Annotated in this window: 54 protein-coding genes (2 of these 54 cut by a window edge); 31 read left to right on the forward strand and 23 right to left on the reverse strand. The window is 65.7% G+C overall.

All coding sequences use genetic code 11. From position 1 onward, the window contains the following. The 6 genes from GV027_RS00265 to GV027_RS00290 form a co-directional block, all read left to right on the forward strand. Nucleotides 1-2,191, forward strand: partial view of a hybrid sensor histidine kinase/response regulator gene (locus tag GV027_RS00265; protein ID WP_159510574.1) — the 3' portion only. 194 nt of this gene lie to the left of the window's left edge; 2,191 of the gene's 2,385 nt are visible here — the last part of the coding sequence; its start codon lies beyond the left edge, outside the window; its stop codon occupies nt 2,189-2,191. Between the two features lie 48 nt (nt 2,192-2,239). After that, a complete protein-coding gene (locus GV027_RS00270) occupies nt 2,240-2,590 on the forward strand; it encodes a response regulator (RefSeq protein WP_031396103.1) in 351 nt (116 codons plus the stop codon). Between the two features lie 117 nt (nt 2,591-2,707). Further along, nucleotides 2,708-4,429, forward strand: coding sequence for a dihydroxy-acid dehydratase (ilvD, locus tag GV027_RS00275; protein WP_159510575.1), 1,722 nt, complete (start codon nt 2,708-2,710; stop codon nt 4,427-4,429). A 106-nt stretch (nt 4,430-4,535) separates the two neighbouring features. Continuing rightward, nucleotides 4,536-4,811: a hypothetical protein gene (locus tag GV027_RS00280; RefSeq protein ID WP_159510576.1), complete on the forward strand. Its 276-nt coding sequence runs from the start codon at nt 4,536-4,538 to the stop codon at nt 4,809-4,811. Further along, a complete protein-coding gene (locus tag GV027_RS00285) occupies nt 4,808-6,292 on the forward strand; it encodes an NAD(P)H-hydrate dehydratase (protein WP_159510577.1) in 1,485 nt (494 codons plus the stop codon). Before GV027_RS00280 ends, GV027_RS00285 begins: the two co-directional genes overlap by 4 nt. Continuing rightward, complete coding sequence (locus tag GV027_RS00290) at nt 6,289-7,485, forward strand: class I SAM-dependent RNA methyltransferase (RefSeq protein ID WP_159510578.1); 1,197 nt, start codon at nt 6,289-6,291, stop codon at nt 7,483-7,485. The genes GV027_RS00285 and GV027_RS00290 overlap by 4 nt, the downstream gene beginning before the upstream one ends. 12 nt (nt 7,486-7,497) lie before the next feature. Here the strand turns inward: GV027_RS00290 and truA are convergent, their stop codons facing one another. Together truA and fmt are read right to left on the reverse strand one after the other, a co-directional pair. Further along, the gene (truA, locus tag GV027_RS00295) at nt 7,498-8,238 is read right to left on the reverse strand and encodes a tRNA pseudouridine(38-40) synthase TruA (RefSeq protein WP_159510579.1); all 741 of its coding nucleotides are present in this window, start codon (nt 8,236-8,238) and stop codon (nt 7,498-7,500) included. Further along, nucleotides 8,235-9,161 (reverse strand): methionyl-tRNA formyltransferase, encoded by a 927-nt coding sequence (gene fmt, locus GV027_RS00300; protein ID WP_159510580.1) that lies wholly within the window; start codon nt 9,159-9,161, stop codon nt 8,235-8,237. The genes truA and fmt overlap by 4 nt, the downstream gene beginning before the upstream one ends. A gap of 52 nt (nt 9,162-9,213) precedes the next feature. On the opposite strand from fmt, the gene recR reads away from it, so the two are divergent. The 3 genes from recR to rmuC all read left to right on the forward strand — a co-directional run bounded on the left by recR (nt 9,214) and on the right by rmuC (nt 12,327). Then, complete coding sequence (gene recR / locus GV027_RS00305) at nt 9,214-9,810, forward strand: recombination mediator RecR (RefSeq protein ID WP_031393413.1); 597 nt, start codon at nt 9,214-9,216, stop codon at nt 9,808-9,810. A 58-nt stretch (nt 9,811-9,868) separates the two neighbouring features. After that, a complete protein-coding gene (gene def / locus GV027_RS00310) occupies nt 9,869-10,393 on the forward strand; it encodes a peptide deformylase (protein ID WP_159510581.1) in 525 nt (174 codons plus the stop codon). A gap of 470 nt (nt 10,394-10,863) precedes the next feature. Continuing rightward, nucleotides 10,864-12,327 carry a DNA recombination protein RmuC gene (rmuC, locus tag GV027_RS00315; protein ID WP_159510582.1) on the forward strand — a complete coding sequence of 488 codons (1,464 nt, stop codon included), beginning with the start codon at nt 10,864-10,866 and terminating at the stop codon, nt 12,325-12,327. 9 nt (nt 12,328-12,336) lie between these two features. On the opposite strand, the gene GV027_RS00320 is transcribed toward rmuC, so the two are convergent. The 7 genes from GV027_RS00320 to GV027_RS00350 all read right to left on the reverse strand — a co-directional run bounded on the left by GV027_RS00320 (nt 12,337) and on the right by GV027_RS00350 (nt 17,581). Next, entirely contained in the window at nt 12,337-13,134 is a 798-nt protein-coding gene (locus GV027_RS00320) for a TrmH family RNA methyltransferase (protein ID WP_031438989.1), read from the reverse strand. A 99-nt stretch (nt 13,135-13,233) separates the two neighbouring features. Next, nucleotides 13,234-13,509, reverse strand: coding sequence for an HPr family phosphocarrier protein (locus tag GV027_RS00325; RefSeq protein WP_031393409.1), 276 nt, complete (start codon nt 13,507-13,509; stop codon nt 13,234-13,236). Continuing rightward, nucleotides 13,506-13,913 carry a PTS sugar transporter subunit IIA gene (locus GV027_RS00330; RefSeq protein WP_031393408.1) on the reverse strand — a complete coding sequence of 136 codons (408 nt, stop codon included), beginning with the start codon at nt 13,911-13,913 and terminating at the stop codon, nt 13,506-13,508. Before GV027_RS00330 ends, GV027_RS00325 begins: the two co-directional genes overlap by 4 nt. A 16-nt stretch (nt 13,914-13,929) precedes the next feature. Further along, nucleotides 13,930-14,847, reverse strand: a complete 918-nt coding sequence (rapZ, locus tag GV027_RS00335) for an RNase adapter RapZ (protein ID WP_159510583.1) — start codon at nt 14,845-14,847, stop codon at nt 13,930-13,932. After that, complete coding sequence (locus GV027_RS00340; protein WP_159512651.1) at nt 14,844-15,275, reverse strand: HPr kinase/phosphorylase; 432 nt, start codon at nt 15,273-15,275, stop codon at nt 14,844-14,846. The genes rapZ and GV027_RS00340 overlap by 4 nt, the downstream gene beginning before the upstream one ends. 13 nt (nt 15,276-15,288) lie before the next feature. Next, nucleotides 15,289-16,872 carry a sensor histidine kinase gene (locus GV027_RS00345; protein WP_236558976.1) on the reverse strand — a complete coding sequence of 528 codons (1,584 nt, stop codon included), beginning with the start codon at nt 16,870-16,872 and terminating at the stop codon, nt 15,289-15,291. 1 nt (nt 16,873) lies between these two features. After that, entirely contained in the window at nt 16,874-17,581 is a 708-nt protein-coding gene (locus GV027_RS00350) for a response regulator transcription factor (protein ID WP_031393404.1), read from the reverse strand. Between the two features lie 202 nt (nt 17,582-17,783). Between GV027_RS00350 and GV027_RS00355 the strand changes: the two genes are divergently transcribed. Then, the gene (locus GV027_RS00355) at nt 17,784-19,394 is read left to right on the forward strand and encodes a phosphoenolpyruvate carboxykinase (protein WP_159510585.1); all 1,611 of its coding nucleotides are present in this window, start codon (nt 17,784-17,786) and stop codon (nt 19,392-19,394) included. 111 nt (nt 19,395-19,505) lie between these two features. Here the strand turns inward: GV027_RS00355 and GV027_RS00360 are convergent, their stop codons facing one another. Beyond that, the gene (locus GV027_RS00360; protein WP_159510586.1) at nt 19,506-19,943 is read right to left on the reverse strand and encodes an NfeD family protein; all 438 of its coding nucleotides are present in this window, start codon (nt 19,941-19,943) and stop codon (nt 19,506-19,508) included. Continuing rightward, a complete protein-coding gene (locus GV027_RS00365) occupies nt 19,943-20,935 on the reverse strand; it encodes an SPFH domain-containing protein (RefSeq protein ID WP_159510587.1) in 993 nt (330 codons plus the stop codon). Before GV027_RS00365 ends, GV027_RS00360 begins: the two co-directional genes overlap by 1 nt. A 120-nt stretch (nt 20,936-21,055) precedes the next feature. On the opposite strand from GV027_RS00365, the gene guaB reads away from it, so the two are divergent. The 3 genes from guaB (at nt 21,056) to GV027_RS00380 (ending at nt 24,407) form a co-directional block, all read left to right on the forward strand. Next, nucleotides 21,056-22,513: an IMP dehydrogenase gene (gene guaB, locus GV027_RS00370; protein ID WP_031393400.1), complete on the forward strand. Its 1,458-nt coding sequence runs from the start codon at nt 21,056-21,058 to the stop codon at nt 22,511-22,513. A gap of 173 nt (nt 22,514-22,686) precedes the next feature. Further along, nucleotides 22,687-23,874: an RsmB/NOP family class I SAM-dependent RNA methyltransferase gene (locus GV027_RS00375; protein WP_159510588.1), complete on the forward strand. Its 1,188-nt coding sequence runs from the start codon at nt 22,687-22,689 to the stop codon at nt 23,872-23,874. 32 nt (nt 23,875-23,906) lie between these two features. Then, nucleotides 23,907-24,407 carry a tetratricopeptide repeat protein gene (locus tag GV027_RS00380; protein WP_201302552.1) on the forward strand — a complete coding sequence of 167 codons (501 nt, stop codon included), beginning with the start codon at nt 23,907-23,909 and terminating at the stop codon, nt 24,405-24,407. Between the two features lie 11 nt (nt 24,408-24,418). On the opposite strand, the gene rsmA is transcribed toward GV027_RS00380, so the two are convergent. The 4 genes from rsmA to GV027_RS00400 all read right to left on the reverse strand — a co-directional run bounded on the left by rsmA (nt 24,419) and on the right by GV027_RS00400 (nt 30,010). Then, nucleotides 24,419-25,270, reverse strand: coding sequence for a 16S rRNA (adenine(1518)-N(6)/adenine(1519)-N(6))-dimethyltransferase RsmA (gene rsmA / locus GV027_RS00385; RefSeq protein ID WP_159510590.1), 852 nt, complete (start codon nt 25,268-25,270; stop codon nt 24,419-24,421). Then, nucleotides 25,267-26,277 (reverse strand): 4-hydroxythreonine-4-phosphate dehydrogenase PdxA, encoded by a 1,011-nt coding sequence (gene pdxA, locus GV027_RS00390; protein WP_084215043.1) that lies wholly within the window; start codon nt 26,275-26,277, stop codon nt 25,267-25,269. The genes rsmA and pdxA overlap by 4 nt, the downstream gene beginning before the upstream one ends. Before the next feature lie 7 nt (nt 26,278-26,284). After that, nucleotides 26,285-27,628, reverse strand: coding sequence for a peptidylprolyl isomerase (locus tag GV027_RS00395; protein ID WP_373929164.1), 1,344 nt, complete (start codon nt 27,626-27,628; stop codon nt 26,285-26,287). Nucleotides 27,629-27,766: 138 nt separating this feature from the next. Continuing rightward, nucleotides 27,767-30,010 carry an LPS-assembly protein LptD gene (locus GV027_RS00400; RefSeq protein ID WP_201302646.1) on the reverse strand — a complete coding sequence of 748 codons (2,244 nt, stop codon included), beginning with the start codon at nt 30,008-30,010 and terminating at the stop codon, nt 27,767-27,769. Nucleotides 30,011-30,231: 221 nt separating this feature from the next. Between GV027_RS00400 and GV027_RS00405 the strand changes: the two genes are divergently transcribed. The 4 genes from GV027_RS00405 (at nt 30,232) to GV027_RS00420 (ending at nt 33,261) form a co-directional block, all read left to right on the forward strand. Next, on the forward strand, nt 30,232-31,710 hold the full coding sequence (locus GV027_RS00405) for a leucyl aminopeptidase (RefSeq protein ID WP_159510592.1): 1,479 nt from the start codon (nt 30,232-30,234) through the stop codon (nt 31,708-31,710). Nucleotides 31,711-31,793: 83 nt separating this feature from the next. Then, on the forward strand, nt 31,794-32,231 hold the full coding sequence (locus GV027_RS00410) for a DNA polymerase III subunit chi (RefSeq protein WP_159510593.1): 438 nt from the start codon (nt 31,794-31,796) through the stop codon (nt 32,229-32,231). Nucleotides 32,232-32,320: 89 nt separating this feature from the next. Then, entirely contained in the window at nt 32,321-32,743 is a 423-nt protein-coding gene (ndk, locus tag GV027_RS00415; protein ID WP_031393391.1) for a nucleoside-diphosphate kinase, read from the forward strand. Between the two features lie 26 nt (nt 32,744-32,769). After that, nucleotides 32,770-33,261, forward strand: a complete 492-nt coding sequence (locus GV027_RS00420) for a GNAT family N-acetyltransferase (RefSeq protein ID WP_328799342.1) — start codon at nt 32,770-32,772, stop codon at nt 33,259-33,261. Nucleotides 33,262-33,285: 24 nt separating this feature from the next. Here the strand turns inward: GV027_RS00420 and GV027_RS00425 are convergent, their stop codons facing one another. Genes GV027_RS00425 through purM form a run of 3 tightly spaced genes read right to left on the reverse strand, consistent with a single transcriptional unit; the run spans nt 33,286 to nt 35,582 of the window. Beyond that, nucleotides 33,286-33,888, reverse strand: a complete 603-nt coding sequence (locus GV027_RS00425) for a hypothetical protein (protein ID WP_107933732.1) — start codon at nt 33,886-33,888, stop codon at nt 33,286-33,288. Between the two features lie 25 nt (nt 33,889-33,913). Continuing rightward, a complete protein-coding gene (gene purN / locus GV027_RS00430; RefSeq protein WP_159510594.1) occupies nt 33,914-34,486 on the reverse strand; it encodes a phosphoribosylglycinamide formyltransferase in 573 nt (190 codons plus the stop codon). Then, a complete protein-coding gene (gene purM / locus GV027_RS00435; protein ID WP_159510595.1) occupies nt 34,479-35,582 on the reverse strand; it encodes a phosphoribosylformylglycinamidine cyclo-ligase in 1,104 nt (367 codons plus the stop codon). The genes purN and purM overlap by 8 nt, the downstream gene beginning before the upstream one ends. A 64-nt stretch (nt 35,583-35,646) precedes the next feature. Between purM and GV027_RS00440 the strand changes: the two genes are divergently transcribed. From GV027_RS00440 to GV027_RS00455, 4 genes are read left to right on the forward strand one after another with little or no spacing between them, the layout of a single operon-like run. Then, nucleotides 35,647-36,891: a heavy-metal-associated domain-containing protein gene (locus GV027_RS00440; RefSeq protein WP_159510596.1), complete on the forward strand. Its 1,245-nt coding sequence runs from the start codon at nt 35,647-35,649 to the stop codon at nt 36,889-36,891. 11 nt (nt 36,892-36,902) lie between these two features. Further along, nucleotides 36,903-37,547: a DnaA ATPase domain-containing protein gene (locus GV027_RS00445; RefSeq protein ID WP_159510597.1), complete on the forward strand. Its 645-nt coding sequence runs from the start codon at nt 36,903-36,905 to the stop codon at nt 37,545-37,547. 15 nt (nt 37,548-37,562) lie between these two features. After that, nucleotides 37,563-39,728, forward strand: coding sequence for an RNA degradosome polyphosphate kinase (locus tag GV027_RS00450; protein ID WP_031439008.1), 2,166 nt, complete (start codon nt 37,563-37,565; stop codon nt 39,726-39,728). Beyond that, on the forward strand, nt 39,725-41,236 hold the full coding sequence (locus GV027_RS00455) for a Ppx/GppA family phosphatase (protein ID WP_159510598.1): 1,512 nt from the start codon (nt 39,725-39,727) through the stop codon (nt 41,234-41,236). Before GV027_RS00450 ends, GV027_RS00455 begins: the two co-directional genes overlap by 4 nt. A 24-nt stretch (nt 41,237-41,260) precedes the next feature. On the opposite strand, the gene GV027_RS00460 is transcribed toward GV027_RS00455, so the two are convergent. After that, nucleotides 41,261-41,566, reverse strand: coding sequence for an I78 family peptidase inhibitor (locus tag GV027_RS00460; protein WP_236558977.1), 306 nt, complete (start codon nt 41,564-41,566; stop codon nt 41,261-41,263). Next, nucleotides 41,563-42,738: a ribonuclease D gene (gene rnd, locus GV027_RS00465; protein ID WP_031393380.1), complete on the reverse strand. Its 1,176-nt coding sequence runs from the start codon at nt 42,736-42,738 to the stop codon at nt 41,563-41,565. Before rnd ends, GV027_RS00460 begins: the two co-directional genes overlap by 4 nt. Before the next feature lie 187 nt (nt 42,739-42,925). On the opposite strand from rnd, the gene aspS reads away from it, so the two are divergent. From aspS to GV027_RS00490, 5 genes are all read left to right on the forward strand, one after another. Beyond that, nucleotides 42,926-44,749 (forward strand): aspartate--tRNA ligase, encoded by a 1,824-nt coding sequence (gene aspS, locus GV027_RS00470; protein WP_159510599.1) that lies wholly within the window; start codon nt 42,926-42,928, stop codon nt 44,747-44,749. A 74-nt stretch (nt 44,750-44,823) separates the two neighbouring features. Next, nucleotides 44,824-45,597: a polyphosphate kinase 2 family protein gene (locus tag GV027_RS00475; protein ID WP_159510600.1), complete on the forward strand. Its 774-nt coding sequence runs from the start codon at nt 44,824-44,826 to the stop codon at nt 45,595-45,597. A 181-nt stretch (nt 45,598-45,778) separates the two neighbouring features. Further along, nucleotides 45,779-46,483, forward strand: a complete 705-nt coding sequence (locus tag GV027_RS00480; RefSeq protein WP_159510601.1) for a PAS domain-containing protein — start codon at nt 45,779-45,781, stop codon at nt 46,481-46,483. 152 nt (nt 46,484-46,635) lie between these two features. Continuing rightward, nucleotides 46,636-47,559: a lipoyl synthase gene (lipA, locus tag GV027_RS00485; protein ID WP_031393377.1), complete on the forward strand. Its 924-nt coding sequence runs from the start codon at nt 46,636-46,638 to the stop codon at nt 47,557-47,559. Beyond that, complete coding sequence (locus tag GV027_RS00490) at nt 47,559-48,035, forward strand: type II toxin-antitoxin system RatA family toxin (protein WP_159510602.1); 477 nt, start codon at nt 47,559-47,561, stop codon at nt 48,033-48,035. Before lipA ends, GV027_RS00490 begins: the two co-directional genes overlap by 1 nt. Here the strand turns inward: GV027_RS00490 and GV027_RS00495 are convergent. From GV027_RS00495 to GV027_RS00505, 3 genes are read right to left on the reverse strand one after another with little or no spacing between them, the layout of a single operon-like run. Continuing rightward, complete coding sequence (locus tag GV027_RS00495) at nt 47,978-48,496, reverse strand: CinA family protein (RefSeq protein WP_031439016.1); 519 nt, start codon at nt 48,494-48,496, stop codon at nt 47,978-47,980. The genes GV027_RS00490 and GV027_RS00495 overlap by 58 nt on opposite strands. Beyond that, nucleotides 48,496-49,023, reverse strand: coding sequence for a hypothetical protein (locus GV027_RS00500; protein ID WP_159510603.1), 528 nt, complete (start codon nt 49,021-49,023; stop codon nt 48,496-48,498). The genes GV027_RS00495 and GV027_RS00500 overlap by 1 nt, the downstream gene beginning before the upstream one ends. After that, the gene (locus tag GV027_RS00505) at nt 49,020-50,207 is read right to left on the reverse strand and encodes a bifunctional 2-C-methyl-D-erythritol 4-phosphate cytidylyltransferase/2-C-methyl-D-erythritol 2,4-cyclodiphosphate synthase (protein WP_159510604.1); all 1,188 of its coding nucleotides are present in this window, start codon (nt 50,205-50,207) and stop codon (nt 49,020-49,022) included. Before GV027_RS00505 ends, GV027_RS00500 begins: the two co-directional genes overlap by 4 nt. A 144-nt stretch (nt 50,208-50,351) precedes the next feature. On the opposite strand from GV027_RS00505, the gene dusB reads away from it, so the two are divergent. The 5 genes in view from dusB to ntrX are tightly spaced (at most 52 nt apart) and all read left to right on the forward strand, a layout consistent with a single transcriptional unit that may run on beyond the window. Further along, complete coding sequence (gene dusB, locus GV027_RS00510) at nt 50,352-51,350, forward strand: tRNA dihydrouridine synthase DusB (protein ID WP_056676688.1); 999 nt, start codon at nt 50,352-50,354, stop codon at nt 51,348-51,350. Continuing rightward, nucleotides 51,337-52,401 carry a two-component system sensor histidine kinase NtrB gene (locus GV027_RS00515; RefSeq protein ID WP_159510605.1) on the forward strand — a complete coding sequence of 355 codons (1,065 nt, stop codon included), beginning with the start codon at nt 51,337-51,339 and terminating at the stop codon, nt 52,399-52,401. The genes dusB and GV027_RS00515 overlap by 14 nt, the downstream gene beginning before the upstream one ends. After that, nucleotides 52,398-53,843, forward strand: a complete 1,446-nt coding sequence (ntrC, locus tag GV027_RS00520) for a nitrogen regulation protein NR(I) (RefSeq protein WP_159510606.1) — start codon at nt 52,398-52,400, stop codon at nt 53,841-53,843. The genes GV027_RS00515 and ntrC overlap by 4 nt, the downstream gene beginning before the upstream one ends. Before the next feature lie 52 nt (nt 53,844-53,895). Beyond that, on the forward strand, nt 53,896-56,145 hold the full coding sequence (locus GV027_RS00525) for a sensor histidine kinase (protein WP_159510607.1): 2,250 nt from the start codon (nt 53,896-53,898) through the stop codon (nt 56,143-56,145). 4 nt (nt 56,146-56,149) lie between these two features. Continuing rightward, nucleotides 56,150-56,459, forward strand: the 5' end (the start) of a protein-coding gene (gene ntrX, locus GV027_RS00530) for a nitrogen assimilation response regulator NtrX (protein WP_031393368.1). The gene runs 1,067 nt beyond the window's last position; 310 of the gene's 1,377 nt are visible here — the first part of the coding sequence; its start codon is at nt 56,150-56,152; its stop codon lies off the right edge, out of view.

Consider the following 56,459-nt stretch of genomic DNA (forward strand, 5'->3'; position numbering starts at 1 on the left):
CAGCGCCGAACTGCGCACGATCGACTGGGACTTCACGCGCACCGTCGCGCAGGCGAGCGGCGACGCAATCGCGGTGACCGATCGCGCGGGCCGGCTGGTCTGCGCGAACGATGCCTATGACGCGGTGTTCAGCGGCTTTCCGACTCCGCCGGGGCTGCCGCTCGACGCGAGTGGGGTCGTATTGCTCGCCGAGGCCGGACGCACCGCCTGGCGCGACGGTCATGCGCAGGCGGAGCGGCTGGTCGCCAACGGGCTGCGCATCTCGGCATCGATCACCCGCGCCGGCGACGAGGCGGACATGCTCGTCTGGCGGTTCGTCACCGCGCCCGACTATGACCTCGCGCAGACCGCCGAGCGGCTGATCGACGGGCCGACCGGCGACCGGCTCGGCGGCAGCGGGATCATGGCGGCGTTGCTCAGCGCCGACGGCCGCGTCCGCGCGACCAACCGCGTGCTCCGCGTCCGCGCGATCGGCGACGAGCATGAGGCGATCGAGGGACGCGACTTCGCGCGCTTCCTGATCACCGACAATCGCGGCCTCGTCCGCTTCGCGCGCGAGGGCGGCGCTGGGACGCCGCTGCGCGTGGTGCAGGTGCCGTTTGTCGAGGGCGACGACGCCCCCGTTCTCGTCATCCTGCTCGACGACGAGGAGGATGCGCCCGCGATCGGCGCGTCGGCCTCCGCGCATGTCCGCAGCCTTGTCAGCCTGATGCCGTTCAGCATGGCGCTGGTCGATCGCGAGGGCCGCTTCATCCAGATGAACGATTCGTTCCTGCGCGCCGCCGGGGTCGTCGGCGCCGCGCCGCCGCTCTACCCCGGCGATCTCGTCGTGCGCGAGGACAAGACCGCGGTCGCCGACGCGATCCGCCGGTTCGCGGGCGGGCAGACGCATTCGACCGACATGGCGGTCCGGCTGAAGGATCATCCCGACGAGCCGGTCGCGCTGACCATCGCCGGCGCGCGCGGGCTCGGCGATGCCGCCGTCCTGCTCAGCCTCAAGGACAATAGCGAGGAATCGCGACTGAAGCGCGAGGTGGCGCAGGCGACCAAGATGCAGGCGGTCGGCCAGCTCGCCGGCGGCGTCGCGCACGACTTCAACAACATCCTGACCGCGATCATCGGCCACTGCGACCTGATGCTGATGCGCCATTCGCCCGGCGACAGCGATTATGACGACATCCAGCAGATCCGCACCAACTCGAACCGCGCCGCCGGGCTGACTCGCCAGCTGCTCGCCTTCAGCCGCCAGCAGACGCTGCGCCCGCAGATCCTGCAGCTGCCCGACGTCGTGTCCGAGGTGTCGAACCTGCTCAAGCGGCTGATGGGCGAGACCGTCCGGCTCGACATGATGCACGGCCGCAACCTGGGGCCGGTCCGCGCCGATCCGGGGCAGCTCGAACAGGTCGTCGTCAACCTCGCGGTCAACGCCCGCGACGCGATCCTGTCCGCCAACCCGCGCGGCGGCGGCACGCTGACCATCACCACGCGCTCGGTCTCGGCGACCGAAGTGCGGCAGATGGCCTCCGACATCCTGCCCGTCGCGGATTATACCGCGCTGATCGTCCAGGACACCGGCACCGGGATCCCGCCCGAGGTCCTGCCCAAGATCTTCGAGCCGTTCTTCACGACCAAGGAATTCGGCAAGGGCACCGGGCTCGGCCTCTCGACCGTCTACGGCATCGTCAAGCAGTCGGGCGGCTATATCTTCGCCGAATCGCAGCCGGGGCAGGGGGCGACCTTCACCATCTTCCTCCCCGTCCACGCCGCCCCTGCCGCGCCGCGGCTCACCGCGCCCAAGCCCGCGGCCAAGCCCGCCGACCTGTGGGGCACGGGGACGATCCTGCTCGTCGAGGACGAGGACATGGTCCGCGCAGTCGCCGAACGCGCGCTCACCCGCCAGGGCTATAGCGTGCTGACCGCGGAGAATGGCGAGGTCGCGCTCGAGATCATGGCGAAGAACGGCCGCCCCGATCTGCTGATCACCGACGTGGTGATGCCGACCATGGACGGCCCGACGATGGTCCGGCACGCCCGCGAGAAATATCCCGACCTGCCGATCGTCTTCATGTCGGGCTATGCCGAGGAACAGCTGCGCAAGTCGATCGACCTCGACAATGTCGAGTTTCTTCCCAAGCCCTTCTCGGTTCAGCAGCTTGCCGAAGCCGCGCGCGACGTTCTTGCGGCACGTTAAGCAACAAGATGTTGGCGCTCGGCGAAATTGCCGCCTAAGGTACAAAATATGAACGTGCCACAGCAGATCCTCATCGTAGAGGATGAACCGTTGATCGCCATGATGCTCGAGGATTTCCTCGAGGTGCTGGACAAGGGCGTGGCAGGGTCCGTCGACACCGTCGCCGATGCCCTGCACCGCATCTCGGCCGGGGGTGTCGACGCAGCGATCCTCGACGTCAACCTGCGTGGCGGTGAGAAGAGTACTCCGATCGCCGAACGGCTTGCGGAGGGCGGAATTCCCTTCGTGTTCGCGACCGGCGGTGGCGATGACGGCCTCGATCCCCGCTTCCGTGACCGGCCCCGCCTGCAGAAGCCGTTCACGATGGATGGTGTGGCCAAGGCGCTCGAAAGCCTCTGACGGTCCGCCGCGCAGGCTCTGCGGTCCTCGTCCGGCCGCGGCCGCGGCGGATAAAACTGCAAATCCATACGCAACTGTCTTGCGCAAAGGCCCCGTCTCGCGACATAGGCGGTCGCCATGACCCGTATATTCGATAAATCGCGCCTGCCGAGCCGGCATGTCTCCGTCGGTCCAGAGCGTGCGCCGCACCGCAGCTATTACTACGCGATGGGTATCCCCGCAGAGGATATCGCGCGTCCGTTTGTTGCGCTCGCGTCCGCCGGCAACAACTCGGCCCCCTGCAACACCACGCTCGACGCGCAGGCCGATGCCGCGCAGGCCGGCGTCATCCAGGGTGGCGGGATGCCGCGCCGCTTCAACACGATCACCGTCACAGACGGCATCGCGATGGGGCATCAGGGGATGAAGGCGAGCCTCGTCAGCCGTGAAGTCATCGCCGACTCGGTCGAACTCTCGGTCCGCGGCCATTGCTACGACGCGCTGGTCGGCTTTGCCGGCTGCGACAAGTCGCTGCCCGGCATGATGATGGCCATGCTCCGCCTGAACATCCCGTCGGTGTTCGTCTATGGCGGCTCGATCCTGCCCGGCCGCTATCAGGAACGCGACGTCACCGTCGTCGACGTGTTCGAGATCGTCGGCAAATATGCCGCCGGTGCCTGCCCGCTGTCGGAGGTGCATGCACTCGAGAAGGTCGCCTGCCCGGGTCACGGCGCATGCGGTGGGCAATATACCGCCAACACCATGGCCTGCGTCGCGGAAGCGATCGGATTGTCTATTCCGAACAGCAACATGGTGCCCGCGCCTTACACGACGCGTGAACAGATCGCGGTGGCCGCCGGCGCGCAGGTCATGGAGTGCTTGGCCGACAATATCCGCCCGCGTGACATCTGCACGCGCGAGGCCTTCATCAATGCGGCGCGAGTCGTCGCCGCGACCGGCGGCTCGACCAATGCCGCGCTGCATCTGCCTGCGATGGCGTCAGAGGCGGGGATCGAGTTCGACCTGTTCGACGTCGCGGAGATCTTCAAGACAACGCCGTATATCGCCGACCTCAAACCCGGGGGGAAGTATGTCGCCAAGGACATGTATGAGGCGGGCGGCGTCTACATGCTGATGAAGACGATGCTCAGCGGCGGGTTCCTCGACGGCAGCTGCATGACCGTGACCGGCAAGACGCTGGCCGAGAATATCGACCAGGTGACGTGGAACCCCGACCAGAAGGTCATCTACGACATCAGCACGCCGCTGACCCCGACGGGTGGCGTTGTCGGCCTGCGCGGCAGTCTCGCCCCCGATGGCGCAATCGTGAAGGTTGCGGGGATGCACCGGCTTCAGTTTAGCGGCCCGGCGCGCGTGTTCGACTGCGAGGAGGACACCTTCGCCGCCGTCGAGGCCCGCGCGATTAACGAGGGCGAGGTCATCGTCATCCGATACGAAGGTCCCAAGGGCGGTCCGGGCATGCGCGAGATGCTCTCGACCACCGCCGCGCTCTATGGCCTCGGCATGGGCGAGAGCGTCGCGCTGATCACCGACGGCCGTTTCTCGGGCGGCACGCGCGGCTTCTGCATCGGCCATGTCGGCCCCGAAGCCGCCGATGGCGGCCCGATCGCGCTCGTTGAGGATGGCGACATGATCCATATCGATGCCGAGGCGGGGACGATCGATCTCGATGTTCCCGAGGACGTGATGGCGGCACGCCGCGCGGTCTGGGTCCCACGCAAGACCGATTACGGCTCGGGCGCTCTGTGGCGCTATGCGAAGACCGTCGGTCCGGCGTACAAGGGCGCGGTCACGCACCCGGGAGCCGCAGCCGAAACGCATGTCTACGCGGATATCTAAACGATCGCAGTATCTTGTCGGGCTTGTCTCGCTCCCGCTGGCAGCTTGCGGGAGCGGCAAGCCCGACGCCCGTGACACGGCGTCGCGCCGCGACGACCCACCCGTCATGCATGTCCCCTGCGCCAAGGGGGCCGCCGCTTTGGCCCCCGACTGCACGATCGAGCAGTCGCGCGGCGCAGATGGCGTGATCCTGACCCTCCGCCACCCCGATGGCGGCTTCCGAAGGTTGCGCATCTCCCCTGACGGCCGCGGCGTCGTCGCCGCTGACGGGGCGGAGCGGGCGCAGGTCACGGCATCCACCCCCGGCAGCATCGACGTCGCGCTGGGCACCGACCGCTACCGCCTCCCGGCGACGGTCCAGCCGGGCGCGAACGGCTCATGATCCGGATCGAGGGCCAGCTCGTCCTGACCGCCGCCGAGATGCGCGCGGCCGAGGATGCGGTGATCGCAACCGGTGTCACGGTCGATACGCTGATGGACCGCGCAGGCACCGCGATCGCGCACGCGGTCCATCGCCTCGCGGGATCGAACGCCATCCTGATCCTCTGCGGCCCCGGCAACAATGGCGGCGACGGCTATGTCGCCGCGCGCCTGCTCGCCGACCTGGGCGCAACGGTCCGCGTCGCCGCACTGTCCGAGCCCCGCACCGATGCGGCCAGGGCGGCAAGGGCAGCGTGGCCCGGCCCCGTCGAATCTCTCGCCGAAGCGAAGCCCACCCCCGTCCTGGTAGACGCCCTATTCGGCACCGGCCTGAAGCGCCCTTTGGATGCTGGCACCGCCACCCCCAACGCGAGTTCCCCCGCGGAGGCGGGGGCCCAGCTGAATCCCACGCGCGCGCCTGATGGCTCAGCCTGGGCCCCCGCCTCCGCGGGGGAACATTCGGTTGCAGACCGTCTCCAAACCCTAAGCACCGCCGCCACCCTCGCCATAGCCATCGACCTCCCCAGCGGCCTCGCCACCGACTCCGGCCACGCGCTCACGACACCGCCCGTCTTCCACCTCACGCTCGCCCTCGGCGCACTCAAACCCGTGCACCTGCTCCAGCCCGCCGCGCGCTATTGCGGCGAGGTCCGCCTCCTCGACATCGGCGTCCCCGTCACCAGCCAGATCGAAGTGTTCAAAAGCCCGCAGCTCGCACCCCCCGGACCCGATGCGCACAAATATACCCGTGGCATGGTCGGGGTCATCGCCGGCACGATGGCGGGCGCGGCCGACCTTGCCGCGCTCGCCGCGATGCGCGCGGGCGCGGGCTATGTGACGCTGCTCGGCGACAGCGCGGGCCCGCCGCATGCACTCGTCCGCGCGGCGTTCTCCGACCACGCGCTCGCCAACGACCGGATCGGCGCGCTCGTCATCGGCCCAGGCCTCGGCCGCGACGCCACCGCCCGCGTCCGACTCGACGCCGCGCTGGCTGCCGGCCACCCGCTCGTCCTCGACGGTGACGCGCTCCGCCTGCTCGATCCCGACCGGATCCGCGCGCTCACCGTCCCGGTCATCCTCACCCCGCATGCCGGCGAATTCGACGCGCTCTTCGGACGATCGGACGACGACAAGATCACCCGCGCCCGCGACGCCGCCGCCCGCACCGGGGCGGTCGTCGTCTTCAAGGGCGCGGACACCGTCATCGCCGCCCCCGACGGCCGCGTCCGGCTCGCCCCAGGCGCGAGCGACTGGCTCTCCACCGCCGGCACCGGCGACGTCCTCGCCGGCGCGATCGGCGCGATGCTCGCCGCAGGGCTCGATCCGCTCGCCGCCGCCGCCGCGGGTGTGTGGCTTCACAGCGAGGCCGCGCGTCGCTCCGGGCCGGCATTTATCGCCGATGACTTGGCGGATGCGCTCCGGTCGGCCAGAGCGTCCTTATGACCAGTGACCCAACGACCGACACCATCGTCCGCGTCGCCGCGCGCGGCGACGGCATCACCGCCGATGGCCGCCACGCCGCCTTCACCGCGCCCGGCGACACGCTCGCGGCCGACGGCAGCGTGACCCACGGCCCGCACCACCAGACCCCGCCCTGCGTCCATTTCCCGACCTGTGGCGGCTGCCAGCTCCAGCATCTCGACGACGAGAGCTACAGCGCCTTCGTCACCGACCGGATCGCCTCCGCGCTCGACGGGCAGGGCCTGTCCGCGCCGATCCACACCCCGCACATCTCGCCGGTCCGCAGCCGCCGCCGCGCGACGCTGCATGCCGAGGCCAAGGGTGGCAGGATCACGCTCGGCTTCACCGCCGAGAAGGCGCATCTGATCGTCGACATCAAGGAATGCTGGATCCTCGATCCGCGCCTCTTCGCGCTCGTCGCCCCCTTGCGCACCCTGCTCAAGCGCCTCAATTTCCGCCGTCGTGCGGACATCCACCTGACGCTCGCGGACCAGGGCGCCGACATCCTCATCACTGGTTTCGCGCCCGAAGGCCTCCCCGCCGCCGAAGCGCTCACCCGGTTCTGCGAGGAGCACGGCATCGCCCGCGTCGCGTTCGACGACGGTCTGGGGCCGGAGACGCGCTGGGAGCCCGATGCGGTGACGATCACGCTGGGCGGCGTCCCCGTGCCGCTGCCACCCGCCTCGTTCCTCCAGGCGACCCCCGACGGCGAGGCCGCGCTCACCGCCGCAGTGCTCGAGGCGATCGGTACGCCCGCCACCGTCGCCGACCTGTTCGCCGGGCTCGGCACCTTCACGCTCGCGATCCCGGCGAAGGTCTATGCCGCGGAGGGCGCGCGCGACGCGCTGACCGCGCTCAAGGCCGCCGCGCACCGCCTGCAACGCCCGGTCTTCCCCGAGCACCGCGACCTCTACCGCCGCCCGCTGACGGTGGCCGAGCTCGACCGGTTCGACGCGGTGGTGATCGATCCGCCCCGGTCTGGCGCGCGCGAACAGGCCGGCGCGCTCGCCGCGTCGAAGACGCCGGTGATCGTCTACGTCTCGTGCAACCCGGCGAGCTTCGCGCGCGATGCCAAGGAGCTCTGCGACGCCGGCTGGCGGATCGACTGGATCCAGCCGGTCGGCCAGTTCCTCTGGTCCACCCATGTCGAACTCGCTGCGAAGTTCGTCCGCTAAGGTGCTAATTCCTCAAGGATAAACAGCGGTCACGAAGAACAACCCATCGGGCGGTGCATTGAGCCCCAGCATCGCCCGATCCTTCGCCGCCAGCGCGTCCGCGACATCGCCGACCGCCCAGCGCCCCATGCCGACCAGCGCCAGGCACCCGACCATCGACCGCACCTGGTGATGCAGGAACGACCGCGCCGCCGCGTAGACGAACAGCCGCTCGCCCTCCCGCACCACGTCGAGCCGGTCGAGCGTCCGCACCGGACTGTCCGCCTGGCAATGCGCCGACCGAAACGTCGTGAAGTCATGCCGCCCCACCAGCGCGCGCGCCGCCTCCGCCATCGCCTCCGCATCGAGCGGCTGCGGCACCTGCCACGCCAGCCCCGCCTCGAAGCTCAGCGGCGCGCGCCGGTTGACGATCCGGTACTCATACGACCGCCCGATACACGAGAACCGCGCATGCCAGTCGTCGGGCACCACCTCGCACGCCAGAACCGACACCGGCGCCGGTTTGACCAGCGCGTTCAGCCCCTCCATCAAGCGGAACGCCGCGACCGGCTTCTCGATATCGACATGCGCGCGCATCGCGATCCCGTGCACCCCCGCATCGGTCCGCCCCGCCGCCTGCACCGACACGGTCTCGCCGGTCATCTTGAGCACCGCCGCCTCGAGCGCGGCTTGCACGCTCGGCCCATGCTTCTGCCGCTGCCAGCCCATGAACGGCCGGCCGTCAAACTCCACCGTCAGCGCGAACCGCGTCAAAGCTGGGTCCCCGAGAGAATCGCAAACCCGCGCAGCAGCTCCTCGGCCGACGTCACGCCGCGCCCGGCCCGCTGTACCAACGTCGGCCGGATCGCGCCGTCGCCGCACCCGATCGTCAGCTCGGCGTTCACCGTCAGCCCCTCGCACCCGAGAAAGCTGAACGGCAACACGTCCGCCGCGAGCACCTTCACGCGCTCGCCGGCGACCTCGAACCACGCGCCGGGCGCCGGATTCATCGCGCGCACCAGCCGCTCGACCTCGACCGCCGACCGCTCGAAATCGATCCGCGCCTCCGCCTTGTCGATCTTGGCCGCATAGGTGACGCCCTCTTCGGGCTGCGGCCGGGCAGGGTAGGCGTCGAGATCGCCCAGCACCTCGACCATCAACCGCGCGCCCATCACCGACAGTTCGGTGGTCAATTCGCCCGCGGTCTTGCCCGCGACCGGCGTCCGCCCCTCGAGCCTGACGGGCCCGGTATCGAGCCCGGCCTCCATCTGCATGATCCCGACCCCGGTCTCCGCATCGCCCGCGAGGATCGCGCGCTGCACCGGCGCCGCCCCGCGCCACCGCGGCAACAGCGAGCCGTGGACGTTGAGGCACCCGAGCCGCGGCGCATCGAGCACCGCACGCGGCAGGATCAGGCCATAGGCGGCCACGACCGCCACATCAGCGTCGAGCGCCGCAAACGCTTCCCGCGCCTCCAGCCCCTCGGGCAGCGACGCCTTGAACGACACCGGCGTCCGAACCTCGATGCCCAGCGCCTCCGCCCGGACCTGGACCGGCGACGGCACCAGTTCGCGTCCGCGACGCCCGCCCGGTCGTGCCGGCTGGCAATAGGCCGCCACCAAGTCATGCCCCGCCGTGACGAGGGCCTCCAGCACCGGCACCGCGAAGTCCGGCGTTCCCATGAAGATGATCCGCATGCCCCTCTCGAACACGCTGGCGGGGAGCGACGCAACCCCCTATCTGGTTGCGATGGCATCCCCCGAGATCGAGGCGCTGACGCAGGCGCTGGCCCGGCTCCCCGGCCTCGGCCCCCGGTCCGCACGCCGCGCCGTGCTGCATCTGCTCAAGAAGCGCGACGCCGCGCTGGGGCCGCTGCGTGAGGCGCTGACCGCGGTCGACGAGCGGCTGGAGAATTGCAGCGTCTGCGGCAATGTCGACACCACCAACCCGTGCGCGATCTGCGCCGACCCGCGCCGCGACCAGCGCTCGCTCTGCGTCGTCGAGGAGGTCGCCGATCTCTGGGCGCTCGATCGCTCGCGGCTGTTCCCCGGTCGCTTTCATGTCCTTGGCGGTCGCCTGTCCGCGCTCGAAGGGATCCGTCCCGAGGATCTCAGCATCGACAATCTCGTCCGCCGGATCGAGGCGGGGGGGATCGACGAGGTCGTGCTCGCGATGAACGCGACGCTCGAAGGCCAGACCACCGCGCATTACATCGCCGAACGGATCGAACGCTTCCCCGTCCGCGTCACGCAACTCGCGCACGGCCTGCCGGTGGGTGGCGAGCTCGACTATCTCGACGAGGGCACGCTCGCCCAGGCGCTGCGCGCGCGTCGCCCGATGGCCTGATCGTCGCGGCCTAACCCAAATGCTTGACGGCTCAACCCGCGGAACCTAGCTGCGCAGCATGACCGTCATGACCGTTCTCGAAGTCCCCGATCCCCGCCTGCGCCTCGTCGCGGAGCCGGTGGCGTCGGTGGACAATTCCACCCGTACGCTCGTCGCCGACATGATCGAGACGATGTACGACTTCAACGGCATCGGCCTCGCCGCGACTCAGGTCGGCGTGCAGCAGCGCGTCCTCGTCATCGACCTTCAGGAAGAGAAGGACGAAGAGGACAAGCCGATCAGGAATCCCAAGGCCTATATCAACGCCGAGATCCTTTCGGTGAGCGAAGAGATGTCGACCTATAACGAGGGCTGCCTCTCGATCCCCGAGCAATATGCCGAGGTCGTCCGCCCCGCGCGCTGCCGCGTGAAGTGGCTCGACGAGACCGGCGCGGCGCATGAGGAAGAGCTCGACGGCCTGCTCTCGACCTGCATGCAGCACGAGATCGACCATCTCGACGGCGTCCTCTTCATCGACCACATCAGCCGCCTGAAGCGCGACATGGTCCTCAAGAAGCTCGCCAAGGCCCGCAAGCTCGGCTGACCCGGCGCTGGTCGTTACCTCGACCGGCCAAACCAGACCAGTTCCCCGGCGAAGGCCGGGGCCCAGGCAGCGAAGCCCCCCGTAATCGCGGGCGGCACACGCCAAGAACACTACCCCAGCAAACACCGGCGCCCACCTGCGATAGCTCCGCAGCGAGGGGCGGCGCACCCCCAAAAGCACCACCCCGGCGAAGGCCGGGGCCCAGTTGGCACGTCCCCGGCGATCACCCACTACCGCCCGCCAAGCCCAACTCTGCTGCAGTAGCGACCAAGGCCAACGCCCGAAGGTAGGAAAATCCCTCTGTCCCACCCACGTCGTTCGTGCTATGTTCCAGCGATGACCTTCCAGATCGTGCCCCCCCAGCCGCCCGCGCTCAAATCCTGCATGGCCGGTCCCACAGCCGGAAATTGTACGAACCTCGGCGCAAAACACGCTTATCGTCTCAACATTCGCAACATTGGGACGCTGGCATGACCGAACTCGTGATCGTCGCGCTGCTCGCGGCCGCCGCCGGACTGATGCTCGGCTGGCTGCTAGCCTCGCGTCGTGCCGGCGCACTCGCCAGCGATCTCGCGGTCGCCCGAACGCGGGCCGCGGACTATGATCTCGTCCGTACCGCGCGCGACGCGGTCGAGCAGGAGCGCAATGCCGCGCTTCAGGATGTCGCCACGCTGCGTGCGCAGAATGCCGAGCGGGCCGGGGAGGCGGACCGCCTGCGCACCGATCTCGCGACGATCCGCGCTGACCGCGACGCCGCGCGCACCGAACTCGCCACCGAGCATGCCCGCAGCGAAGCGTTCGAGGCCCGGCTGGTCGAACTCCGCGACGCCAAGGACGTGATGGCTGCGCAGTTCGGCGACGTCGCCAATAAGCTGCTCAGCGACGCGCAGAAGACCTTCCTCGACCGCGCCGACGCCCGCTTCCGCCAGTCCGAGGAATCCGCCGGGCAGAACCTCAAGTCGATGCTCCAGCCCGTCAGCGACCGGCTGCAACGCTATGAAGAGGGCGTCGCCAAGGTCGAGGCGGAGCGCCGTGACGCGTTCGGCGATCTCAAGGGGCAGATCGAGCAGATGCGGCTCGGCCAGGAAAAGGTCTCGACCGAAGCCGCCAAGCTCGTCAACTCGCTCCGCAACGCGCCCAAGTCGCGCGGCCGCTGGGGCGAGCAGCAGTTGAAGAACGTGCTCGAGACCTGCGGCCTGAGCGAACATACCGATTTCCAGACCGAGGTCAGCGTCGCGGTCGGCGATGCCGATGAGCGCGCCGGCGCCCGGCTGCGCCCCGATGCGATCATCCGGGTCCCGGGCGGCCGCGCGCTCGTCATCGATGCCAAGGTCTCGCTCAACGCCTATCAGGATGCGTTCGGCGCGGTCGACGAGGCCGAGCGGCTGGTCGGGCTCGCCGCGCACGCCGCGTCTATGCGCGCGCATGTCAACGGGCTCGGCAACAAGGCCTATTGGAGCCAGTTCGCCGACACGCCCGATTATGTGATCATGTTCGTCCCCGGCGAGCATTTCCTCTCCGCCGCGCTCGAACATGATCCGACGCTCTGGGATTTCGCGTTCGAAAAGAGGGTCTTGCTCGCCACTCCTACCAATCTGATTGCGATCGCCCGGACCGTCGCTGCGGTCTGGCGGCAGGAAAAGCTCGCCAACGAGGCGCGCAAGATCGGCGAACTCGGCAAGGAGATGCACGATCGTCTCGCCAAGGTCGCCGACGATCTGCGCAAGGTCGGGGTCGGTCTCAACAGCGCAGTGAAGAACTTTAACGGCTTCACCAACTCGTTCAACGGCCGCCTGATGGTCACCGGCCGCAAGTTCCGCGACCTCAATATCGAGACCGGCGCGCGCGATCTCGAGGACGTGTCGTCGATCGACGCGCTGGCGCTGGGCGAGGGGCCGGCATTGATCGAAAAGCCAGAGCCCGCGGACGTTTAATCCGTCTTTTCAACGCTGTCGGGCAAGAACCTCATAGGCCATCACCGCGGTTGCGACCGCGGCGTTGAGGCTGTCGGCCTTGCCCAGCATCGGAATCTTGACCAGCGTGTCGCACCCTTCGGCCATCTCTGCCGGCATGCCCTGCGCCTCGTTGCCGGTCAGCAAGAAGGTCGGGGCGCTGTACGTCGCCGCCCGGTAATCGGTCTCGGTGTCGAGGCTCAGCCCGACCAGCTGCCCGGGACCGCTCCGGAGCCAGGCCTCGAACGGCGCCCACTCGGTCTTGACGACCGGAATGGTGAACAGCGCCCCCATGCTCGCCCGCACCGCCTCGACCGAGAACGGATCGACCGACTCGCCGATCAGGATCAGCCCGCCCGCACCGACGGCATCGCCAGTCCGCAGGATCGTGCCGAGATTGCCCGGATCTCGCAGTCGCTCGGCGACCAGCCAGATCCCCGCACTGGTCCGGTCCAGATCCTCGAGTGCCGCGTCGAACTCGTCAAACACGCCGACCACCGCCTGCGGATTGTCCTTGCCCGACAGCTTCGACAGGATATCCGGCGTCGTCTGGATCGATTCGCCACCCGCCTCCTCGACATCCATCGACAGCGCATGGACCAGCGGGTGGTTGGCGCTCGCCGCGGCGTAGAAAAGCGTGCGGGGCAGCCGGCCCGTTTCCCGCGCCTCGGTCAGGATCCGCAACCCCTCGGCAAGGAACTGCCGTGCAGCCTTGCGATGTCGTTTGTCGCGAAGATCACGGACATATTTGATCAACGGGTTCGAGAAGGCGGTAATTTCGCGAGGCATTTATCGGCCCTTCGGCGCGCGGAAACAGGGGAGGTCGGTCAACACGCGCCGCTCATGCCCGTCGCAACCCCGCGCGGCAAGCGCTGCGGGGAAGGGGGCTCAATCCTCGCCGAACTTGGCTTCGACAAGTTCGACCAGCCGGGCAACGGTTTCGTCCGCGCCATCGCCCGTCGCCGATATGACGATCGAATCGCCCATCGCGGCGCCGAGCATCATCAGCCCCATGATCGACGTTCCCGTCACGCTCCCCGCGCCGTCCTTCTCCACCAGCACGTCGCAGGGCTGCGAGGAGGCGAGCGTAACGAACTTCGCGCTGGCCCGGGCATGCAATCCCCGGCGGTTGGTGATCAGGACCGTGCGCGCAACCGCGGTCACGCTGCCGCCTCGCCGAGAACCTCGGAGGCGACGGATATATATTTCCGGCCGGCTTCACGCGCGGCAGCGACCGCCGCCACGACCGTCATCGCCTTGCGCGCCGACCCCAGCCGGATCAGCATCGGTAGGTTCATTCCCGCGATCACCTCCACCCGGCCCCGCTCCATCAGGGAGATGGCAAGGTTGGACGGGGTACCGCCGAACAGATCGGTAAGGACGATCACGCCGCGTCCCGCATCGACTTCGGCGATCGCCGTCGCAATATCCGCGCGGCGTTCCTCCATATCGTCATCCGGGCCGATCGCGATTGCCGCAACACGTTCCTGCGGGCCGACGACATGGACCATTGCGGTCACGAACTCGTCGGCGAGCCGCCCGTGGGTCACCAAAACTAGGCCGATCATATCAGACGCTTCATACTCATAAGCCGACCGGTGGTCCCTCAAGCGAGTCCTGCGGCGCGGCCCCCAGGTCGCGATGGTTTACCGTGGGCGAAAAACCCTCTGCGCGCAACCGTCCGGCGATCCGTTCGGCAACATGAACCGACCGGTGTCTCCCTCCGGTACACCCGATCGCAACGCTGACATAGGACTTGCCCTCCGCCTTGTAGCGCGGCAGCAACAGGAGCAGCAGATCCTCGATGCGGCTGACAGCGGCTTCATAGGCCGGATCGGCCATGACATATTGCGCAACCTCGAGATCCAGTCCGGTCCCAGGACGCAGCCGCGGATCCCAATGCGGATTTCGCAGAAACCGCATGTCGAAGACGAGGTCGGCGTTGCGGGGTAGCCCGCGAGCGAAGCCGAACGACTGGATCGACAGCGTCGGAGCACCCTGATCGTCCTGCGCGAAGCTGTGGCGGATCTGTTGCGCCAGTTCGTTGGCCGCCAATGTGGTCGTGTCGATCAACCGGTTCGCCCAGTCGCGCAGCGGCCGCAGCATTTCACGCTCGCGCGCGATCCCGTCGCCCGCGGGGCGATCGGGCGCGAGCGGATGACGTCGCCGCGTCTCCGAATAGCGTCGCTCGAGTTCTACCCCCGAACAGTCGAGAAACAGCGTCCCGATTTCCAGACCGTGCCGATCGCGCAGATCGCGGATGCGCCCGATGATGCGATCCGCATCGAAATCGCGCGTTTGCGGGCCGATACCAATCGCCAAGGGAGTGGAATCATCCATTTGTCCCTGTGCGCGCGGCGTATCGAGCAGCCGATCGAGCAGCAGGAGCGGCAGGTTGTCGACGATCTCCCAGCCCAGATCCTCAAGCGTCTTGAGAACGGTCGATTTGCCCGCGCCCGACATGCCGGTGATCAGCAGGATGGGCTTTGATTGGCGCGTCATGCGGCGAGAATTCCGTGTGTCAGAGCCAATTCAACCTTCAGTGGAGCGGACGCCTGGAGTGGTTCGAGCAGGAGGACCGGGATGTCGACGCCGGCGATCCGCCGTGCCTCTCGCTCGGGCATCCTCGGAACCTGTCCACCTAGCCGTACGAGCAGGGCGATGGGTATGTCGACAACATAGGGCATGGCGATAATGCCCAGACCCCGAACCTCGATCCGGCCTGCGATGGAAGCGGGTGGGTGTGCCAGCAACCGGGCACCCGAGCGCACCACGATGGTCTGGTCGTCGCTGACCAGCATTGCGCCGCGGTCGATCAGGCGAAGGGCGAGGTCGGACTTGCCGATGCCGGAAGGTCCTTCCAGCAGGACGCCCTGGCCGCCGATCGAGACGGTCGTCGCATGCAGGCGATCGGACGAGAGGACAGACAGAACTAGAGCTCCCTCATCGTGCGTACAGCGGCAGATGGATTACGAACCGGGCACCGCCCAGCCGATCCTCGCGCGATTCGACGGTGATCGTGCCCTGATGCCCCTCGACGATGGTGCGCGCAATGGCCAGCCCTAGTCCGGAGTGACGCCCGAAGGCTTCGCCTTCAGGTCTGACCGAGTGGAAGCGGCGAAAGATCGCATCGCGTGCGTCTGGAGGGACGCCCGGGCCCTCATCCTCGACACGAAGGACGACCTCGTGCGCGCCGCGCATTGCGGACAACGTGATCAGGCCGCGGTCGGGCGAGAAGGATACCGCGTTATCGATCAGGTTCTCGATCACACGCTCGAGCCGGGCGCCTTCGCCGAGCACGACGAACGGGCCATCGTCGCTGCGATCGAAGCGAAAACGGATTTCACGTTCGACGTCGCGAGCGAGGCGCTGCGACAGCAAGCCGTCGATCAGGCTGACCATGTCGATCGGTTCGAACTTTGCCCGGCTGAGCTGTGCGTCCAGTCGCGACGCGTCGGAGATGTCGGAGATCAGCCGATCTAGTCGATGGACATCGTCTCGCACGATCGCCATCAGTTGCTCCTTGAGGGCGGGATCCTGCACGCGTGACAGCCCTTCCACCGCAGACCGTAACGACGCCAGCGGGTTCTTCATCTCATGCGTAACGTCGGCGGCGAACGCTTCGGTCGCGTCGATGCGGGCCCTGAGCGCTAGGCTCATGTCCGACAGCGCCCTGGCAAGCATGCCCAGTTCATCCCGGCGCGACGGCAGTCGAGGGACCACGACTTCGCGCGCGCGCCCGAGCCGCACCCGCACCGCCGCCCGAGCGAGACGGCGCAGGGGCCGGACGATGGTGCGTGCAAGGAACAGCGACAGCAGCACGGACACGATTGAGACCAGCAACAGCACCATGCTCAGGCGGAAGCGTTCGATACGCACGGTGCGCGTGATGTCACGCGCGTTCACCGTGGTCATCACCACGCCGCCGCCCGGCACGCGGGCCGCAGCCGTTATCACTGGGGTGCGGTCGGGCGCGCGCCAGACCGTCGTGGAGATGCCATGCCGCAACCGTACGTCCTCGACGTCGGGCCAGCGTTGCCGCGGGCCGCGTTCGCGGTAAAGCGGTGCGCGGGGCGCCATCACGACCACGTCGATGACCGCGTCGAGAAAGCGCGCGGCATCCTGCCCCCAGTCTTCCTTGTCGGGGTCGTGCAGCACGAAACTGCGCAGCCCCAGTGCGCGACTGTCCTTGATGATCTGCCCGTCGCGGTCGAAGACCCGGATCTGCGAGCCCGTATCCTGCGCCAGCCGAACGATGAGCGGCTCACGCAGCGCCGGATCGACTGCGGCGATTGCCTCACCGATCAGCCGCGCCTCGCGTGCGGCCTGCGCCACGCGGCTGTCGACGATCCGGCTGCGATAGGAATCGAGGTAGAAGAAGCCGCCTGCGAGCAGCAGGAGCGCGAAGATATTGACGGCGAGGATACGCCGCGTGAGCGAGATCTGACCCGACCAGCGTAATGTCAGATCGCGACCGTCATCCTCGGTTCGATCGCCCACGTCGTCGCGCGGATCGCTCCGTCCCATGTTAATCCTCGGAGAACCGATAGCCTGCCCCATACAGTGTTTCGATCGCGTCGAAATCTGGATCGACCTGTCGGAACTTGCGACGCAGCCGCTTTATGTGGCTGTCGATCGTCCGGTCGTCGACATAGATGTCGTCCTGATAGGCGGCGTCCATCAACTGGTTGCGCGTCTTGACGATACCCGGCCGCTGCGCGAGCGTTTCGAGAATCATGAATTCCGTCACCGTCAGTGTCACGGGTTCGCCAGCCCACAGGGTCCGGTGGCGCGCCGGGTCCATGCTGAGCCGCCCCCGGTCAAGCGGCCCGGCCGCCTCGGCCTCCGTCTCCGTGCCAGGCGACCGGGTCAACTCCGCGCGGCGCAGGATCGCCCGGACCCGCGCAATCAGCAATCGCTGCGAGAACGGCTTCGCGATATAATCGTCCGCCCCCATCGCAAGGCCAAGCGCCTCGTCGAGTTCGTCATCCTTGCTGGTCAGGAAGATGACAGGTATCTGGCTCTTTTCGCGCAGCCGCCGCAACAGTTCCAGACCATCCATACGGGGCATCTTGATGTCGAAGATCGCCAGATCGGGGGGATTGTCCGTCAAGGCCTTCAGCGCGGTCTCGCCGTCCGAATAGACCCGCGTGACAAACCCCTCGGTCTGAAGGGCGATCGACACCGACGTTAGGATGTTTCGGTCGTCATCGACGAGCGCGATCGTTGCCGTCATGGTCTGGCTGTCATCTTCTTGGCGCCCGCCGGGATAAATCTCGGGCTGCGTAGGGCAAAGTGCTAGCGTACTCAACCAGGCTACACCGGACCGCGGCGTGAGTTGCACGCCCGCCGGTCGATTTGACCCGGATCACAGGCCCGCCTAGATCGAGACTCAACGACATACATACGTATGCGCAAGTGTCTTATGGAGAGATGCCGTGTCTGATTTGCGAACCCCTGCCTCAGGGCTCGACGTGCAGGGAATTGAAACACGTGCGGAGGTGCACTGGAATCTGGTGACCGCGCAGTTGGTCGAAGCCGCGCTCGACCGGGGTGAGGGGCGTCTGTCCGCCGACGGGCCCCTCGTCGTCGAAACGGGCGCCCATACCGGACGTTCGGCTCAGGACAAGTTCATCGTCCGCGACGCGGAAACCGACGCGACCGTCTGGTGGGGCAAGAGCAACAAGCCGATGGACCCCGGGCATTTTGCCGCATTGAAGGCGGATATCTACGCCGCGCTGGCGCAAAAGAATACCTTGTTCGTCCAGGACCTGTATGGTGGATCACAACCCGATCACCGGGTGAATGTTCGCGTCGTTACGGAACTTGCCTGGCACAATCTCTTCATCCGCACGATGCTTGTCCGTCCGGAAGCGTCGGCGCTGAATGACTTCGTTGCCGACTATACGATCATCGATCTGCCCAGCTTTCAGGCCGATCCTGCGCGGCATGGCTGCCGCAGCGAAACCGTCATCGCGGTCAATTTCACCGATCGGCTTATCCTGATCGGGGGTACGAAATATGCCGGGGAGATGAAAAAGTCGGTCTTCGGCCTTCTCAACTACCTCCTGCCGCCGGCCGGCGTGATGCCGATGCATTGTTCGGCAAACATGGGCGCAAACGGCGATACCGCGGTGTTCTTCGGGCTTTCTGGCACCGGCAAGACGACATTGAGTGCCGACGCCAGCCGAACGCTGATCGGCGACGATGAGCATGGCTGGTCCGATACCGCTGTCTTCAACTTCGAAGGTGGCTGCTACGCCAAGATGATCCGTTTGTCGGCCGATGCCGAGCCCGAGATCTTCGCAACGACGAAGCGATTCGGAACGGTTCTCGAGAATGTCGTCATGGATCCCACGACGCGCCTGCTTGATCTCGACGATCACACGCTGGCGGAGAACAGCAGGGGTGCTTATCCGATCGACTTCATTCCAAACAGCTCGGCGGACAATATGGGTCCGGTTCCACGGAACATCGTAATGTTGACCGCTGATGCCTATGGTGTGCTCCCGCCGATTGCCAAACTGACTCCGGACCAGGCGATGTATCACTTCCTGTCGGGCTATACGGCGCGCGTCGCCGGCACCGAAATCGGCGTGACTGAGCCCGACGCGACATTCTCGACCTGTTTCGGCGCTCCGTTCATGCCGCGGCATCCTTCGGTCTATGGTAACCTCCTGAAGGCACGGATCGCGCGCGGCGGGGTCGACTGCTGGCTGGTGAATACGGGTTGGACCGGGGGCAAATATGGTGTCGGCAGCCGCATGCCGATCAAGGCGACGCGTGCGCTGCTCAACGCCGCGCTGGACGGAAGTCTGAAGACTGCCGAATTCCGTACAGACCCGAACTTCGGGTTTCAGGTTCCGGTGAGCGTGCAGGGCGTCGACGACGCCATCCTCGATCCGCGGACGACATGGGCAGATACCGATGCCTATGACGCGACGGCGGCAAAGCTGGTCGACCTGTTTGTCGAGAATTTCGCGCAGTTCTCGGAGCATGTCGATGCCAGCGTGATGCAGGCGGCGCCGAAGGTGACCGAAGCCGCGTGACCCCGCGGGCAACTGACAGAATTGGGCGTGCCGGATCGGGCTTAGGCGTTTAGCCATTCCCGGTCCGGCCATCGAAATTGAACGGGCCGTCCGAGACGTTGCGACAATCGTCTACTGAGGTTCCACAGCCACCGCGCCGTCCATCACCGCGACGATCCTGACCCGCGTGCCGACCGCCGCGTCGGGCCCGCGTGCGGGCCAGCTGCCGTCACCAACGAGAACGCGGCCTTGGCCGTTAACGAGCGCCGTCTCGACGATCACGATCTGGCCGATCAATCGCGCCGCGCGATCGTTCAGCAGCGGATCCCCGCCCTCGACCGGATAGTCACGATACCATCGTTTGCCGATCGTGACCGCGACCACACTCCAGATCGCGAAGGCGCCAAGCTGTACGGCGATCGGCAGGTCCGGCAGCGCGAATGCCATCACCCCGGTGAACGCTGCGGCGATCGCCAGAAAGACCAGGAAAACCCCCGGAACAGCCAGTTCCGCGATCCCCAACACCAGCGCAGCGATCAGCCATGCGACGGCCGGTCCGATCCCATACATCAGCTTTGCGGCACCTCGTTGGCGTTCGACAGTTCAAATGGTCCCCTGGGTGACGGCTTCGCTGCCGGGGTGGCTGACGGCACCGTGTCGCGCAAGGCATCCTTCGCAATCTCGCCAATGCCACCCAGCGTTCCCATCAATTGAGTCGCCTCGACCGGAAACAGGATCGTTTTCGCATTGGGCGAGGTGGCGAATTTGCCGATTGCCTCGACATATTTCTGCGCGATGAAATAGTTGATCGCCTGCGCGCCGCCCTCTTCGATCGCTTGCGACACGGCTCGGGTGGCTGACGCTTCGGCAACGGCCGCGCGCTCGCGCGCCTCGGCATCGCGAAAGGCCGATTCCTTGCGGCCCTCCGATTCGAGGATCCGTGCCTGCTTCTGGCCCTCTGCCCGGAGGATTTCCGAGGCGCGTGAGCCTTCCGCGTCCAGGATGTTTGCGCGCTTCTCGCGCTCGGCCTTCATCTGGCGGCCCATGGCGTTGACGATGTCGGCGGGCGGACGAATGTCCTTGATCTCCACCCGGGTGATCTTGACCCCCCAGGGCGTCGTTGCGTGGTCGACGACGCTCAGCAATCGCGCATTAATCTCGTCGCGCTTGCTCAACGTCTCGTCGAGATCCATCGAGCCCATCACTGTGCGAAGATTTGTCGTCGTGAGCTGCAGCAGTGCCTGATACAGGTCGGACACCTCATAGGCGGCCTTGGCCGAATCCAGCACCTGGAAGAACACGACCCCGTCGGTCGATATCATCGCATTGTCCTTGGTGATGATCTCCTGCCCGGGAATATCGATCACCTGTTCCATCATGTTCACCTTCCGCCCTACGCGGTAGAAAAACGCCGGATAGAAATTGAAGCCGGGCCTTGCGACCGTCGTGAACCTTCCGAAATGTTCGATCGTGTACTGATAGCCCTGACGTACGATCTTGATACTGGTCATCAAATAGAACAGCACCAGTGCCACTGCGAGCCCGGCGACAATCAACCCCATCGGAATATCCCCCATGCGTGTAGTGCCCGGCTATAGCACGCCGTTCGCAGAGGGGCCTAGCCGTACGCGCCCGCTTTGGTTACATGGCGCGCCACCCCACACCCAGGATCGGCAGCTTTCATGGATATCCGCCTCGGCCTCACTTTCGACGACGTCCTACTGTATCCGGGGGAATCGGACGTGCTGCCAAGCCAGGCGGACACGCGGACCCAGGTAACGCGGGGGATAGCCCTCAACATTCCGATCCTGTCCTCCGCGATGGACACTGTGACCGAAGCGGACATGGCGATCGTCATGGCGCAGCTCGGCGGCATCGGCGTGCTACACCGTAACCTGACGATCGAGGAACAGGTTGTCGCGGTCCGTCAGGTCAAGCGGTTCGAATCGGGGATGGTGGTCAACCCGATCACGATCAAGCCGACCGCCACTCTAGGCGAAGCGCAGGCGTTGATGGCCGGCCATCGGATTAGCGGCATTCCGGTCGTCGAGTCGGATGGCAAGCTAGTCGGAATCCTGACCAATCGCGACGTTCGCTTCGCCGGTAACCCGCAGCAGCCGGTCAGCGAGCTTATGACGCACGAGAATCTTGCGACTGTATCGACCGAGGTCGGCAAGGAGGAAGCGCGCCGGCTGCTGCACCAGCGTCGCATCGAAAAGCTGCTGGTCGTCGATGCCGAGTATCGTTGCGTCGGCCTCATTACGGTCAAGGATATCGAAAAGGCCGTCATGTTCCCCGATGCGACCAAGGACGAGGCGGGCCGCCTGCGTGTCGCAGCGGCGACGACCGTCGGCGACAAGGGCTTCGATCGCACGGAGCAGCTGGTCGACGCCGGATGCGACCTGATCGTCATAGACACGGCGCATGGTCATAACCGCGACGTCGGGCGTGCGGTCGAGCGGGTGAAGAAACTGTCCAACTCGGTCCAGGTCGTCGCCGGCAACGTCGCGACGGGCGACGCGACCCGCGCGCTGATCGACGCGGGCGCGGACGGCATCAAGGTCGGCATCGGCCCCGGGTCGATCTGCACCACGCGGGTGGTCGCTGGCGTGGGCGTACCGCAGTTGACGGCCGTGATGGATTGCGCCGAAGCCGGTCATAAGGCCGGCGTACCGGTGATCGCGGATGGCGGTATCCGCACGTCGGGCGACATGGCCAAGGCGCTGGCTGCAGGCGCATCGACCGTGATGATCGGGTCGCTGCTCGCCGGGACGGACGAGGCGCCGGGCGAAACCTTCCTTTACCAGGGGCGCGCGTATAAATCCTATCGTGGGATGGGGTCGGTCGGTGCGATGGGCCGCGGGTCTGCGGATCGCTACTTCCAGGGCGATATCAAGGACCAGCTGAAGTTGGTTCCCGAGGGCATCGAGGGGCAGGTTGCGTATAAGGGCCCGGCACGCGACGTCGTCCACCAGCTCGTCGGCGGGATCAAGGCAGCGATGGGCTATACCGGGTCGGCGACGATTCCGGATCTGCAGGCACGCGCGGAATTCGTCCAGATCACCGGTGCCGGCCTGATGGAGAGCCATGTCCACGACGTCACGATCACGCGCGAAGCCCCGAACTACCCGACGCGCTAGCATCGACGTCTCCTGATGCCGCAACGGGATCGGGAGGGCCCGCTGGCCGGGAATGTGGCGAGTGGATACCTGAAATCATTCCCTTCTGCGTCCGGGAGGGGGTAGGGGCAGGGGATGATGATGATCCCCTACCAAATCACTACCCGATATTGCGCAGTCCCGGGAGACCGGCCTTGACCCCGTCGGCACGGACGCAGGCCGCGATCGAACTGCTTGACCAGATCATCGCCGCTGCCCGCGAGAGCGGCGCGGCAGCCGACACGCTCATCGCCCGCTACTTCGCCACGCGTCGCTATGCGGGGTCGAAGGACCGTCGCGCCGTGCGTGAGCTCGTCTATGCGGCGATCCGCAAGGCAGGGGATCGGCCTGAGGACGGTCGTGCCGCGATGCTGCTGGTCGCTGATGCCGACCCCGCGCTGGCCGCGACCTTCGACGGCTCGACCCATGCACCAGCGCCGATCGGCAAGGACGAACCACGCGCGCGCGCTGGCGTCGCCCCGCAATGGCTGACCAAGGCGTTGCGGGCATCGGGGCTCGATGGCGCGGCGCTCACCGATCTTGCGGGGCGTGCGACGCTCGACCTGCGGGTCAACACGCTCGTCGCGGATCGTCCCGCCGTGCTCGCCGCATTGCCCGAGGCTGAGGCGACACCGCACGCTCCCGACGGAATCCGGCTGCCGACCGGCACGAACGTCGAGGCATTGCCGCTGTTCAACGAGGGAGCGCTGGAAGTCCAGGACGAGGGCAGCCAGATCGTCGGGCTCGCGATGCAGGCAAAGCCCGGTCAAAGGATCGTCGACCTTTGCGCAGGCGCGGGCGGCAAGACGCTCGCGCTCGCCGCAATGATGGCGAACACGGGTACCCTCCTTGCCTGCGATACCGATCGTAACCGGCTGTCACGGCTGACGCCGCGCGCGACCCGTGCGGGGGCCGCGATCATCGAGACGCAGTTGCTCAACCCGACCCGCGAGATCGAGGCGTTGAGCGAATGGGCAGGCCGTGCGGACGGCGTGCTCGTCGATGCGCCTTGTTCGGGAACAGGCACGTGGCGACGCAATCCCGAGGCCCGCTGGCGCCTGACGCCCGACCGCGTGTCCAGATTGCAGTCGACGCAACAGCAGGTGCTGTCGGTCGCGGCAACGCTGGTCAAGCCGGGCGGCGCGCTGGTGTATATCGTGTGTTCGCTGCTCGATGCGGAAGGCACAGACCAGGTTGGATGGTTCCTGAGCGCGCATCCCGGCTGGACGACCGCGCCGCTGTCGTTGCCCGCAGGCGCTGTCCATGGCCACGGGGTTCGCCTCGAGCCCGGCCGCGACGGCACCGACGGATTTTTTGTCGCGCGCCTTATCAGCCCATGCTAGCCAAATCCGCTGTGCCCCGCCTGGAGACCATCATGCGTTTTTCGACCGTTGCCGTTGCCGCCGCGCTGACGGTCGTGTCCGTATCGACGTCACTCAGCGGCCAGCGGCCCGATACGCAGATCGATCCGCGGTCGCTTCAACTGCTCGCTCAGGGACGCAGCCTGAAGGCGGCCGGCAATCTCGACGGCGCGACCGACATGCTCGAAACCGCGGTTGCGGTCGATCCGCGCAATCGCGCGGCGTTCGTCGAACTGGGCAAAGTCGCAGAGGCGCGCGAACTGCCGGGCAAGGCGATCCGCCTTTACCGCGAGGCGCTGCTGCTCGAACCGAATGACGTCACCGCGTTGCAGGGGCAGGGCAGTGCGTTGGTGATGAAGGGCGCGGTCGTCCGGGCCCGCGACAACCTCGCCAAGATCCGCACCATCTGCAAGGGTCCGTGTCCCGAAGCAGTGCAGCTTGCCGCGATCATCGCCAAGGGGCCGCCCATCACGACTGCGCAGGTCGTAAAGCCCGCGACCCCCGCCAAGGACTGAGCGGAACGACCTCAGCCGCTGACGGTGAGCGGCCGTGTCTTCGCAGCGCGCGCCAGTGCCACGAAATCCAGCACCGACAAGGTCTCTGCGCGTCGCGTCCCATCGATCCCGATCCGCTCCAGCGCATCGAGAGCACCAGGCACCGACTTCAGGCTCTGGCGGAGCATCTTGCGACGCTGGCCAAAGGCGGCGCCGGTCAGCCGTTCGAGCAGGGCGAAGTCGACACCCTCGGGCGCAGCATGTGGCGTGATGTGGACGACCGCGGACATGACCTTGGGAGGCGGCGTGAAGGCCGACCTGTGGACCGGCATCGCGATCCGCGACGCGCTTCGCCATTGTGCCAGCACCGCCAGACGTCCGTAATGGTCGCTATTGGTGGTCGCGACAATCCGTTCAGCGACCTCCTTCTGGAACATCAGCGTCAGCGATTGCCACCATGGCACCCAGTCCGCCGACAGCCAGCCGACCAGCAAGGCGGTACCGACATTATAGGGCAGGTTGGAGACGATGTGTGGCTTTGTCTTGAAGAACGCCGGTGCGTCGATCGCCAGCGCATCGCCCTCGATGACCGTCAACTGCCCCGGGAACGCGTCGCCCAGTTCGGCTAGCGCCGGGATACAGCGGTGATCCCGCTCGATCGCCGTCACGCGCGCACCCGCCGCAAGCAAAGCGCGGGTCAGTCCACCGGGACCTGGGCCGACCTCGAGGACTTCAGCGTCGTGCAGGTCACCCGGCACAGCGGCGATGCGCGCCAGCAATTGCCCGTCGAACAGGAAATTCTGCCCCAGCGCCTTGCTGGCATTGAGGCCATGCCGCGCGATCACCTCGCGCAGCGGGGGGAGGGCCGTTGCCGGGGCGATCATCGACTTTCGGCGCTTTGCGCGGCACGCCGATCGGATGCCTGGCCGGCCATCGCGATAGCCGCGATCATGGCACCCGGTTCGGCGAGGTTTTTACCGGCGATCGGGAATGCCGTGCCGTGGTCAGGCGACGTACGCACGATAGGCAGCCCGAGCGTGATGTTGACGCCTTCGTCAAAATGGATGGTCTTGAGCGGCACGAGCGCCTGGTCATGATAGCAGCAAAGTACCGCGTCATAGGTCGCGCGCGCGCGCGGGTGGAACAAGGTATCTGCCGCAAAAGGCCCGGTCGCATCGATGCCCTCCGCGCGCAGCAACTCGATCGCCGGGGCGATGATATCAATCTCCTCACGACCGAGCGCGCCCTGTTCGCCCGCATGCGGATTGAACCCGGCAAAGGCGAGCCTCGGGGCCGCGATCCCGAAATTCCGCGTCAACCCACGAGCCGTTGCCCGCCCCTTTGCGACGATCAAATCGACCGACAGCAGGGACGCGACGTCGCTGAGCGGTACATGCGTTGTGATCGGCACGACACGGAGTGACGGGCCGGCAAGCATCATCACGGCATTCTCGCCCGCGACGCCGAACCGTTCAGCGACGAACTCCGTCTGCCCGGGATGGGTGAAGCCAATCGCATAAAGCTTTGCCTTCGATACCGGCCCCGTGACCAGTGCGCGTGCTGCTCCGGTCTTGACCAGTCCCACCGCAAGCTCGAGCGCATGCAAGGCGCAACGGGCGCCCTCGACATCCGGATTCCCGGGCACGATCTCGCCCGCGTCTTCGACGCTCAGCACCGGCAGCGCACCGGCGAATACCGTGGCCGTTTCGGTAGGATCAGCGATCCGGACCACGGGCCCGGACCAGACCCGCTCGATCGCCCGGATGTCGCCGATCGCAACGAACGGGGGCAGATCGTGCGCAACACGCGCGGCCCAAGCCTTGGCGATGATTTCAGGTCCGATCCCCGCAGGGTCGCCCATCGAGACGGCGAGGGGGCGCGACTGCGGCATGTCAGGATCAGCGATATTCGACGACGGCGTCACGACGCAGATCGCGCAGTTTCTGCTGGGCCCGCAAATTGACGCGCTGCTGCTCGAGCTGTCCCTGGATCTGTTCCGAACTCGGCAGATTGCCTGACTGCGGATCGTCGCGTCCGCACAGGACGAGGGCACGTACGCCCTGTTCGGCGGACCCAAACGGCGGACTCGATTCGCCGACCTGCAACTTGAGCATCACTTCCTGAAGCTGCGGCGGAAGATCGCGGATCCGGACCGTATCATTGTCGACAACGTCGGCTCCGATGCCGGCCGCTACCTTTTCGACGGTGCCACACCCGCGCAGATCCTTTGTAGCCCTTGCAAACGCCTCGGCACGGGCTGCGGCCTGCGCCTGCGAGGTGTTGGGCGGGAAGCGCAACGTCAGCTGCTTCAGGCTGAGCCGCGCGTCGCGTGGGTCGGCGGTCAGCACCTGACGCTTGTCGGTCAGGTACAGGATCGAATAGCCGCCCGACACCTCGATCGGACCGGCCACCTGGCCGACCTGCATCGACTGCGTCGCCTGGGCGAGCTCCGGCGGCAGCGTCGATGCGCGAACCCAGCCAAGGTCGCCGCCGACCGCGCGGGTCGACGCCTCGGAGAATTGCCGCGCATAGGACTCGAACGGCTGCGTGCCCTTCTGGATCTCCTGGATTAGCTGGCGGGCATTGGCATAGACCTGTTGCCCGTTCGTCGCATTCCCGGCGAGGTAGATTTCTTTCAGGTTGAACTCGTCCGTGCCCTTGGCCGCCTCGAGGCGGTCGATAATGCCTTTGACCTCCTCGTCGCCGACGTTGACGAAGGGCTCGACACGGCGCCGCAGATAGCGCTGCCAGGCCAGTTCGCCTTCGATCTGACGCTTGAGCGAGCGATCCGATGAGCCGGTCTGCCGCAGATAGGCCGCCATGGTGGCAGGGGTACGGTTGAACCGCTTCGACACCGCGTCATAGCTCTGCGTCAGTTCGGCGGGCGTGATCGTGATGTCGGCGGTCTTTGCCTCCTGGATCTGCAGCGTCTCGTCGATCAGCTGCCGTAGGACCTGGAGCTTCAACCGATCGCGGTCTTCGGGGGAGAGCTTGGCGCCCTCATTGGCCATCGCGATCAAGGCGACGCGCTGATCGACGTCGGTGCCGGTGATCACGGAATCGTTGACGATCGCCGTCGGCTTGCGGACGTTCGGATCGACCTTGCCGAAGATCTGAAGGTTCGTCGGCAGGTTAAGCCCGGTATTGTCGGGCACGCTCTGATCGGACACGGTCTGGCCGGATCCTCCAGCGGGCGCGGGCGCAGGCGTTGGCGCGGTCTGGGCAATGGCGCTTGCGGTCAGTGCGGCAAGGACCACAGCGCCGATTACGCGGCCACCACGCGCCGTCAGTCGAACATCATGCTTCAAGGTGTCGGTATCCCATCATCGCGTATCATCGCACGTGCCGCGCGGCCTACCCTGGCTTAGCTGAATGCGGGCTTAGCGGCCAAGATTGGTGAAGGCCAGCGTCAGCAGGAAACTGTTCCCCTTCCGCGCATCACCGGTATCGTTGTACGTCCGCCGCCACGTCGCGCCAAGCCGCAGGCAATCGTCTTCATACTGCACGCCGACACGGTGGCGGATCGGGCTGAAACCGTCGCTGACGGACAGCGGATCTTCCGCTTTGTTCGTCAAATCGACGACCCCCGATCCGAAGGCGGACCAGAACCGGGCAAACTGGACACGGCCGGCGACGCGGATCTCCTCGCGGTCGCGCAAATCCTCGATCACGGCGTCGATGTTGCGGTTCAGCTTGAGATAGCCGACGAGCACGTAAGTCGCGCGCGATCCGATCGTGGCGTCGATCTCGTTGCGGCGGATCGCCAGGCTGTCCTTGTCGAGCCGGTAGCGGTGCACCACCGAGACAAAGTCGCGGAACCGCAATTCGCTGCGACCGACAATATCTGAGAACCGGTCGCTGAGCCCCGTACCGTCGGGCAGGATCGTCGGGCGCGTGCCCAGGCGATAGCTCTGTCCGATATTCGTCGTGAACGCGATTCCCGGAAGGTCGAGTGCCCACTCGCCGCCATAGGTGGCGCGCGAGGAATCCTCGAACCGGTCATACCCAGCAAAGCGGTTCAGTGCGAACAGGTTGGTATCGTCGAGGTCGACGGCGCGCGAATCCTCGTTGGGGATGCGCGTGTTGGCGATGCTCGGTGCGGCGACCAGTTGGACACGCGGCGTGAACCGCTGCGTGCCGCCGAGGAACGTGCCGATGAACGGCCATTTCACGTCGACGGCCGCTGCGCCGATCGCCCGCTTGTGAAATCCTTCGAGTCCGCGATAACTGACGATCGAGGTCGCGTCGGTGTTGTTCGTGTTATAGGCGTCGGCGCGGGCGAATGCCGTGAAGGTGACTTCCTGACCCCAGTTCGTCAGGCGCCGAAGATCCCATTGCGCGCTGGCGAACGCGCGCTGCGTGTCCTGTCCGTCGGTGCGTGTCAGCGCCAGCGTGTTGAGCTGGAGCTGGACGCGGCCCCCGACCAGTCCATCGTCGAAGCGCTTGCGATAGTCGATCTCGGGAAGCGCGATCGGCTGCTGACCCTGGCTGTCATTGACGCGCAGCGTTTGGACGTACCAGCCGGTCAGCGCGAAATAGCTGCTGTCGTCGATCCGCTCGAGGCTGGCCGTGCTGCGCAACCGGTCGTCGCGCGAGATGTCGTAGCGCCGCAGGAACGTCCGGTCGGTCGTCAGGCGGAGCGAGCCGCTGACACTCCAGTTGGGCGTCAGCTGATAGCGTGCCATGCCGTCGAGGTAGCCGCGGAACGCCATGCTGGTGTCCGCTGAATTTGCCGTGGTCAGATCGTCGCTCCGGCGGCTTTCGGTCGCATAGGCGCGCAGGCTGAACGCGCCCCTGGTGCTCAGCGCGGAATAGTCTGCCTGGAGCATCGGCAGGACGCTGGTGTAGAGATGCGGCGTGACGACCAAGCCCTGGTTGGGCGCAAGCTTCAAATAATAGGGGATGCTGACTTCGAAGCCGTTGACCCGGCTATAGCCGCCATTGGGCGATAGCAGTCCGCTGTCGCTGCCTCCACCGACGGGATTGGAGAATTTGGGCAACGGCAGGCTGGGAAGGCCGAACAGGTGCAGCCGCGCGCCGGCATAATAGATCCGCTTGCGGTCGGGTCGATAGGTGACGCTGACTGCGGTGATCTTCCAGGTCGGCTCCTTGGGGCAACCGGCCGAGTTGACGACGGCGCAGGGCGTATACGCGGCACTGCGCAGTTCGACCGTGCCATCGGCTTCGCGCGTCCCCTGCTTGGCGGCCAGCCTGCCGCCCTGTTCGAGCACGACGAGCATGTTGTCGACGACGCCGTCTTTCAGCGAGTCGGTCAGCTCGATCGAGTCGCCATAGGCAATGTCGCCCTGGGGGTTGGTGACCGCGATATTGCCCGTCGCAAGAACCTTTCCCGTCTTGCGGTTCCACACCACTTTGTCGGCGCGCAGCCGATCGCCCTGGCGGAACATGCGGACTTCACCCGTTGCCGTGACGATGTCGGCGTCAGTGTCATATTCAAGACCGCTGGCGCTGAACTGCACCTGATCCGGATCCGTCGGGGTCGATGAGGTCGGCGGTTCCGGAAGGGGCGGCGCTGCCGGACGCGCCTGGAGATCCTGCGCGCGCGCGGACGCTGGAAGCAGTCCCGATGCGAGCAAGGCGAGCGACAGGGCGCAACCCGCCATAAGGTCGATACGCAACACGATCCGAACCAACCCCTTTTGGAACTGCGGCCGGTCGCCGCCATACCGCGCCGCCTATCGCATCGTCCGCGCGTTGCTGCAATCGCCGTGCGTCGGATCACCGCTATCCACAGGCTTGATCGGCCGCGACCTTGCTTTGCCGCCTCCGCAGCATCAGCTTAGGGGCATCTAGCCCAGTCTATTCAATGTTCTTCGAGGTCCCCATGCAGATCGATTTCACCTCCGTCGCCACGCCCGATGCGGCCATTCTCGCCGTGCCCGTTGCCAAGGACGGACTTTCCACGACGCGATGGACCGCGATCGGGGATGGCGTCGAGGCGGTAGCAATGCAGGCAGCGGCCGCTGCCCGCTTCACCGGCGCAGCGGGGGCGATCATCGAGGTCTTCGTGCCGGTTGCGGGCACGGTTCGGCAGGTCCTGTTCGTTGGCGTCGGCGCAGGCAGCGATGCGGATTGGGGGAAAGCCGGAGGTGCGGTCACTGCGCGCCTGCTGACGTCAGGCGCCACCGCGGTGACGATCGACCTGGGTGCCGCCTCGACGCCCCCGAGTGCTGCGGCTGCCGCCCGGTTCGCCGCAGCGGCCCTGCAGCGCGCATGGCGTTACGACACGTATCGCACCAAGCTTGCCGAGACGTCGAAGCCCAGCTTGACGACATTCACGATCGCCGGTGCCCCCGAAGGCACCGACGCGGCATGGGCCGAGCAGGCCGCGGTAAGTGGTGGCATGGACCTGACGCGGTGGCTTGTCACATCGCCGCCAAACATCGTCTACCCCGAGAGCTTCGTCGAGAAGGTGACGAAGGACGTCGAAGGGCTGGGGCTCGAAATCACCGTCCTCGACGAAGCGCAGATGGCGGAACTCGGCATGGGTTCGCTGCTGAGCGTCAGCCAGGGCTCGCGACGCGAGGCGCGCCTGCTGGCGCTGAAATGGAACGGAGCCGCCGCCGACGTCCCGACGCTTGCCCTTGTCGGCAAGGGCGTGACGTTCGATTCGGGTGGTATCTCCATCAAGCCGGGCGCGGGCATGGAAGACATGAAGTGGGACATGGGCGGAGCAGGGGCCGTTGCCGGCGCGATGAAGGCGCTCGCTGCGCGCAATGCCAAGGCCAATGTGGTCGGCGTGATGGGGCTGGTCGAGAACATGCCTGATGGCGCGGCGTTGCGGCCTAGCGACGTCATCACGTCGATGTCGGGCCAGACGATCGAAGTCCTGAACACCGACGCCGAAGGACGGCTCGTGCTCTGCGACTGCGTGACCTGGGTCCAGAAGACGCATCAGCCTGCGACGATCGTCGATCTCGCGACGCTGACGGGTGCGATGATTGTCGCGCTTGGCACCGAGAATGGCGGCATCTTCGCCAATGACGACGCGCTGGCGGACCAGTTGCTTGCGGCTGGTACGGCCAGCGGCGACACGCTGTGGCGTTTCCCGCTGTCGCCGGCCTATGACAAGCTGATCGACTCGCCGATCGCGGACATGAAGAATGTCGGCCCGCGCGGCGCAGGGTCGATCACTGCGGCGCAGTTCATCAAGCGCTTCGTCGACGAAGGCGTGAAATGGGCGCACCTCGACATCGCGGGCATGGTCTGGTCGGACAAGCCGGGAACCCACCACGACAAAGGCGCGACTGGCTATGGCGTGCGCCTGCTCGACCGGTTTGTGGCCGACAATTTCGAAGGCTGAATGACCTATATACCGTCATCCTGGCAGAGGTCAGGATGACGGGGCGGCCTGGGGCGGCAGTCTGGGTTTGGGGGAGCAACACAATGCAGGTCGATTTCTACCACCTGACCAGCCCGCTCGACCGCGTCCTTCCGCGAATCGCCGAGCGCGTTGTGCAAACTGGCGGCCGACTGCTTATCGTCGCCGAACCCGAGGCGCAGCGTGTCGCAATCGATCGGCTCCTCTGGTCCTATGCGCCGGAGAGCTTTCTGCCGCATGCACATATCGGCGCAGGTGACGACGCGGCACAGCCCGTCCTGATTGCCAGCGACGTGACGACGGCCAACGCGGCGCGCAACGTCGCGATCGTCGACGGTCGCTGGCGGGACGCGGCGCTCGATTTCGAGCGGGTGTTCCACGTGTTTGACGAAGAGGCGATTCGCGAGGCGCGGCTGGCATGGAAGGCGCTGGGCGATCGTGACGGTGTCGAGCGCCGGTACTGGAAACAGAACGATGCCGGCCGCTGGGAGCAAGCTGGCTGAAATTGGACGGCATAGGCGTTGCCTTGGGGCCGATCCGCGCCTAAGCGCCGCGCATCCAATTCCCGCCAACACAGGAGCCCGTGACCATCATGGCCGCGAACCGTACCTTTTCGATCATCAAGCCCGATGCCACCCGCCGCAACCTGACCGGTGCGGTCACCAAGATGCTCGAGGAAGCCGGCCTGCGCGTCGTCGCGTCGAAGCGCATCCAGATGACCCGCGAGCAGGCCGAAGGCTTCTACGCGGTGCACAAGGAGCGCCCCTTCTTTGGTGAACTCGTCTCGTTCATGATCTCGGGCCCCGTCGTCGTCCAGGTTCTCGAAGGCGAGAACGCGATGCAGCGCAACCGCGACATCATGGGCGCGACCAACCCGGCGAACGCCGAGCCCGGCACGATCCGCAAAGAGCTTGCCGAGTCGATCGAAGCCAATAGCGTTCACGGTTCGGATTCGGACGAGAATGCCGAGATCGAGATCGCCTATTTCTTCAAGCCCGAAGAAATCGTCGGCTGATGCTCTGGCGGCTGCGACGCGCGACGGTGGGCGATGCGCCCGCCCTCTCGCTCGTCGGAGCCGCCTCGTTTCTTGACGCCTACGCAACAGCATTTGCGGGCGTCGACATCGTCGATCATTGTACGCGGAACAACAGCGTCGCGGTCTTCGAGGCATGGCTCGATGATCCGGCAACGATCGTGACGCTCGCCGAATATGAGCCGGGCCATGCCCCGATCGGCTATTCCGTACTTACGAAGCCTGCATTTCCTATCGACACCGGCCCTCGCGATATCGAACTGCGCCGCATCTACCTCATGAAGCAGGCGCAGGGATCAGGTCTCGGTGCCGCGTTGATGGACCGGGCGCTCGCTGACGCGGCCGAGCGCGATTACGCCCGTGTGTTGTTGGGTGTGTGGGGCTTGAACGCCCGCGCCCGCGCCTTTTACGAACGCCAGCAATTCTCCGTGATCGGCACCCGGCCCTTCAGGATCGGGACGACGCCGTATACCGATCCGGTCTACGCCCGTGAAATCTGACGGTCGCAGGGGTAAGGTGCCTCGTTAGCGTTGTTGGCGTGTCCATAACGCGTCTAGCCTAGCCTGATCGCCGCCACGTTGCCTGAGCTTCAAGCCCTCCAGTTTCAGCGATCGGCCGAACGGAAACACACCGGCTTTCGTGCGCCAGATCACGTCGTAGATGCCGCTTGCCGAACCCGAGACATCGCCGTCGGTATAGGTGACGGCAATGAGGACCGGCAGCCGCCCGGCCTGATCGTCCGCGCCGCCGTCGGTGGCTTTCAGCAAGGCCTTTTCGAACCAGTCGCGTTGGATCTGATCCGTCAGGGCATCCTTGCGCTCGACGCTCAGCGCCGAGGGGAACGCGATCGTCGCCGTCTGGATATCGTGCTTGTCGTCCCGCAGCAACATCAGCGAATCGCCATTCTCCGCCGCGACGGCTCGGATTTCGAAGCGTCGGCTTTCGCGCTGTTCGCTGGCACGCGCGCTCGCCTTCTCGGCCTTGTCCGCGTTGCGCTCGGACCAGTTGCTCCAGAGCGTGAGTGCCGCGATGAGCACGCCAGCGACCGCGAGGACCTCTGCCAGCGTCACCCAGCGGCGACGCGTTTCGGCGGCTTCACGCCGTTCGGTCGGTGTTTCGCGGCTCATCAGATGTCTGTTTTCGGCAGGGCGTTCATCGTTTCACGAACTCGGCAAGCGTCTTGGGGTATAGCGCATGTTCCGCGGCCAGCACGCGATCTGCCAGCGCGTCGGCGTCGTCGCCTGGCAGAATCGGGACTTCGGCCTGACCCAGCACGACGCCGCCATCGAGTTCCTCGGTAACCAGATGGACCGAGCATCCTCCCGTGGCATCGCCCGCCGCGATCGCCCTAGCATGCGTGTCGAGCCCCTTGTATTTGGGGAGCAACGAGGGATGGATATTGACGATCCGATCGCGCCATGCGGCGACGAATTCGTTGGAGAGCAGCCGCATATAGCCGGCCAGCGCGATGACCTCGACCGCGGCGTCCCGGAGCGCCCGATCGATCGCCGCCTCATAAGCCGGTTTGCCCAGCCCGCGGGGAGACAGCGCAAACGTCGCTATCCCCTCGACGTTTGCCCACGCGATGCCGGCCGCCTCCGGCTTGTCGGACGCGACGAGCACCACCTCATAAGGGCAGTTCGCATCGCGCGACGCCTCAATTAGCGCGATCATGTTCGATCCGCGCCCCGACAGGAGCACGCCGACGCGCGTTCTGTCAGCCATGAGTCGCGGTCCAGTCGGCGCGCGCGCTCCACGTGCCCGCCGAACCGCGCACGGTGCAGCCATGTGTCCCCGCCTCGATCCGCCCGATCGGGAATACCGTCTCGCCCGCGGCTTTCAGCGCAGCGGTGATCATCGTCACATCGTTAGCGTCGACGATCGCAACCATGCCGACGCCGCAATTGAAGGTCCGTGCCATCTCCTCCGGTTCGATAGCACCCTGCGCCTGAAGGAACGCCATGAGCCGGGACTGCTCCCAGGCATCCGCATCGACGATCGCGTGAACGCCTTGTGGCAGAACCCGTGGAATGTTTTCGAGCAACCCACCGCCCGTGATATGCGCGAGGCCCTTGATACGGCGTTCGCGCAGGAGCGGCAGCAGGCCGGCGACGTATATCCGAGTCGGCGCCATCAGATGGTCGATCAGCAGCTTGTCCTGATCGAACAGCGCCGGCCGGTCGAGTTTCCACCCGCGGTCGCTGGCGAGCCGGCGGACGAGCGAGAAGCCGTTCGAATGCACCCCTGACGACGCCAGTCCGAGCATAACGTCGCCCGCCGCGATATCGTGGCCGGTCAGCATGTTGGTCCGCTCAACCGCGCCGACGCAGAAGCCGGCGAGATCATAGTCGCCGTCCGCGTACATGCCCGGCATCTCCGCGGTTTCGCCGCCGATCAGCGCACAGCCGGCCGTCTTGCAGCCCTCTGCGATCGACGCGACCACACGCTCCGCCACTGCCGCGTCAAGTTTGCCACTTGCATAATAATCGAGGAAGAACAGTGGCTCAGCGCCCTGAACGATCAGATCGTTGACGCACATCGCGACAAGATCGATGCCGACGCCGTCATGGCGATTCCATTCGATCGCGAGCTTCAGCTTGGTGCCCACGCCATCGTTCGCCGCAACCAGCAAAGGGTCGACGAAGCCCGCCGCCTTCAGGTCGAACAGGCCACCAAAGCCGCCGAGATCGGCATCGGCGCCGGGTCGTCGCGTCGAGCGGGCAAGCGGTGCAATCGCGCGCACCAGCGCGTTGCCGGCGGCGATCGAGACCCCCGCTTGAGCGTAGGTATAGGGCGTGGCGGAGTCTGGCGTATCGGTCATGATCGGTGCTGCTAGCCACATCGCGCTTGGATTTCCACGTCTGCTTCGCCAAAAGGCCCGCGTGATGCGTATCCGTGCCCTTCCCACCGCGCTTGCCGGCGCCGCGCTGCTGCTTGGCGGCGGGGCCGTACTCGCACAGATTGAGGGCGGCAGTCGCGGCGCAGCGCCCGTCGATAGCGGAAGTGCGTACGAAGTCAGCGGCGTCATCGTCGACGTCGCGGGCCCGTCCGCCGACGCTGCCCGCTATGGCGGCTGGCGACTGGCGCAGCGCAAGGCCTGGGTGCAGTTGTCGAATCGGCTAGGCGGGGGCGGCGCGCTGGTGTCCGACGGCACGCTCGATTCGCTGGTTTCGGGTATCGTCGTCGAGAACGAACAGATCGGGCCGCAGCGTTATGTCGCCAAGCTCGGCGTCCTGTTCGATCGTACCCGGGCGGGATCGCTGCTGGGCATCTCGACTTTTGCGGATCGTTCGCAACCCATGCTTGTGATACCCGTCCAATGGTCGGGTGGCGTTGGACAGGTCTTCGAACAGCGGACGGAATGGCAGCAGGCCTGGGCACGCTACCGGACGGGCAACAGCAGCATCGACTATGTCCGCCCGTCGGGGTCGGGTCCCGACGCGCTACTGTTGAACGTCGGTCAGACGCAGCGGCCCGGCCGCGGATGGTGGCGGACGATCATCGATCAATATGGCGCCAGCGACATTCTCGTTCCGGTCGTCACGCTCTATCGCCAATGGCCGGGTGGTCCGGTCATCGGAGTGTTCGAAGCACGTCATGGCCCCGACAATGCGCTGATCGGCCGTTTCACGCTGCGTGTCGGTACCCCGGACGGGCTGCCGCAGCTTATGGACACCGGCGTCAAGCGGATCGACGACCTGTACCAGCAAGCGCGGCGGAACGGCACGCTGCGGGTTGATTACAGTCTTTCGCCGCCACCCGCGCCCGATCCGATTGCGAGCGAAACCGCCCCCGTCGACGAAACGGCCGATGCCAATACGGCCGTCCTGACGGGTGGCACCGGCCTGTCGATAACCGTTCAGTTCGATACGCCCGCAGCGGCGGCCGTTACCTCGACGGAGGCGGCGCTGCGCGCGATTCCCGGCGTCCGGTCGGCCGCGACCACCAGCCTCGCACTCGGCGGCGTGTCGCTGATGCGTGTCGCCTATGACGGCGATCCGGCAGCGCTCAAGGCGGCGCTCGAAGCGCGCGGCTATCAGGTGTTCGGTTCGGGCCAGACCATCCGGATCCGCCGCGCTACCCAACTTCTTCCGCCGGACCTGCCCGCGGATAACGCGACGACAGGGTGAGCGACGGCAGAATGACCCAAATTGCGCTGCCGCTCGGTTGGCCGGCGGATCCCCTTGACGACGCCTTTCTGGTCACCCCGTCAAATGCCCGTGCAGCACAGACGCTCGAGCATTGGGCGACCTGGCCCGTCATGACCGCCATTCTTTCCGGTCCGCGCAAGTCGGGTCGTAGCCTGCTCGCGCGGATCTTTGCAGCCAAGAGTGGCGGGACAATCATCGATGATGCCGAACGCGTCCCCGAGGCGCAGCTTTTCCACGCCTGGAACCGGGCCCAGGAAGAGCGCAGGCCTTTGCTCATCGTCGCCGACGCGGCGCCGCCCGAATGGAAGGTCAAGCTGCCCGACCTGCGCTCCCGCCTTGCTGCGAGTCCGCTCGCGACGATCGGCCCTCCCGACGACGAACTCATGCGGGTGTTGCTCGCGCATCTGTTCGAGCGTCGCAACATCGATGCCCGGCCCGATCTCATTGACTGGCTCGCGTCGCGAATCGAGCGTAGTCATATTACCGTCACGCGAACCGTCGATGCGCTGGATCAAGAGGCCATGGAACGCCGCAAGCGCTTGTCCATTAATCTTGCACGAACCACCCTGACCGAGGCTGGCCTGATCCTACGGCCGCAACTTGCCCTTGATCTGCCGCTCTTCACGTCACCTTAAGCCCCTAGAGGACCGATGAACCGTCCAGCGCATATCGTCCGCCAAGCGGAAGACGACGACGATCCCATCGGCGCTCAGCCGAACGACCGATTTTTCAACCGTGAGCTTTCCTGGCTCGCGTTCAATCGGCGCGTGATCGAAGAGGCGTGCAATCCGGCGCATCCGTTGCTCGAACGGCTTAGGTTTCTCTCGATTTCGGGATCCAATCTCGACGAGTTCTTCATGGTGCGTGTCGCAGGACTGAAGGGTCAGCAGACGCAGGACGTCGATCGTCGCTCGGCCGACGGCTTGACCGCCGGGCAGCAGCTGACCGCGATCATCCGCGAAGCGGACGCGCTGATGGAGAGCCAGCAGGCGGTCTGGGGTGATCTTCGTGTGCTGCTCGACGAGGCGGGGCTGTTTGTCCTGCGCCGCGATGCCGTCGAGGGCGAAGCCGATGACTGGCTCGAAACGCATTTTCGCGAGCAGATCTTTCCGATCCTGACCCCGCAGGCGCTCGACCCCGCCCATCCGTTCCCGTTCATTCCGAACCGCGGCCTCTCGGTGATCTTCGACCTCGTCCGCCGGTCGGACAACGAACCGGTCCGCGAACTGGTCATGTTGCCGCACACGATGACGCGCTTCGTCCGGTTGCCTGGCGAACCCGCGCGCTACGTCGCGATCGAGACGCTGCTCAAGCGGTTCGCGCCGGTGCTGTTCCCGGGCTATGAGGTTCTTGCCGCCGCGAGCTTCCGCGTCCTGCGCGACAGCGACATGGAGATCGAGGAGGAGGCGGAGGACCTTGTCCGCTACTTTGCCAACGCGATCAAACGCCGCCGCCGGGGCCGGGTGATCCGGCTCGAACTGGAAACCGGCATACCGGACGTGTTGGCAGCCGTGCTGAAGGATGAACTGGGCGGGGCGGAGGCGATCATCACCGAAAGCGGTAACCTGCTGGGCATCGTCGATCTCGACGGCTTGGTCGAGGAGGATCGCCCCGATTTGAAATTCCCGCCCTTCACGCCGCGCTTTCCGGAGCGGATCCGTGAATTTGGCGGTGACTGTTTCGCAGCCATCAAGGCCAAAGACATCGTCGTCCACCACCCCTATGAAACGTTCGAGGTGGTGCTCGCTTTCCTGAAGCAGGCGGCGAATGATCCCGATGTCGTCGCCATCAAGCAGACGCTCTACCGCGCCGGCAAGCAACCCGCGGTCATCAATGCGCTGATCACCGCGGCCGAGGCGGGCAAATCAGTCACCGCGGTGGTCGAACTCAAGGCACGGTTCGATGAGGAGCAGAACATGGTCTGGGCCTCCGCGCTGGAACGCGCAGGGGTGCAGGTCGTCTACGGGTTCATCGACTGGAAGACCCACGCAAAGGTCTCCCTGGTCGTCCGCCGAGAGGGGCAGGCGTTCCGGACCTACTGCCATTTCGGTACCGGCAATTATCACCCCGTCACGGCCAAGATCTACACTGACCTCAGCTTCTTCACGGCCGACGCGGCGGTCGGGCGCGATGCCGCGCAGATGTTCAACTACATCACCGGCTATGTCGAACCGACGGACATGGCCCGTGTCAGCCTGAGCCCGCGGGACCTGCGGAAGAATCTGATGACCCTGATCGATGTCGAGATCGCCAATGCGCGCGCGGGGCGACCGGCAGGGGTCTGGGCGAAGATGAACTCGCTGGTCGACCCTGCGGTGATCGAAAAGTTGTACGAGGCGAGCGGGGCAGGGGTCGAAATCGACCTCATCATCCGCGGCATCTGCTGTCTCCGACCGGGTGTGCCCGGCCTGTCCGAAACGATCCGCGTCAAGTCGGTGATCGGCCGGTTCCTCGAACACAGCCGGATCTGGGCTTTCGGAAACGGGAAGGCCTTGCCGAACGACGGTGCGAAGCTGTTCATCTCGTCCGCCGACTGGATGCCGCGTAATTTCGATCGGCGCGTCGAATATATGCTGCCGATCCTCAACCCGACGGTGCACGACCAGATCCTCGACCAGGTGATGGTCGCCAATCTTATCGACAACGAGCAGAGCTGGGAGCTAGGACCCGACGGCGATTATTCGCGCGTCGATCCCGGCGATCGTCCGTTCAACCTGCATCGGTATTTCATGACCAATCCGTCTCTTTCCGGCCGTGGTGCATCGCTTGCCACGAGCGCGACCGTGCCGACGCTTTCGCTCCGTCGACAGCGATGAGCGTTACCAACCTCCTGTTCGGCACCGCGACGCCAAAGGTTGAGGTCGACGACCATCCGCGCACCGGGATCATCGACATCGGATCGAACTCGATCCGGCTCGTCGTCTATCAGGGGCCGCCCAGACTGCCGGCGATCCGGTTCAACGAGAAGGTGCTGGCGGGCCTCGGCCGCGGATTGGCGGCGACGGGCACGATCGAAAAGTCAGCACTCAAGACGGCTAAGGTCGCGCTTGCGCGGTTTGCCGCTGTTGCGCGCGAGATGGAGTGTTCGACGCTCCGGACGGTCGCGACGGCAGCGGTTCGCGATGCGAGAAACGGTGGGGACCTTATCGCTGCTGCGGAGGAACTCGGGCTCAAGGTCGAGACATTGTCGGGTGGACAGGAGGCGAGCGCTGCGGGCTATGGCGTGCTGTCTGCGATCCCTGAGGCGGATGGCATCGTCGGCGATCTCGGCGGCGGCAGCCTCGAGCTCGTACGCGTGCGCCGTGGCAAGATCGAGGACAGCGTCTCGTTCCCCCTCGGCGTGCTGCGTATCGGACCGATGCGGGCGAAACGCGGCAAGGTGCTCGAGCGCCATGTTGCGCGGCTCGTGCGCGACGCCGGCTGGGCCGCACGCGGGCAGGGGCTGCCACTGTATCTTGTCGGCGGGTCATGGCGCGCGCTGGCGCGGCTCGATATGGAGTTGTCGGACTATCCGCTGCCGATCATCCATCAATATCCGATGACCGCGGCGACCGTGACGCGCCTCAGCCGCACCATCCCGCAATTGTCCAAGCCACGCCTGAAAGCCATTCCGGGCCTGTCGTCCGGGCGGATCGCGACGCTCGGCGACGCCGCCGCGTTGCTCGGCATTCTCATGCGCCAGCTCGGCAGCAAGACGACGATCGTTTCTGCGTACGGCCTTCGCGAAGGGCTGCTCTACGGCGACCTCAAGCCGGCGGCGCGGGCACTCGACCCCCTGATCGAAGCCGCACGCGAGGAGGGGCGACTGCTCGGCCGCTTTCCTGAACATGGCGACCTGCTCGATCGCTGGATCGCGCCGTTGTTCGTTACCGAGCCACCGGCAGTGGCGCGCTTGCGCCACACCGCCTGCCTCCTCGCCGATGTGGGTTGGCGCGCCAATCCGGAATTTCGCGCCGAGCGCGGGGTCGAAGTCGCGTTGCACGGCAATTGGGTCGCGATCGACGCACCGGGTCGCGGTATGCTCGCCCAGGCTTTGTATACCAGCCTTGGCGGTGACCTGGCCGCCGCGGATCCCGTGGAGCGCCTGGCGACACCCGCAGAGATTCAGAGCGCGACGGCCTGGGGACTTGCGATGCGTCTCGGGCAGCGAATGAGCGGGGGGCTTGCCGGACCGCTCAAACGCTCGCGCCTCACCGATGATGGCGTATCGCTAACGCTTACGCTGCTACCCGCAGATCGGGGACTCTACGGGGAAGCCGTTGAGCGGCGACACGCGGCGCTTGCCGCGGCCATCGGCCGGAAACCTGTGCTCGCGATCGCCTGACCGGAGACGAACGCGCAATCAGGGTCAGGCGCAGGTGAAACGCTCGATCCTGCTGGCGCCGTCGACATAGACATTCAGGCGATCGGTCCGGAAGTCCATTGTCACCGCGTCGTTCGGCGCGATCCACCGCAGCGTACGCGCGCCCGATCGGGCCAGCATCACATCCGCACGTGCATCGCTCGCGCGCTTGCCGACCAGATCGCCCAGGGCTTCAATCTTGCACGTGGCACCGGGCGGGGCTGGCGTCGCGGCACCGGGCGTGCGGTCGCGCATCTCGACCGGCATGCACCCGGCCGAAGCAAGTACGACCGCAAGCAGCGCCCGCTTCATGCCGCGTCCTCCGTACGGGTCATTTTCAACTTTCCGTTGATCACCGCGAAGGCCAGTCGGCCCTCGACCAGGTCCAGCGCGTCGCGGCCGAACTGGTCGAACCGCCACCCCTCCAGCATCGGCAAGCCCGTCCGCACGCCCGCGGCCAGCGCCTCGAGTTCGTCGGTCCTCGCAAGAAGTTTCGACGCTACATCAATATCTCGCGAGCGGATTTTGAGAAGGAGCTTGAGCAGATCCGCGACGAGCGAGCCCTCCTTGCCAAGGCCCGGCTTGCGATCGTCGCGGGGCGGCAGTTCATCGTCGCCGAGCGGCTGTGCCTGCTCGATCGCGAGCATCAGCCGTGCCCCGATATCATTGCCAGCCCAGGTGGCGGAAAGCCCCCGGACGCGGGCGAGGTCGGACTGTTTCCGCGGCGGATGCCCCGCCATGTCGCCGAGCGTCTCATCCTTGACGATCCGCCCGCGCGGCAGATCCTTCGCCTGCGCCTCAAGCTCACGCCACCGCGCCAGTGCCTTCAACCGGCCAAGCACATCGGGCTTGCGCCCCGAGATCCGAACGCGCTTCCAGGCTAGGTCGGGATCGTTTGCGTAATTGGCGATATCCCCAAGCCGCTCCATCTCCTGGTCGAGCCACACGCCGCGCCCGGTCTTGCGCAGCCGCTCGAGCATCTTGGGGAAGATCTTCGACAGATGCGTGACGTCGCCGATCGCATATTCGATCTGGCGTGCATCCAGCGGGCGCCGCGCCCAGTCAGTAAAACGCGCACCCTTGTCGACGGCGATCCCGAGCCAGCTGTCGACTAAGTTTGAATAGCCAATCTGTTCGCCCTGGCCGAGCGCCATCGCCGCGACCTGCGTGTCGAACAGCGGGAAGGGCGTCTTGCCCGTGAGGTTATAGACGATCTCGATATCCTGTCCGCCGGCATGGACGACTTTCAGCACGTCGTGATTCTCGACGAGAAGGTCGAGCAGCGGCTTCAGGTCGATCCCCGGCGCCATCGGGTCGATCGCCGCGGCTTCCTTGTCGTCGGCGATCTGGATGAGGCAGAGCTCCGGGTAATAGGTGCTCTCGCGCATGAATTCGGTGTCGACGCACACATAGTCGGCGTCGGCCATGCGCGCGCACAGATTGGCGAGCGTGGCACTGTCGGAGATAAGCGGGTGGATATGCATCGCTCGTCCATAGCGAGGCTCCCCCATGTTGACAAAGGGGCGCCTTGACAAAGGCCGGTAGGGAAGGGAAGCGCGGGCCATCCAATTCCCGTCATCCCAGCAAACGCTGGGATCTTCCGTCGCAGGGCGCACCCTTGCTGCACGAGATCCCAGCAAACGCACGGACGACGTATGAGAGACGAGACACATGCACGCCTATCGCACCCATAACTGCGCCGCCCTCCGCCCCGAACAGGTCGGCGAGGAGGTCCGCGTCTCGGGCTGGGTCCACAAGAAGCGCGATCATGGTGACCTGGTCTTCATCGATCTGCGCGATCATTACGGCATCACGCAGATCGTCACCGACGTGTCCGGCCCCGTCTTCAAGGTCATCGAGGGCCTGAAGAGCGAGAGCGTCGTCACGATCACCGGCAAGGTGACCGCCCGCGCGCCTGAAGCGGTGAACCCCAACCTGCCGACCGGCGGGATCGAGGTCCGCGCGACCGCCGCGACCGTCCAGTCGATGGCAGCCGAGCTGCCGATGCCGGTCGCGGGCGAGGCCGAATATCCCGAGGATATCCGCCTGCGCTATCGCTACCTCGACCTGCGTCGCGAGCGGCTGCACGCGAACATCATGCTGCGCTCGAAGGTCATCACCTCGCTGCGCAACCGCATGAACGATCAGGGCTTCACCGAATTCCAGACGCCGATCCTGACCGCGTCGTCGCCAGAGGGCGCGCGCGACTATCTGGTGCCGAGCCGCGTGCATCCGGGCAGGTTCTACGCGCTGCCGCAGGCACCGCAGATGTTCAAGCAGCTGCTGATGGTCGCGGGCTTCGACCGCTATTTCCAGATCGCCCCCTGCTTCCGCGACGAGGACGCGCGCGCCGACCGTTCGCCGGGCGAATTCTACCAGCTCGATTTCGAGATGAGCTTCGTCACGCAGGACGACGTGTTTAACGCGATCGAGCCCGTCCTCCACGGCGTGTTCGAAGAGTTCGCCGACTGGCAGGGCAAGGGACGCCAGGTCTCGGCATTGCCGTTCAAGCGCATTCCCTACCGCGAATCGATGCTGAAATACGGCAGCGACAAGCCCGATCTGCGCAACCCGATCCTGATCCACGACGTCGGCCACCACTTCGTCGACTCGGGCTTCGGCCTGTTCGCGGGCATCGTCGCCGGGGGTGACGTGGTTCGCGCAATCCCTGCGCCGAACACCGCCGAGAAGAGCCGCAAGTTCTTCACCGACATGAACGACTGGGCCCGCGCCGAGGGTCATGCCGGCCTCGGCTACATCACGCAGAAAAACGGCGAACTTGGTGGCCCGATCGCCAAGAATCACGGCGAGGAAGCGACGCGCAAGCTGATCGCGGAGATGGGCCTCGGGCCGAACGACGGCATCTTCTTCGCCGCTGGCAAGGAACTCCCCGCTGCCAAGCTCGCCGGCGCAGCCCGCGCGCGCATCGGTGCGGATCTCGGTCTGATCGACGAGAACCGGTTCGAGTTCTGCTGGATCGTCGACTTCCCGATGTTCGAATATGACGAGGACGCCAAGAAAATCGACTTCAGCCACAACCCGTTCTCGATGCCGCAGGGCGAGATGGACGCGCTGGAGAACAAGGATCCGCTCGATATCCTGGCGTACCAGTACGACATCGTCTGCAACGGTGTGGAGCTGTCGTCGGGCGCAATCCGGAACCACCGTCCGGAGATCATGTACAAGGCGTTCGAAATCGCCGGCTATACGCAGGCCGATGTCGACACGAACTTTGCCGGCATGATAAACGCGTTCAAGGTCGGCGCACCGCCGCATGGCGGCTCGGCACCCGGCATCGACCGGATGGTCATGCTGCTCGCGGGCGAGCCGAACATCCGCGAGGTCGTGCTGTTCCCGATGAACCAGAAGGCCGAGGACCTGATGATGGGCGCACCGAGCCCGGTCAGCCCGCGCCAGCTGAAGGAGCTCAACATCAAGCTCACCGTCGATGGACCGAAGGACCCGGCCAAGACGGTGACGCCCGCCGCTGGCTGACGCCGAGGCGGCTCGGCCGCCTCGGTCCTTTCCGTCCCGCCCCTAGTGGCCGCCTGATCTTCTGGAGTTTGCCTATGCCCATCGATCTTGCCCATTATGAAGCCGGCGACGCCTATGACGGCAAATACAAGCGCGACCTGGCAAAGCTTCAGAAGAGGCTTGAGCACATCCAGGTCGCGCATATCGTCAACAAGCGCCCCGCTGTGGTGATGTTCGAAGGGTGGGATGCGGCGGGGAAGGGCGGTATCATCCAGCGGTTGTCGGCCGAGTGGGATCCCCGTACCTACCGCGTCTGGCCGATCGCCGCCCCGAGCGCCGACGAGAAGGCACATCACTTTCTCTGGCGCTTCTGGAAGCGCTTGCCGGCCGATGGGAATATCGCCGTCTTCGACCGGAGCTGGTACGGCAGGGTACTGGTCGAGAGGGTTGAGGAATTCGCCACGCGTCGCGACTGGGAGCGCGGCTATGACGCGATCAATGCCTTCGAAGCGGGGCTGATCGAGAACGACACCACGCTGATCAAGATCTTCGTCCATATCACCCAAGCGGAACAGGACCGGCGGCTGGAGGCGCGGCTGCGCGATCCCTGGAAGCATTGGAAGACCGGTCTCGACGACTATCACAACCGGTCGCGACGCGAGGACTATCTCGCCGCGATGCATGAGATGTTCGCCCGCACGGACACCGCGGCCGCGCCGTGGATCGTCATCGACGGGAACGACAAGAAGGCGGCACGGATCGCTGCGCTGACCGTCGTCGCGGATCGCTTGGAGGGCGGAGTCGCGATGGTGCCCCCGCCGCTTGATCCCGCCGTCCTCAAGGTCGCGAAAAAGGCCCTCAAGCTCTAATTTTCGCAAGGCGCAACCCCGCTTTTGGTCGCAGTCCTCTGCAGCTATATCCATTTTGGTCGAAATTCTAACGCCTTCCGAACAACTTATGTTAGCGTGAACAGCTTCCGATGATGGTTAGGCTTGCCCTAAGATAATGGGCGTGTCCGAGTAGCGGACGGCCATTCAGTGGGCGTAGGTCATGACGGAACGCGGTCGAATAGGTGTCGACACCTCAGGGGCGATTGTCGAGGTGGACGCGACGTTCTGCCACACGCTCAATGCGACAGCCGCCATTTTGCTTGGCAGCAACATGCTCGATTTCACCGCGCCTGCCGACCGCGAGCGTTGCCGGCGACTGATGCGTCGCGTGGTGCATACCGGATCCCCGATCAGCACTACCAAAAGGCTGGTCAGGACCGACTCGTCGCATCTCTGGGTGCAGGGCCATTTGTCGATCGCGCCGCCAGGGACCGAGGTCTGCGTGACGATGATCTTCGAGGAAACCATGCCTGGGTCCGGCGAGGTCAAACCCGAAGCCTTGTTGAAGACGGCCCAGCTGACGCTTGATGCCCGGCGTGCGCGCGGGGCAATATTCTGCGCGTCGCTCTTCGCCGACAGCGCCTGGGACATCTTGCTCGCGGCCTATGTCAGCGAGGCGGAAGGCGTCCTCCTGACGCCGACCGACCTTGAACCGATGCTTGGGGTGGGACATGCCACGCTCACCCGCTGGATTCGCGCGCTCGAGGTTCAGGGGCTGATCGAGTTCGAGGCGGCTGGCGACGGGCGAGCGGGGGGCGCGGCGTTCCAGCTTACGTGCGATGCGCATCAACGGTTCGAACGGTATCTGTCCGAGCGATATGCCGTCGCGGTGTCGGCTGCGACGGATCTGGAACGGTTCCGCTGACCCGGTCAGTGCGGTACGACGTGGCAAGCGCGGCCGCTCCGCACATGCGCCAGCGCGGGGGCGTTCTTGCCAGCTTCGCGGGATACCCGTGATATCGGACGAAGAACCGCATGTGTGTTGTTTCGCATAGCCGGGATCGCTATCTGCCTGCCATGAACGAGATGACCCCGCTCGCCGCGCCGCGCGCTCGAAAGCCCGACTGGATCCGCGTCAAGGCCCCGACATCCGCCGGCTTCGCCAAGACCCGCGAACTGATGCGCTCGAAAAGCCTGACGACGGTCTGTGAAGAGGCCGCATGCCCGAATATCGGCGAATGCTGGTCCAAGAAACATGCAACGGTCATGATCCTCGGCGATACCTGCACTCGCGCCTGCGCCTTCTGCAACGTGAAGACCGGCATGCCCCGCGCGGTCGACCGGATGGAGCCGCAGAATGTCGCCGATGCCGCGGCGCAGATGGGGCTGAACCACATCGTCATCACCTCGGTCGACCGCGACGACCTTCCCGATGGCGGCGCTTCGCAGTTTGTGAAGGTCATCCAGGCAATCCGCGCGTCGAATCCCACTACGACGATCGAAATCCTGACGCCCGATTTCCGCAACAAGGCGCAGGCCGCGATCGAATCGATCGTCGAGGCGCGGCCCGATGTCTATAATCACAATCTGGAAACGGTCCCGCGGCTGTACCCGACGATCCGGCCCGGCGCGCGTTATTATGCCTCGTTGCGCTTGCTCGAGAGCGTGAAACGCCACGACCCGTCGATCTTCACCAAGTCGGGCGTCATGCTCGGCCTGGGCGAAGAGCGGCTCGAGATCCACCAGGTCATGGACGACATGCGTTGTGCCGACATCGACTTTCTGACGATGGGCCAGTATCTTCAGCCCACGCCACGCCATGCCAAGGTGGCCGAGTTCGTCACGCCCAAGGCCTTCGATGCCTATGCGTCGATCGCCCGGGCTAAGGGCTTCATGCTCGTCGCATCGTCGCCACTGACGCGGTCGAGCTACCATGCGGGGGACGACTTCGCGCAGCTTCGGGCGGCGCGTGATGCCAAGCTCGGGGTCGCACGGATCTGATGCCCAAGCATTCCGAAACACGCCATCTTCCCTATACCCCCGAACAGATGTTTGATCTGGTCGCCGATGTCGGCCGCTACGCCGAGTTTCTGCCGTGGGTCAGCGCGATGCGTGTCCGCTCGAACAGTGAGACGGAGACGCTCGCGGACATGATCGTTGGCTTCAAGGGTCTGCGCGAGACGTTCACGTCACGCGTGCAAAAGACCCGTCCGACCGAGATCCTCGTCGACTATGTCGACGGCCCGCTCAAATATCTTCGCAACGAATGGTGTTTCCGCCCAGAGGAGCAGGGGTGTGCCGTCGACTTCACCGTCGACTTTGCCTTCAAGAACCGGATGTTCGAACTGATCGCGGGTCAGGTCTTCGGTGCCGCATTGCGCAAGATGATTGGCGCGTTCGAGACTCGCGCGGCTGAGCTTTACGGTGCGACATCCTCGACCGGCAGCAAGAGTTCGAGCGCGCACAGCGCAGCCTGAAGGCGGATACCGCCGCGGCCGAGATCGCCGAAATCCTTGCGATCTGCGTCGACATCGCTGCGATCGCCGCCCTTCTCGGCACGGGCGAAGACCACCGTCCCGACCGGCTTCTTCGCCGATCCACCGCCGGGCCCGGCGATGCCGGTGATGGCGACGGCAACATCCGCGCCCGACTGCTCGAGTGCGCCCTGCGCCATGCTCCACGCGACGGCGATCGACACCGCACCGAAGGTCTCAAGCACGTCTGAGCTGATCTTGAGCAGTTTCAGCTTGGCCTCGTTCGAATAGGTCACGAACCCGATTTCGAACACGTCGGAACTGCCGGGAATTTCCGTCAGCGCCGCAGCAACAAGGCCACCGGTGCAGCTTTCAGCAACCGCGACGCGTCGTCCAAGCGCGCGATTTGCCTCGATGACCTTACGTGCCGCGTCGATCAGCTGGGGAGGGAGAAGGGTATCCATCAGCGGCTCTCCGTTGCCGTGCAGAGCGGAAGGTCGGGCGTCGATCGATCCCCGCGGCGTGCCTTGTCAGCCTTCAAATAGCGCAGCGTCTCGACGACGATGCCAGCGGTGTTCCGCGGCGGCAGCGGCTGGAGCAGCGTCACGAGCCGATCGATCGTCCCACAGTCGCGCGCCGCGATGCGTCCGACGATCTGCGGGACGAGCAGGCTCGTCAGCAACGGCCGGGCATAGTCCGACTGGAGAAGCGCATCGACCGCGGGGTCGCTGAGCTTGACGATCGCGGCCCGGGCGGACGGCCAGGCGCGGTCCGCTTCGATCTGATAGCGCGAGATGAGCGTACTCGACTGGTTGCGCACGAGGCTGGTCGCGGGCAGCCTTGCCGCGCAGACCCGGCCCGTTTCACGGATAATGTCGGGCAGCGCGACGAGCGTCATCGCCTCCGCCTCGGGGCCGGTGATGCACGGGGACTGTGCCGATACCGGCGTTGCGACGAGTGCGGCGAGCGTCAGTGCGGCAGCGAACCTCATGCGCCGACACGGCCGCGATTCGAGGGGAGGCTGATCGTCGCGACCGCCTGCGCGGCAATGCCTTCGCCCCGTCCCGTGAAGCCAAGCCGCTCGGTCGTCGTCGCCTTGACGCTGACCCGGTCCGTGGTGAGGTCGAGCAGATCGGCGATCCGGTTCGTCATCGCTGCGCGGTGCGGTCCGATCTTGGGCATCTCGCACAGGATGGTCAGGTCGACGAAATCGATCCGACCGCCCTTGGCGGCGATCAGTTGCGCGGCATGCTGCAGGAACTGCGAGGAGTCGGCACCTTTCCACTGAGGATCGCTCGGGGGGAAATGCGTGCCGATATCACCCGCGGCGATCGTGCCGAGCAGCGCGTCGGTCAGCGCATGCAGCACGACATCGGCATCGCTATGGCCGGAAAGCCCCTTGTCGTGCGGGATCCGGATGCCGCCGAGCCATAATTCCTCGCCCGTTTCCAGCCGATGGACGTCGAAGCCCGTCGCGGTTCGGCTTTCATAGGGCGCGCGCGCTTCAGCGGCGGCAAAATCGTCGGGGTGAGTCACTTTGTCGAGCATCGCATCGCCCTGCACCAACGCGACGCTGCCGCCAACCCGTCGCACCATCTGGGCATCGTCGCTGGCATCTTCATCGGTTGGCCAAGCCGCGTGTGCGGCGCGCAGCGTAGCGATCCGGAAGCCCTGCGGCGTCTGGACCCGGTACACGGCCTCGCGCGGAACGACGTCGCCGAGCAACCGACCGGCAAGCGTCGACTCGCCGCGCGCCAGCGTATCCGCAACCGGCAACACCGGCACCGCAGCGTCGCTGTCGGCCAGCGCTGCCACCACCGTCGTGATAACCGAGTCGGCCAGAAACGGCCGCGCGGCATCATGGACGAGAACCTGGTCCAGATCCGACAGGCCAGCGATTCCCCTGAGGACAGAGGCTTGGCGGGTACTGCCCCCGACGATGACCGTCGCGCCAGTCACGCCCCCTGCGGCCAATACGGCCTTTGCATGGTCCACCTGACCTTCGGCAACGACGACCACTACGGCATCGATCGCCGGATGCGTAGTCATCGCGGTGACGGCGTGCATGATCATCGGCCGCCCCGCAACTGTCGCGAATTGTTTGGGGAGGCTGCCGCCGGCGCGGGTGCCGGACCCGGCGGCAACGATCAGGGCGACGGTGCGGCACTTTGTCATATCCGCCGATTAGCGTCTCAGGCGCGGCATCGCCAGTGCGGGCGGGCGGTCCCGCCGGACGTCGCGCACCACGACGGCACAGCGGGGCCGGCCTTGCCAGTTCCGGCATCGCAGCCTATGTTCTGCCTCTTTTTTGGGCAGCTTATGCGTAATCTCTCACCTATCCAGATCGGTACCGTGCGGATTGAAAGTCCGGTCGTCCTCGCACCCATGACGGGCGTGACGGATATGCCGTTCCGTACGCTTGTGCGGCGATATGGATCAGGGCTCAACGTTACCGAGATGGTCGCGAGCCAGGCTGCGATCCGCGAGACCCGCCAGTCGATCCAGAAGGCTGCGTGGGATCGGCTCGAAGAGCCGGTGTCGATGCAACTGGTCGGGTGCACGCCCTATGAAATGGGCGAGGCCGCGCGGCTGAGTCAGGATCGCGGTGCCGCGATCGTCGACATCAACATGGGGTGTCCGGTCCGCAAGATCGTCAATGGCGATGCCGGGTCCGCGCTGATGCGTGACGTCAAGCTGGCGACGGCGATTATATCCGCGACGGTAAAGGCGGTCGATGTCCCGGTCACGTTGAAGATGCGTATGGGCTGGTGCCACGACAGTCTCAACGCACCCGAATTGTCCAGGATCGCAGAAGATCTCGGGGTGAAGCTGATCACCGTGCATGGCCGGACGCGGAACCAGATGTACAAGGGAAGCGCCGATTGGGGCTTCGTGCGCCGGGTGAAGGACGCGGTGTCGATCCCCGTGATCGTCAATGGCGACATTTGCTCGATCGAGGATGCCGAGGCGGCGCTCGACCAGTCAGGTGCGGACGGCGTGATGATCGGACGCGGCGCCTATGGGCGGCCTTGGCTGCTCAATCAGGTCATGACCTGGTTTGCGACCGGCCGCCGCGTCGCCGATCCGTCGATTAACGAACAATATGAAGCGATTGCCGGGCATTACGAAGCGATGCTCGAGCATTATGGGATCGAGACGGGTGTCAACATGGCCCGCAAGCATATCGGCTGGTACACCAAGGGCCTGCATGGTTCGGCCGAGTTTCGGAACCGGGTGAACCAGGTGGCGGACCCGAACCAGGTCAAGGCGATGCTGGCGGAGTTCTACGCGCCCTGGCGTCACCTTGAAGCCGCCTGAGCCGGATCGGCGCGACCGTCCGGGGTTTAACGACGTCTTTGCGGCACTGCCGGTGGCGGTGGTCGTGGTCGATCCCGACGACCGGATCGCCCATGCCAATGCGCTGGCGGAGCAATTGCTCAACCTGTCGGAACGCCTCATGATCGGGCAGCCGATCGCGGCGATACTCCCGCCCCCCGACGAGTCACGTAAGCACGACAATCGCGGCCTTGCCGTCTTCGATACTGAGATCGCGACCGCCCGCGGTGTGAAGATCCGCGTCGACTTTGCCGAGACGATCATGCCCGATCATCCAGGCTGGCGCGCGATCACGCTGCACGTTCCCGCCGTCTCGCGACGGCTCGGCTATTCGGCGGACCGTACCGCAGGCGCGCGCGCGGCAGTTGGGGCGGCGGCGATGCTCGCACATGAGATCAAGAATCCCTTGTCCGGCATCCGCGGCGCGGCGCAACTGCTCGATGCCGGCGAACTGACCACGCTGATCACGACCGAAGTGGACCGGATCGCGGCGCTGATCGATCGCATGCAGGACTTCAGCGATACGCGGCCGCTTCCGCTCGCCAGCGAGAATATCTACCCGCTGCTGACCCACGCGCGTCGCCTTGCGCTCGCCGGTTTCGCACGCGGGATCGCGATCGAGGAGCGGTTCGATCCGTCGCTGCCGCCCGCACATATCAATCGCGACGCGGTCCTTCAGATCGTCATCAACCTTCTGAAGAACGCACGCGAAGCCGTTGCAGATCAATCGAACCCCCTGATCATCATGACCACGGCCTATCGCCACGGGATCACCGTCAGCAGCGCGCCGGGCAAGCCGCGTCTGCCATTGCCGATTGAGATCTGTGTGTTCGACAATGGCCCCGGCGCGCCGCCCGATATCGCCGACCACCTGTTCGACCCGTTCGTGTCGGGGCGCCGTGAAGGGCAGGGGCTGGGCCTCGCCCTCGTCGACAAGCTGACGCGCGATATGGGCGGGATCGTGCAATATGCGCGTGAGGGGATTCCTGAAATGACCGTTCTCCGCCTGCTGCTGCCAAGAGCCACATCATGAGCACTGTGCTGGTCGTCGACGACGACGCCGCGATTCGCACCGTCGTCGCGCAGGCGTTGCGGCGCAGCGGCCACGACGTAACCGTCGCCGACAGCCTCAGCCAGCTTGAACGTGCCTTGGCTGTGGCGATACCCGACGTGCTGATCACCGACGTGGTGCTGCCCGACGGTGACGGCATCGACCATGTCCGCAATGTCGCCGAGCGCCACCCCACGCTGCCGATCATCGTCCTGTCGGCGCAGAACACGCTGACCACCGCCGTACGCGCGGCGGAGGTCGGTGCGTATGAATATCTGCCCAAGCCCTTTGATCTCGACGTCTTGTCGCGTGCGGTGACGGGGGCGCTGGCGCGGGGCGGGGTGCTGTCCGATGACCGGATCGGCGACGAGGATCGTGCACTGCCGCTGATCGGCCGGTCCGCGGCGATGCAGGACGTCTACCGGGTCATCGCACGCGTCATCTCGAACGATCTGACCGTGCTGATATCCGGCGAATCGGGGACGGGCAAAGAACTGGTCGCTAGGGCAATCCACGATCTCGGCCGACGCAGTGCCGCGCCGTTCATCGCGATCAACATGGCCGCCATCCCGCGCGAATTGATCGAGGCCGAGTTGTTCGGGCATGAGCGCGGCGCCTTTACCGGTGCTGCGACGCGAAATGCCGGTCGTTTCGAGCAGGCGACGGGCGGTACGCTGTTCCTCGACGAAATCGGCGATATGCCGATGGAGGCGCAGACCCGTCTTCTCCGCGTATTGCAGTCGGGGGAGTTCACGAGCGTTGGCGGCGCGCGCACGATCCGGGTCGATGTCCGGATCCTCGCCGCGACAAACCGCGATCTGGCGGCGCAGGTGGCAGCCGGGCATTTCCGGGAAGACCTGTTCTACCGTCTCAACGTCGTGCCGGTCACCTTGCCACCGCTCCGCGAGCGACGGCAGGATGTCGCCTTACTCGCACGACATTTTCTCGATCATGCGGCGATTCAAGGACTGCCGCGACGTCAACTGGCGGGCGATGCGATCACTGCGCTCGGAGCATATGACTGGCCGGGCAATGTTCGCGAACTCGAAAACCTGATGCGCAGACTCGCGGTGCTCGCGCGCGACGAAATCATCGGCGCGGACGCGATTCACGCGATGCTGGGTGCGCGAATGCCGACCAGCACTGCAACCGATCTCGACATCGCCGGCGCGGTGAAGGCACTGATCGGGCGGATCGAGCGCGAGAACCCGGCCGCGCTCGACGATGGCAGTCTGTATGACCGCATCATCGGCGAGGTGGAGCGTCCGTTGATCGAACTGATGCTTGCCCGGCATGGGCAGAACCAGCTTCGCGCCGCGCGTGCGATGGGAATCAATCGCAACACGCTGCGCAAGCGTCTCGACACGCTCGGGATCGATATCAGCGGCGACATGACCGAGATGGACGCGGCAGGGTTACGCTGACCCGGCCATTATGTGGTTTCCCGGCAACAATTGTCGTTGTATCACGGCAACGATGATCGCCCCCGCGACGCTTGCCATCGAAGACGACGTGCCACCGCACCGGTTCGCAGTGACGCCTGCGCTTGAGGCGCTGGTGGTCGCGCTGGCGATTACCGTCGCGGTCGCGAGCTATGTGCTCATCAGCGGCGCCAATTCACCCCAGCGTTTGATGCCGCCACCGCTGATTGCGCTGCTGCTGATCGCCAACCTCGTCCCGGGCATCGCATTGCTGATGCTGCTCGGCCGGCGGGTGGCGATGCGGCGCGCTGCGCGGTCCCCGGTTGGCGGTGGCGGCCGCCTGCACGTCCGGCTCGTTGCCTTGTTCTCGATCGTCGCCGCGGTGCCGATGCTGCTGGTGACGATCTTCGCGTCGCTGCTGTTCCAATATGGCGTGCAATTCTGGTATTCGGATCAGGCACGCGGGATGCTCGAAAACGCCACCGAACTCGCCCAGTCGTCCTACGCGCGCCAGCTCAGCCGCTGGGAAGAGGCGAGCGTCACTATGGCAGCGGATATGTCCAATTACCTGCGGGAGCGATCGCTGCAGAGTCCGGGCTTTTCAGGATTTTTCTACCAACAGGTCTATTTCCGGAGCCTGTCCGAAGCCGCGCTGTTCAAGGTCACGCCACAGAACGAAATCCAGACCTTCGCGGTTGTGAACCCCTATGAAATCGACTTTACACGACAGGTGACGCCCGAGGCGATCCGCGAACTCCGGAGCGGCAAGCCCGCCGCAGTATCGGTGACGGGGGATCGTATCCGCACGATCACGATGCTGCCCGGCGCCGACGAACTCTTCCTTTATGCCGGGCGCGTCGAGGATACCAAGCTCCTGTCGGAGCAGACGACGCGCGCCAACGCCGTGCTGGCAAGCTATCGGCAGCTGCTTGCCCGGTCGCGCAGCCTCCAGCTCCTATTCAACGCAGCCTTGCTGGGCATTTCCCTGCTTATCGTTGGCGTTGCTGTCTGGATCGCGCTGGCTGTAGCGGATCGTCTGGTACGCCCCGTCGGCGAGCTGGTCGATGCGGCACGTCGGGTGGCCGAGGGGGATTTGACCGCGCGCGTGCCAGATCCGCGCAGCCGCGACGAGGTCGGGACGCTGGCGCGTGCGTTCAACCAGATGACGGGTCGCCTGCAGGAGCAAAATAGCGATCTGATGACCGCGAATGACCAGCTTGAGACCCGCCGCGCGCTGATCGAGGCGGTTATGGCGGATGTCTCGGCAGGTGTCGTCGCGACCGCGAAGGACCGCGTAATCCGGATTGCAAATCGCTCTGCGATCCAGCTGCTCGGCGCGGACGGCCTGGTTGGCAAGCCGTTGCACGAGGTTGCGCCTGAACTCGATGCGCTCGTGCAGGAGGGAGGACGCGAAGCGATCGTCCAGGTCGGCCAGGCTGGCGATGCGCGGACACTCGCCGTCCGGATCGCACATGCGCCGACCGGTCCGATCCTCACCTTCGACGATATCACGCAGCAACTGCTCGACCAGCGCCGCGCCGCTTGGTCTGACGTCGCCCGCCGGATCGCGCACGAGATCAAGAACCCGCTGACGCCGATCCAGCTCGCCGCGGAGCGACTGCAGCGGCGCTATGGGGGCAAGATCCCCGCGGAGGACGGGACATTTGCGCGGCTCACCGACACGATCATCCGCCAGGTCGCGGACCTGCGCCGGATGGTCGATGAATTCTCCTCGTTCGCACGCATGCCCAAACCCGTCTTCCGCGAGGAATCATTGCTCGACGCCGCCCGCCAGGCGATGTTCCTGCATGAGGTTGCGCATCCGGGGATCCGGTTTCTGCTGGTTCATGACGACCCGGGTCCGATGCTCGTCTGCGATCGCCGTCAGATTGGGCAGGCTCTGACGAACATCGTCAAGAACGCGGTCGAGGCGATCGAGACCCGCGGCGATGACGAGGGCGGGGCGGTTACCATGACCCTGACGGAGACGCGCCACGATGGAACGGGGCACTGCGTCGCGATCGAAGTCGCCGACACCGGGATCGGTCTGCCGGTCGAACGCGATCGGATCATCGAACCCTATATGACGACGCGGGCCCGCGGAACCGGGCTCGGGCTTGCCATCGTCAAGAAGATCATCGAGGAACATTGCGGGACGATCGCATTTTCGGATCGCCCCGGTGGTGGCACCATCGTCACCATGAACTTCGACGCCAGAGCGCTGGTCGCGCTTGATCAGGGGGCATCCGCACCCGAGCCGGCAGGGGATGGCCAGCTCGTCGCAATGACTCGCAATCGGACATGAATTGATGGCGCTCGATATTCTCGTCGTGGACGACGAACGTGACATTCGCGAACTGGTGGCCGGCGTCCTGGAGGACGAGGGCTATCAGACGCGCGATGCGGGCGACAGCGACGCTGCGCTCGAAGCGATCGCGGCGCGGCGTCCGTCGCTCGTGCTGCTCGACGTCTGGCTGCAGGGGTCGCGCCTCGACGGGCTCGAACTGCTCGACGAGATAAAACGGCGGGATCCATCGATCCCGGTGCTCGTCATATCGGGTCACGGCAATCTCGACACCGCGGTCGCGGCGATCCGGCGTGGCGCATCGGACTTCATCG

Source organism: Sphingomonas sp. T1 (genome assembly GCF_902506585.1).
Taxonomy (GTDB): domain Bacteria; phylum Pseudomonadota; class Alphaproteobacteria; order Sphingomonadales; family Sphingomonadaceae; genus Sphingomonas; species Sphingomonas aerolata.

What these genes read in the sequence shown, in the direction of transcription:
- GV027_RS00450 (WP_031439008.1), top strand. Translation starts at nt 37,563, where the DNA reads ATGAACCGTCCAGCGCATATCGTCCGCCAAGCGGAAGACGACGACGAT.
- GV027_RS00285 (WP_159510577.1), top strand. Translation starts at nt 4,808, where the DNA reads ATGATCCGGATCGAGGGCCAGCTCGTCCTGACCGCCGCCGAGATGCGC.
- GV027_RS00495 (WP_031439016.1), bottom strand. Translation starts at nt 48,496, where the DNA reads ATGGATACCCTTCTCCCTCCCCAGCTGATCGACGCGGCACGTAAGGTC.
- GV027_RS00350 (WP_031393404.1), bottom strand. Translation starts at nt 17,581, where the DNA reads ATGACGGCAACGATCGCGCTCGTCGATGACGACCGAAACATCCTAACG.
- GV027_RS00490 (WP_159510602.1), top strand. Translation starts at nt 47,559, where the DNA reads ATGCCCAAGCATTCCGAAACACGCCATCTTCCCTATACCCCCGAACAG.
- ntrC (WP_159510606.1), top strand. Translation starts at nt 52,398, where the DNA reads ATGAGCACTGTGCTGGTCGTCGACGACGACGCCGCGATTCGCACCGTC.
- GV027_RS00280 (WP_159510576.1), top strand. Translation starts at nt 4,536, where the DNA reads ATGCATGTCCCCTGCGCCAAGGGGGCCGCCGCTTTGGCCCCCGACTGC.
- rapZ (WP_159510583.1), bottom strand. Translation starts at nt 14,847, where the DNA reads ATGACGCGCCAATCAAAGCCCATCCTGCTGATCACCGGCATGTCGGGC.
- GV027_RS00500 (WP_159510603.1), bottom strand. Translation starts at nt 49,023, where the DNA reads ATGAGGTTCGCTGCCGCACTGACGCTCGCCGCACTCGTCGCAACGCCG.
- GV027_RS00455 (WP_159510598.1), top strand. Translation starts at nt 39,725, where the DNA reads ATGAGCGTTACCAACCTCCTGTTCGGCACCGCGACGCCAAAGGTTGAG.
- GV027_RS00505 (WP_159510604.1), bottom strand. Translation starts at nt 50,207, where the DNA reads ATGACAAAGTGCCGCACCGTCGCCCTGATCGTTGCCGCCGGGTCCGGC.
- GV027_RS00445 (WP_159510597.1), top strand. Translation starts at nt 36,903, where the DNA reads ATGACCCAAATTGCGCTGCCGCTCGGTTGGCCGGCGGATCCCCTTGAC.
- GV027_RS00425 (WP_107933732.1), bottom strand. Translation starts at nt 33,888, where the DNA reads ATGAGCCGCGAAACACCGACCGAACGGCGTGAAGCCGCCGAAACGCGT.
- lipA (WP_031393377.1), top strand. Translation starts at nt 46,636, where the DNA reads ATGAACGAGATGACCCCGCTCGCCGCGCCGCGCGCTCGAAAGCCCGAC.
- rsmA (WP_159510590.1), bottom strand. Translation starts at nt 25,270, where the DNA reads ATGATCGCCCCGGCAACGGCCCTCCCCCCGCTGCGCGAGGTGATCGCG.
- GV027_RS00405 (WP_159510592.1), top strand. Translation starts at nt 30,232, where the DNA reads ATGCAGATCGATTTCACCTCCGTCGCCACGCCCGATGCGGCCATTCTC.
- pdxA (WP_084215043.1), bottom strand. Translation starts at nt 26,277, where the DNA reads ATGCCGCAGTCGCGCCCCCTCGCCGTCTCGATGGGCGACCCTGCGGGG.
- GV027_RS00380 (WP_201302552.1), top strand. Translation starts at nt 23,907, where the DNA reads ATGCGTTTTTCGACCGTTGCCGTTGCCGCCGCGCTGACGGTCGTGTCC.
- rnd (WP_031393380.1), bottom strand. Translation starts at nt 42,738, where the DNA reads ATGCATATCCACCCGCTTATCTCCGACAGTGCCACGCTCGCCAATCTG.
- GV027_RS00360 (WP_159510586.1), bottom strand. Translation starts at nt 19,943, where the DNA reads ATGTATGGGATCGGACCGGCCGTCGCATGGCTGATCGCTGCGCTGGTG.
- GV027_RS00410 (WP_159510593.1), top strand. Translation starts at nt 31,794, where the DNA reads ATGCAGGTCGATTTCTACCACCTGACCAGCCCGCTCGACCGCGTCCTT.
- fmt (WP_159510580.1), bottom strand. Translation starts at nt 9,161, where the DNA reads ATGCGGATCATCTTCATGGGAACGCCGGACTTCGCGGTGCCGGTGCTG.
- GV027_RS00440 (WP_159510596.1), top strand. Translation starts at nt 35,647, where the DNA reads ATGCGTATCCGTGCCCTTCCCACCGCGCTTGCCGGCGCCGCGCTGCTG.
- GV027_RS00460 (WP_236558977.1), bottom strand. Translation starts at nt 41,566, where the DNA reads ATGAAGCGGGCGCTGCTTGCGGTCGTACTTGCTTCGGCCGGGTGCATG.
- GV027_RS00270 (WP_031396103.1), top strand. Translation starts at nt 2,240, where the DNA reads ATGAACGTGCCACAGCAGATCCTCATCGTAGAGGATGAACCGTTGATC.
- GV027_RS00320 (WP_031438989.1), bottom strand. Translation starts at nt 13,134, where the DNA reads ATGCCTCGCGAAATTACCGCCTTCTCGAACCCGTTGATCAAATATGTC.
- aspS (WP_159510599.1), top strand. Translation starts at nt 42,926, where the DNA reads ATGCACGCCTATCGCACCCATAACTGCGCCGCCCTCCGCCCCGAACAG.
- dusB (WP_056676688.1), top strand. Translation starts at nt 50,352, where the DNA reads ATGCGTAATCTCTCACCTATCCAGATCGGTACCGTGCGGATTGAAAGT.
- GV027_RS00475 (WP_159510600.1), top strand. Translation starts at nt 44,824, where the DNA reads ATGCCCATCGATCTTGCCCATTATGAAGCCGGCGACGCCTATGACGGC.
- ndk (WP_031393391.1), top strand. Translation starts at nt 32,321, where the DNA reads ATGGCCGCGAACCGTACCTTTTCGATCATCAAGCCCGATGCCACCCGC.
- GV027_RS00365 (WP_159510587.1), bottom strand. Translation starts at nt 20,935, where the DNA reads ATGGGGTTGATTGTCGCCGGGCTCGCAGTGGCACTGGTGCTGTTCTAT.
- GV027_RS00400 (WP_201302646.1), bottom strand. Translation starts at nt 30,010, where the DNA reads ATGGCGGGTTGCGCCCTGTCGCTCGCCTTGCTCGCATCGGGACTGCTT.
- rmuC (WP_159510582.1), top strand. Translation starts at nt 10,864, where the DNA reads ATGACCGAACTCGTGATCGTCGCGCTGCTCGCGGCCGCCGCCGGACTG.
- guaB (WP_031393400.1), top strand. Translation starts at nt 21,056, where the DNA reads ATGGATATCCGCCTCGGCCTCACTTTCGACGACGTCCTACTGTATCCG.
- def (WP_159510581.1), top strand. Translation starts at nt 9,869, where the DNA reads ATGACCGTCATGACCGTTCTCGAAGTCCCCGATCCCCGCCTGCGCCTC.
- GV027_RS00345 (WP_236558976.1), bottom strand. Translation starts at nt 16,872, where the DNA reads ATGGGACGGAGCGATCCGCGCGACGACGTGGGCGATCGAACCGAGGAT.
- recR (WP_031393413.1), top strand. Translation starts at nt 9,214, where the DNA reads ATGGCATCCCCCGAGATCGAGGCGCTGACGCAGGCGCTGGCCCGGCTC.
- purN (WP_159510594.1), bottom strand. Translation starts at nt 34,486, where the DNA reads ATGGCTGACAGAACGCGCGTCGGCGTGCTCCTGTCGGGGCGCGGATCG.
- ilvD (WP_159510575.1), top strand. Translation starts at nt 2,708, where the DNA reads ATGACCCGTATATTCGATAAATCGCGCCTGCCGAGCCGGCATGTCTCC.
- GV027_RS00330 (WP_031393408.1), bottom strand. Translation starts at nt 13,913, where the DNA reads ATGATCGGCCTAGTTTTGGTGACCCACGGGCGGCTCGCCGACGAGTTC.
- GV027_RS00480 (WP_159510601.1), top strand. Translation starts at nt 45,779, where the DNA reads ATGACGGAACGCGGTCGAATAGGTGTCGACACCTCAGGGGCGATTGTC.
- GV027_RS00525 (WP_159510607.1), top strand. Translation starts at nt 53,896, where the DNA reads ATGATCGCCCCCGCGACGCTTGCCATCGAAGACGACGTGCCACCGCAC.
- GV027_RS00290 (WP_159510578.1), top strand. Translation starts at nt 6,289, where the DNA reads ATGACCAGTGACCCAACGACCGACACCATCGTCCGCGTCGCCGCGCGC.
- purM (WP_159510595.1), bottom strand. Translation starts at nt 35,582, where the DNA reads ATGACCGATACGCCAGACTCCGCCACGCCCTATACCTACGCTCAAGCG.